This is a genomic window from Kocuria oxytropis (assembly GCF_040981195.1).
GTDB classification, from domain to species: Bacteria; Actinomycetota; Actinomycetes; order Actinomycetales; family Micrococcaceae; genus Kocuria; species Kocuria oxytropis.
Map to the genome: position 1 here is coordinate 341614 of NZ_JAVFXA010000001.1, position 55908 is coordinate 397521.

The 55908-nt window shown below is 75.2% G+C and carries 53 protein-coding genes and 3 tRNA genes (2 of these 56 cut by a window edge); 21 read left to right on the forward strand and 35 right to left on the reverse strand.

All coding sequences use genetic code 11. From position 1 onward, the window contains the following. From QYM41_RS01580 to QYM41_RS01620, 9 genes are all read right to left on the reverse strand, one after another. Nucleotides 1-214: the 5' end (the start) of an SDR family NAD(P)-dependent oxidoreductase gene (locus QYM41_RS01580; RefSeq protein WP_368797977.1), read on the reverse strand. Its footprint begins 545 nt before the window's first position; only the first 214 of its 759 coding nucleotides appear in the window; it begins with the start codon at nt 212-214; its stop codon lies off the left edge, out of view. A gap of 59 nt (nt 215-273) precedes the next feature. After that, nucleotides 274-1482, reverse strand: a complete 1209-nt coding sequence (locus QYM41_RS01585) for an acyl-CoA dehydrogenase family protein (RefSeq protein WP_368797978.1) — start codon at nt 1480-1482, stop codon at nt 274-276. 117 nt (nt 1483-1599) lie between these two features. Continuing rightward, nucleotides 1600-2259, reverse strand: coding sequence for a sulfate/molybdate ABC transporter ATP-binding protein (locus QYM41_RS01590; protein ID WP_368797979.1), 660 nt, complete (start codon nt 2257-2259; stop codon nt 1600-1602). Then, nucleotides 2256-3059, reverse strand: a complete 804-nt coding sequence (locus tag QYM41_RS01595) for an ABC transporter permease (RefSeq protein ID WP_368797980.1) — start codon at nt 3057-3059, stop codon at nt 2256-2258. The genes QYM41_RS01590 and QYM41_RS01595 overlap by 4 nt, the downstream gene beginning before the upstream one ends. Continuing rightward, nucleotides 3056-3823, reverse strand: coding sequence for a molybdate ABC transporter substrate-binding protein (gene modA, locus QYM41_RS01600; RefSeq protein ID WP_368797981.1), 768 nt, complete (start codon nt 3821-3823; stop codon nt 3056-3058). The genes QYM41_RS01595 and modA overlap by 4 nt, the downstream gene beginning before the upstream one ends. Before the next feature lie 5 nt (nt 3824-3828). Beyond that, nucleotides 3829-4227, reverse strand: a complete 399-nt coding sequence (locus QYM41_RS01605; RefSeq protein ID WP_368797982.1) for a TOBE domain-containing protein — start codon at nt 4225-4227, stop codon at nt 3829-3831. A 105-nt stretch (nt 4228-4332) separates the two neighbouring features. Next, nucleotides 4333-6138 carry a DNA helicase RecQ gene (gene recQ, locus QYM41_RS01610; RefSeq protein WP_368797983.1) on the reverse strand — a complete coding sequence of 602 codons (1806 nt, stop codon included), beginning with the start codon at nt 6136-6138 and terminating at the stop codon, nt 4333-4335. Further along, nucleotides 6135-8489: a glycoside hydrolase family 65 protein gene (locus QYM41_RS01615; RefSeq protein WP_368797984.1), complete on the reverse strand. Its 2355-nt coding sequence runs from the start codon at nt 8487-8489 to the stop codon at nt 6135-6137. Before QYM41_RS01615 ends, recQ begins: the two co-directional genes overlap by 4 nt. A gap of 45 nt (nt 8490-8534) precedes the next feature. After that, on the reverse strand, nt 8535-9362 hold the full coding sequence (locus tag QYM41_RS01620; protein ID WP_368797985.1) for an enoyl-CoA hydratase: 828 nt from the start codon (nt 9360-9362) through the stop codon (nt 8535-8537). A 211-nt stretch (nt 9363-9573) separates the two neighbouring features. Here QYM41_RS01620 and nadE point away from each other — a divergent pair, with 211 nt between their 5' ends. Further along, complete coding sequence (gene nadE / locus QYM41_RS01625; RefSeq protein ID WP_368797986.1) at nt 9574-10398, forward strand: NAD(+) synthase; 825 nt, start codon at nt 9574-9576, stop codon at nt 10396-10398. A gap of 75 nt (nt 10399-10473) precedes the next feature. On the opposite strand, the gene QYM41_RS01630 is transcribed toward nadE, so the two are convergent. Then, a complete protein-coding gene (locus tag QYM41_RS01630; RefSeq protein ID WP_368797987.1) occupies nt 10474-11745 on the reverse strand; it encodes a CAP domain-containing protein in 1272 nt (423 codons plus the stop codon). Nucleotides 11746-11888: 143 nt separating this feature from the next. Here QYM41_RS01630 and QYM41_RS01635 point away from each other — a divergent pair, with 143 nt between their 5' ends. Both QYM41_RS01635 and QYM41_RS01640 read left to right on the forward strand, forming a co-directional pair. Then, complete coding sequence (locus QYM41_RS01635; protein ID WP_368797988.1) at nt 11889-12695, forward strand: exodeoxyribonuclease III; 807 nt, start codon at nt 11889-11891, stop codon at nt 12693-12695. A 6-nt stretch (nt 12696-12701) separates the two neighbouring features. After that, entirely contained in the window at nt 12702-13574 is an 873-nt protein-coding gene (locus tag QYM41_RS01640; protein WP_368797989.1) for a DUF8083 family protein, read from the forward strand. A 31-nt stretch (nt 13575-13605) separates the two neighbouring features. Here the strand turns inward: QYM41_RS01640 and QYM41_RS01645 are convergent, their stop codons facing one another. Continuing rightward, complete coding sequence (locus QYM41_RS01645; RefSeq protein WP_368797990.1) at nt 13606-14646, reverse strand: zinc-binding dehydrogenase; 1041 nt, start codon at nt 14644-14646, stop codon at nt 13606-13608. A gap of 242 nt (nt 14647-14888) precedes the next feature. Between QYM41_RS01645 and QYM41_RS01650 the strand changes: the two genes are divergently transcribed. From QYM41_RS01650 to QYM41_RS01670, 5 genes are all read left to right on the forward strand, one after another. After that, on the forward strand, nt 14889-16055 hold the full coding sequence (locus tag QYM41_RS01650; protein WP_368797991.1) for a MalY/PatB family protein: 1167 nt from the start codon (nt 14889-14891) through the stop codon (nt 16053-16055). 133 nt (nt 16056-16188) lie between these two features. Continuing rightward, entirely contained in the window at nt 16189-17436 is a 1248-nt protein-coding gene (locus QYM41_RS01655; protein WP_368797992.1) for an MFS transporter, read from the forward strand. 41 nt (nt 17437-17477) lie between these two features. Further along, the gene (locus QYM41_RS01660; RefSeq protein ID WP_368797993.1) at nt 17478-18503 is read left to right on the forward strand and encodes a Gfo/Idh/MocA family protein; all 1026 of its coding nucleotides are present in this window, start codon (nt 17478-17480) and stop codon (nt 18501-18503) included. Next, nucleotides 18500-19588 (forward strand): DMT family transporter, encoded by a 1089-nt coding sequence (locus QYM41_RS01665; RefSeq protein WP_368797994.1) that lies wholly within the window; start codon nt 18500-18502, stop codon nt 19586-19588. The genes QYM41_RS01660 and QYM41_RS01665 overlap by 4 nt, the downstream gene beginning before the upstream one ends. A gap of 42 nt (nt 19589-19630) precedes the next feature. Then, complete coding sequence (locus tag QYM41_RS01670; RefSeq protein ID WP_368797995.1) at nt 19631-21334, forward strand: glycoside hydrolase family 13 protein; 1704 nt, start codon at nt 19631-19633, stop codon at nt 21332-21334. A gap of 88 nt (nt 21335-21422) precedes the next feature. Here QYM41_RS01670 and QYM41_RS01675 read toward each other — a convergent pair whose 3' ends face one another. From QYM41_RS01675 to QYM41_RS01690, 4 genes are all read right to left on the reverse strand, one after another. Then, the gene (locus QYM41_RS01675) at nt 21423-21881 is read right to left on the reverse strand and encodes a hypothetical protein (RefSeq protein WP_368797996.1); all 459 of its coding nucleotides are present in this window, start codon (nt 21879-21881) and stop codon (nt 21423-21425) included. 109 nt (nt 21882-21990) lie between these two features. Further along, nucleotides 21991-22063 (reverse strand) — tRNA-Phe (locus QYM41_RS01680). Between the two features lie 63 nt (nt 22064-22126). Then, nucleotides 22127-22200: transfer RNA gene (locus tag QYM41_RS01685), tRNA-Asp, on the reverse strand. A gap of 79 nt (nt 22201-22279) precedes the next feature. Next, nucleotides 22280-22352: transfer RNA gene (locus QYM41_RS01690), tRNA-Glu, on the reverse strand. Nucleotides 22353-22509: 157 nt separating this feature from the next. Here QYM41_RS01690 and QYM41_RS01695 point away from each other — a divergent pair. Continuing rightward, nucleotides 22510-22854: a metallopeptidase family protein gene (locus QYM41_RS01695; RefSeq protein ID WP_438612535.1), complete on the forward strand. Its 345-nt coding sequence runs from the start codon at nt 22510-22512 to the stop codon at nt 22852-22854. 10 nt (nt 22855-22864) lie between these two features. Here the strand turns inward: QYM41_RS01695 and QYM41_RS01700 are convergent, their stop codons facing one another. Then, entirely contained in the window at nt 22865-23944 is a 1080-nt protein-coding gene (locus QYM41_RS01700; protein ID WP_368797998.1) for a universal stress protein, read from the reverse strand. Between the two features lie 204 nt (nt 23945-24148). On the opposite strand from QYM41_RS01700, the gene QYM41_RS01705 reads away from it, so the two are divergent. Next, complete coding sequence (locus tag QYM41_RS01705; RefSeq protein ID WP_368797999.1) at nt 24149-25510, forward strand: D-arabinono-1,4-lactone oxidase; 1362 nt, start codon at nt 24149-24151, stop codon at nt 25508-25510. A 201-nt stretch (nt 25511-25711) separates the two neighbouring features. On the opposite strand, the gene QYM41_RS01710 is transcribed toward QYM41_RS01705, so the two are convergent. The 8 genes from QYM41_RS01710 to QYM41_RS01745 form a co-directional block, all read right to left on the reverse strand. Next, entirely contained in the window at nt 25712-27139 is a 1428-nt protein-coding gene (locus QYM41_RS01710) for an FAD-dependent oxidoreductase (protein WP_368798000.1), read from the reverse strand. A 99-nt stretch (nt 27140-27238) separates the two neighbouring features. Then, nucleotides 27239-28189, reverse strand: coding sequence for an ABC transporter permease (locus tag QYM41_RS01715; protein WP_368798001.1), 951 nt, complete (start codon nt 28187-28189; stop codon nt 27239-27241). Then, entirely contained in the window at nt 28179-28943 is a 765-nt protein-coding gene (locus QYM41_RS01720; protein WP_438612531.1) for an ABC transporter ATP-binding protein, read from the reverse strand. Before QYM41_RS01720 ends, QYM41_RS01715 begins: the two co-directional genes overlap by 11 nt. Then, a complete protein-coding gene (locus tag QYM41_RS01725; protein ID WP_368798002.1) occupies nt 28940-30088 on the reverse strand; it encodes an ABC transporter substrate-binding protein in 1149 nt (382 codons plus the stop codon). The genes QYM41_RS01720 and QYM41_RS01725 overlap by 4 nt, the downstream gene beginning before the upstream one ends. A 1-nt stretch (nt 30089) precedes the next feature. Next, entirely contained in the window at nt 30090-31481 is a 1392-nt protein-coding gene (locus QYM41_RS01730; protein ID WP_368798003.1) for a sulfate adenylyltransferase subunit 1, read from the reverse strand. Nucleotides 31482-31483: 2 nt separating this feature from the next. Continuing rightward, nucleotides 31484-32416: a sulfate adenylyltransferase subunit CysD gene (cysD, locus tag QYM41_RS01735; RefSeq protein WP_368798004.1), complete on the reverse strand. Its 933-nt coding sequence runs from the start codon at nt 32414-32416 to the stop codon at nt 31484-31486. A 26-nt stretch (nt 32417-32442) separates the two neighbouring features. Next, the gene (locus QYM41_RS01740; RefSeq protein ID WP_368798005.1) at nt 32443-33210 is read right to left on the reverse strand and encodes a phosphoadenylyl-sulfate reductase; all 768 of its coding nucleotides are present in this window, start codon (nt 33208-33210) and stop codon (nt 32443-32445) included. Next, nucleotides 33207-34901, reverse strand: a complete 1695-nt coding sequence (locus QYM41_RS01745; RefSeq protein ID WP_368798006.1) for a nitrite/sulfite reductase — start codon at nt 34899-34901, stop codon at nt 33207-33209. The genes QYM41_RS01740 and QYM41_RS01745 overlap by 4 nt, the downstream gene beginning before the upstream one ends. A gap of 252 nt (nt 34902-35153) precedes the next feature. On the opposite strand from QYM41_RS01745, the gene QYM41_RS01750 reads away from it, so the two are divergent. Together QYM41_RS01750 and QYM41_RS01755 are read left to right on the forward strand one after the other, a co-directional pair. Continuing rightward, on the forward strand, nt 35154-36623 hold the full coding sequence (locus QYM41_RS01750; protein ID WP_368798007.1) for an NCS2 family permease: 1470 nt from the start codon (nt 35154-35156) through the stop codon (nt 36621-36623). A gap of 122 nt (nt 36624-36745) precedes the next feature. Beyond that, the gene (locus QYM41_RS01755) at nt 36746-37135 is read left to right on the forward strand and encodes a YchJ family protein (RefSeq protein ID WP_368798008.1); all 390 of its coding nucleotides are present in this window, start codon (nt 36746-36748) and stop codon (nt 37133-37135) included. A 4-nt stretch (nt 37136-37139) separates the two neighbouring features. Here the strand turns inward: QYM41_RS01755 and QYM41_RS01760 are convergent, their stop codons facing one another. From QYM41_RS01760 to QYM41_RS01770, 3 genes are all read right to left on the reverse strand, one after another. Continuing rightward, complete coding sequence (locus QYM41_RS01760) at nt 37140-37505, reverse strand: VOC family protein (RefSeq protein WP_368798009.1); 366 nt, start codon at nt 37503-37505, stop codon at nt 37140-37142. Nucleotides 37506-37514: 9 nt separating this feature from the next. After that, complete coding sequence (locus QYM41_RS01765) at nt 37515-38372, reverse strand: SDR family NAD(P)-dependent oxidoreductase (protein ID WP_368798010.1); 858 nt, start codon at nt 38370-38372, stop codon at nt 37515-37517. Nucleotides 38373-38478: 106 nt separating this feature from the next. Further along, nucleotides 38479-39495, reverse strand: coding sequence for an AraC family transcriptional regulator (locus QYM41_RS01770; protein WP_368798011.1), 1017 nt, complete (start codon nt 39493-39495; stop codon nt 38479-38481). A gap of 70 nt (nt 39496-39565) precedes the next feature. On the opposite strand from QYM41_RS01770, the gene QYM41_RS01775 reads away from it, so the two are divergent. From QYM41_RS01775 to QYM41_RS01795, 5 genes are all read left to right on the forward strand, one after another. Beyond that, entirely contained in the window at nt 39566-41173 is a 1608-nt protein-coding gene (locus tag QYM41_RS01775) for a flavin-containing monooxygenase (RefSeq protein WP_368798012.1), read from the forward strand. Beyond that, a complete protein-coding gene (locus QYM41_RS01780; protein WP_368798013.1) occupies nt 41170-42132 on the forward strand; it encodes an alpha/beta fold hydrolase in 963 nt (320 codons plus the stop codon). The genes QYM41_RS01775 and QYM41_RS01780 overlap by 4 nt, the downstream gene beginning before the upstream one ends. Before the next feature lie 256 nt (nt 42133-42388). After that, entirely contained in the window at nt 42389-43753 is a 1365-nt protein-coding gene (locus QYM41_RS01785) for a dihydrolipoyl dehydrogenase family protein (protein WP_368798014.1), read from the forward strand. A gap of 92 nt (nt 43754-43845) precedes the next feature. After that, nucleotides 43846-44664 carry an alpha/beta fold hydrolase gene (locus tag QYM41_RS01790; protein WP_368798015.1) on the forward strand — a complete coding sequence of 273 codons (819 nt, stop codon included), beginning with the start codon at nt 43846-43848 and terminating at the stop codon, nt 44662-44664. Nucleotides 44665-44808: 144 nt separating this feature from the next. Next, on the forward strand, nt 44809-45858 hold the full coding sequence (locus QYM41_RS01795) for a helix-turn-helix domain-containing protein (RefSeq protein ID WP_368798016.1): 1050 nt from the start codon (nt 44809-44811) through the stop codon (nt 45856-45858). Nucleotides 45859-45983: 125 nt separating this feature from the next. Here the strand turns inward: QYM41_RS01795 and QYM41_RS01800 are convergent, their stop codons facing one another. The 5 genes from QYM41_RS01800 to QYM41_RS01820 all read right to left on the reverse strand — a co-directional run bounded on the left by QYM41_RS01800 (nt 45984) and on the right by QYM41_RS01820 (nt 49400). Next, nucleotides 45984-46883: a macrolide 2'-phosphotransferase gene (locus tag QYM41_RS01800; RefSeq protein ID WP_368798017.1), complete on the reverse strand. Its 900-nt coding sequence runs from the start codon at nt 46881-46883 to the stop codon at nt 45984-45986. After that, a complete protein-coding gene (locus QYM41_RS01805; RefSeq protein ID WP_368798018.1) occupies nt 46873-47766 on the reverse strand; it encodes a spermidine synthase in 894 nt (297 codons plus the stop codon). Before QYM41_RS01805 ends, QYM41_RS01800 begins: the two co-directional genes overlap by 11 nt. Then, on the reverse strand, nt 47763-48305 hold the full coding sequence (locus tag QYM41_RS01810; protein ID WP_368798143.1) for a GNAT family N-acetyltransferase: 543 nt from the start codon (nt 48303-48305) through the stop codon (nt 47763-47765). Before QYM41_RS01810 ends, QYM41_RS01805 begins: the two co-directional genes overlap by 4 nt. Further along, entirely contained in the window at nt 48302-48619 is a 318-nt protein-coding gene (locus QYM41_RS01815) for a thiamine-binding protein (protein WP_368798019.1), read from the reverse strand. Before QYM41_RS01815 ends, QYM41_RS01810 begins: the two co-directional genes overlap by 4 nt. A 211-nt stretch (nt 48620-48830) precedes the next feature. Then, complete coding sequence (locus QYM41_RS01820; protein ID WP_368798020.1) at nt 48831-49400, reverse strand: rhodanese-like domain-containing protein; 570 nt, start codon at nt 49398-49400, stop codon at nt 48831-48833. A gap of 126 nt (nt 49401-49526) precedes the next feature. On the opposite strand from QYM41_RS01820, the gene QYM41_RS01825 reads away from it, so the two are divergent. The 4 genes from QYM41_RS01825 to QYM41_RS01840 all read left to right on the forward strand — a co-directional run bounded on the left by QYM41_RS01825 (nt 49527) and on the right by QYM41_RS01840 (nt 53899). After that, nucleotides 49527-49784 carry a metal-sensitive transcriptional regulator gene (locus QYM41_RS01825; protein ID WP_368798021.1) on the forward strand — a complete coding sequence of 86 codons (258 nt, stop codon included), beginning with the start codon at nt 49527-49529 and terminating at the stop codon, nt 49782-49784. A 147-nt stretch (nt 49785-49931) separates the two neighbouring features. Further along, nucleotides 49932-52025 carry a phosphate acetyltransferase gene (pta, locus tag QYM41_RS01830; protein WP_368798022.1) on the forward strand — a complete coding sequence of 698 codons (2094 nt, stop codon included), beginning with the start codon at nt 49932-49934 and terminating at the stop codon, nt 52023-52025. A gap of 52 nt (nt 52026-52077) precedes the next feature. Next, nucleotides 52078-53235, forward strand: coding sequence for an acetate/propionate family kinase (locus QYM41_RS01835; protein ID WP_368798023.1), 1158 nt, complete (start codon nt 52078-52080; stop codon nt 53233-53235). 145 nt (nt 53236-53380) lie between these two features. Continuing rightward, nucleotides 53381-53899: a hypothetical protein gene (locus tag QYM41_RS01840; RefSeq protein ID WP_368798024.1), complete on the forward strand. Its 519-nt coding sequence runs from the start codon at nt 53381-53383 to the stop codon at nt 53897-53899. A gap of 98 nt (nt 53900-53997) precedes the next feature. On the opposite strand, the gene QYM41_RS01845 is transcribed toward QYM41_RS01840, so the two are convergent. From QYM41_RS01845 to QYM41_RS01855, 3 genes are all read right to left on the reverse strand, one after another. Continuing rightward, nucleotides 53998-54462, reverse strand: coding sequence for a MarR family winged helix-turn-helix transcriptional regulator (locus tag QYM41_RS01845; protein WP_368798025.1), 465 nt, complete (start codon nt 54460-54462; stop codon nt 53998-54000). A gap of 125 nt (nt 54463-54587) precedes the next feature. Continuing rightward, a complete protein-coding gene (locus tag QYM41_RS01850) occupies nt 54588-55259 on the reverse strand; it encodes a CE1759 family FMN reductase (RefSeq protein ID WP_368798026.1) in 672 nt (223 codons plus the stop codon). Further along, nucleotides 55256-55908: the 3' portion of an LLM class flavin-dependent oxidoreductase gene (locus QYM41_RS01855; RefSeq protein WP_368798027.1), read on the reverse strand. 547 nt of this gene lie beyond the right edge of the window; only the last 653 of its 1200 coding nucleotides appear in the window; its start codon lies off the right edge, out of view; the stop codon is at nt 55256-55258. The genes QYM41_RS01850 and QYM41_RS01855 overlap by 4 nt, the downstream gene beginning before the upstream one ends.

Genomic DNA, 55908 nt, shown 5'->3' on the forward strand with positions numbered 1-55908 from the left:
CGGCCGCGACGGCCACGGCCTCGCGCACCTGCTCCCGGTCCGTGACGTCGGCGGCCACGTAGCGCACCCCGGGGACCTCGGGGGCCGCCCCGACCGCGGCCGGGAGGTCGACGGCCACGACGCGCACGCCGCGCCCGGCCAGCATCGCGGCGGTGGCGGCGCCGAGTCCCGAGGCGGCGCCGGTGACGAGGGCGGAGGTGTCGGTGACGTCCATGCGGGGTCCTTCCGGGGGGTGGGGAACGGGGGTGGGGAACGGGGAGGTGCCGGGCCGGCTCAGACGAACGCGGAGACGCCCGTGACGGCGCGGCCCACGATCAGGGCGTTGATCTCGTAGGTGCCCTCGTAGGTGTAGAGGATCTCGACGTCGTTGAACAGCTTGGCCATCTCGTGGTCGGTGACCACGCCGTTGCCGCCGAGCAGGTTCCGGCCCAGGGCGGCCGACTCCCGGGCGAGGGAGGTGGTGGTGGCCTTGGCGAGGGCGGCGTGGGGCATGTCGAACCCGCCGTCCTCCTGCAGCCGGGCGATCTGGGCCATGAGGCCCAGGCAGGCGGTGGTGTTGCCGAGGATCCGCGACAGCGGCTCCTGCACCAGCTGGAACCGCGCGAGCGGGCGGCCGAACTGCTGCCGGGCCAGGGCGTAGTCCCGGGCGACGTCGAAGATCGCGAGCTGGACCCCGGCGGCCTGCCAGCCGACCCAGGCGCGGGAGTTGCGCAGCATCTCGTTGGCGGCCGTGAAGCTCTGCGCCCCGGGCAGGGCCGCGGAGGCGGGGACCCGGACCTCGTCCAGGACGATGTCGGCGTTCTGCATGATCCGCAGGCCGATCTTGTGCTCGATCTTCGTGGCGGTCCACCCGGGCCGGCCGGTCTCCACGAGGAAGCCCTTGACCTGCCCGTCGGCGGTGTCCCGGGCCCAGACGATCGCGACGTCGGCGATCGTGCCGGCGCCGATCCAGCGCTTGGTCCCGGTGAGCACCCACTCGGCGCCGTCGCGGGTCGCGGTGGTGGCCAGGCCGCCGGCGATGTCGGAGCCGTGCTCGGGCTCGGTGAGCGCGAACGCGCCGAGGGCCCGGAAGCGGCGCAGCTCCGGCAGCCAGCGGGCCTTCTGCTCGGCCGAGCCCAGGGCGTCGATCAGGTCGACGATGAGCTCGTTGTGGATCCCCACGAGGGCGCTCAGCGACACGTCCGCCCGGGCCACCTCGGCGTAGGCGAGACCCCGGAACAGCCGGCTCGCCCCGGAGAGCTCGAGCTCTCCGAGCCCGTGGGCGGCGAGGGCGGGCAGCAGGTGGGACGGGAACTCCTCGCGGTTCCAGTAGGGCGTGACCACGGGACGGACCTGCTCCTGCAGGAACGCGTGCAGCTCGGCCAGCCGCGCCCGCTCGGGCGGGGCCAGGAGGGCGGTGAAGCAGAACAGGTCGGCGTCCGGGAAGGGGATGCCGGGATGGTGCTCCACGGACGGGGATTCCCCGCGCAGGACCGGGTTCATGGGATGTCCTCTCGTCGGTCCGGGCGGAGGGGTGGCCCGCCGGGACCGGGTCGAACCGTACGGTGGTGGGCCCATCCTACTGTGACGCGCCTCACCCGCCCCGCAGGACGACCCCGCTCACCCGGGGGCCGTGACCCGCCCGCGCTCGAGCACCACGACCCGGTCCGCCAGCGCGGCGGCGTCCCCGGGGTCGTGACTGACCACCAGGGCCGTCCGGTCGGCCAGCACCCGCACCAGCAGCTCGTGGACGAGGGGCCGGGCGGCGGCGTCCAGGGCGGAGAACGGCTCGTCCAGCAGCAGCAGCCGCGGCTCGGCCGCCAGGGCCCGGGCGATCGCCACGCGCTGCGCCTGGCCGCCGGAGAGCTGGGCGGGCCGGCGGTCGGCGAACTGCCCGGCCCCCACCTCGGCGAGCCAGTCCCGGGCGAGGGCCCGCGAGCGGGTCCGGCCGGCCCCGCGGCTGCGGGGGCCGAAGGCCACGTTCTCGAGCACGGACAGGTGCGGGAACAGCAGCGGCTCCTGCGCCATGAGCGCGATGCCGCGCTCGTGCGGGGGCACCCAGCTCCCGCACCCGGCGTCGTCGAGGTCGAAGAGCACGGACCCGTCCAGGGTGCACCGGCCCCGGTCCGGGACGAGCAGGCCGGCGAGGACCGCGAACAGGGTGGACTTCCCGGCCCCGTTGGGCCCGGTCACCGCCACGGTGGCCCCCGCCGGGACGGTCAGGGCGAGGTCCACGTCCCGGGCGGCCAGCCGGGCGGTCACGGACAGCCCGGCCGTCATCGCCGGGCCGCCCGGCGCACGGGGGCGGAGAACCCCACGACGAGCACCGCCACGACCACGAGCACGAGCGAGAGGGCGACGGCGGCGTCCGGGTCCGTCTCGCGCAGCAGGTAGATCTCCAGGGGCAGGGTCCGGGTGGTCCCCTGCAGGCTGCCCGCGAAGGTCAGGGTGGCCCCGAACTCTCCCAGGCAGCGGGCGAAGGAGAGCACCGCCCCGGAGGCCAGGCCGGGCAGGACCAGGGGCAGGGTGACCCGCCGCAGCACGGTGGTGGGCCGGGCGCCGAGCGTGGCGGCGACCTCCTCGTAGCCGGCCGCCGCGCTGCGCAGCGCCCCCTCGAGACTGACCACCAGGAACGGCAGGGCCACGAACGTCTGGGCGAGCACCACGGCCACGGTGGTGAACGCGATGCTGATCCCGGCGAGCTCGAGGTGGCGCCCCACGAGCCCCTGCCGCCCGAAGGTGTGGAGCAGCGCGATCCCGCCGACCACGGGCGGCAGCACGAGCGGGAGCAGCACCAGGGAGCGCAGCAGGCGCGCCCCGGGCAGCCGGGCGCGGGCCAGCACCAGCGCCAGCGGTGCGCCCAGCAGCACGCACAGCGCCGTGGAGACGCTCGCGGTGCGCAGGCTCAGCCCCAGGGCGGCGCGGGAGGACTCCGAGGTGACGAGGTCCAGGAAGCCGCCCCACTGCACCCGGGCGAGCATGCCGAGGACCGGCAGGACCACCACCAGGGCCCCCAGGGCCGCCGGGATCCACACCCAGCCGGGGACGGTGCCGAAGCCGCGGGGGCGACGCCGGATCACGGCGCCCCGAACCCCGCCGCGGCCAGCGCCTCCCGGCCGCGCTCGCCGGTCACGAGCTCGAGGAACTGCCGGGCCGCGGCCGGCTCCGCGGCGTCCGCCAGCACGGCGGCGGGATAGCGGTTGACGGCCCGTGCGGCCTCCGGGACCTCGAGGACCTCGACCGCGTCCCCGGCCGAGCGCGCGTCCGTGGCGTAGACCAGGCCGGCGTCCGCCTGCCCGGAGACGACCTTGCCCAGCACGTCGGTCACGGAGCCCTCCTCGCTCACCGGGCTCAGCCGCACGCCGGAGGCCTCTTCGACCCGCTCGGTGGCGGCCCCGCACGGCACCCGCGGGGCGCACACCACGACCTGCACGCCGGGCTCCGCCATGCCCCGGAAGGAGCCGATGCCGGCCGGGTCCCCGGCGGGCACGACCGCGGTCAGGACGTTGGTCGCGAAGACCTCGGGGGCGCCCTCGACCAGGCCGGCATCCACGGCCCCCGCCATGCTCCGCTCGTCCGCGGTGGCCAGAACGTCGGCGGGCGCCCCCGCCGTGAGCTGCTGGACCAGGGCGGAGGAGCCGGCGAAGTTCAGGCTCACCTCGACCTCCGGGTGCTCGGCCTCGAACTGCTCGGCGAGCACAGTGAAGGTGTCCGTGAGGGAGGCGGCGGCGTGGACGGTCAGCACGGTGCCGGCACCGTCGGCCGGGGCAGCGGCCCCGCAGCCGGCGGCGCCGAGCCCGAGGACGCCCAGGAGGACGGTGGCGGGGAGCCGGGACGGCGCCACGGCCGTCAGGCCCCGGGGGTCTCGACGACCACGGCGGTCGACTTGACCACGGCCGTGGCCACGCGGCCGGGCTCCAGGCCCAGCTCCCGGACGGCCTCGGTGCTCATGAGGGAGACCACGCGGTGCGGGCCGCACTGCAGCTCGACCTGGGACATCACCGTGTCCGAGACGACCTCCGTGACCAGTCCCACGAACCGGTTGCGCGCCGAGCTGGCGAGACGGGCGGGGTCCTCGGGGCGCACGGCGCGGTCCTTGAGCAGGCGGGCGAGCTCCAGCCCGTCCACCACGCTGTGGCCGGTGGCGCTGCGGGTGCTGCGCAGCGTGCCCTGGTCGATCCAGCGGCGGACGGTGTCGTCGCTGACGGCGAGGAAGCGCGCGGCGTCGGCGATCCTGATCTCGGTCATGACCCCACCCTATCCGCACCTGCGGGCGGAGAGGTGGATCCGGCACTCAGGTGCGGACGCGGAGCGGCCGCCGGGGCGCACCCGCCGGGGCGCAGCTGCCGGGTCTCAGGCGCCGGCGACGACCTCGCAGACGGCCCGGCCGTAGCGCTCGAGCTTGGCGTCGCCGACCCCGGAGATCCCGCGCAGCTCGTCCGGCGAGCCCGGCCGGGCCTGCGCGATCGCCGAGAGGGTGGCGTCGTTGAAGACGACGTACGCGGGCACGCCCTGCTCCTTCGCCACCGCGGCGCGCCAGGCCCGCAGCTGCTGGAAGAGCTCCTGCTGGGGCTGGTCGAGCACCGGCGGCGCGGCGGCCGTCCTCGGCCGGCGAGGGGCCTTGACGCGCTCGGGCTCGCGGCGCAGCCGCACCTCCCGCTGCCCGCGCAGCACCTCCCCTGCGGCCTCGGTGAGGGCCAGGACGCCGTACTCGCCCTGCACCTGGAGCAGGCCCTGGGCGAGCAGCTGGCGCACCACGCCCCGCCACTCCTGGTCCCCGAGCTCGGTGCCGATGCCGAACGTGGTGAGCTCGGTGTGGCGCATCCGCACCACCCGTTCGGTCTGCCGGCCGAGGAGGATGTCCACCAGGTGGCCGGCGCCGAACTGCTGGCCCCGCTCCCGCTGCAGCCGCACGATCGTGGACATGAGCTTCTGCGCCGGGACCGTGCCGTCGAAGGCCTCGGGCGGGTTCAGACAGGTGTCGCAGTTGCCGCACGCCCCGCTCTCCTCGCCGAAGTAGCGCAGCAGCTGCCGGCGGCGGCACTGCACCGTCTCGCACAGCGCGAGCATCGCGTCCAGGTGGAGCGTCTGGGCGCGCTTGCGCTGCCGGTCCCCCTCCCCGTCCTCGATCATCCGCCGCTGCTGGACGACGTCCTGCAGCCCGTAGGCCAGCCACGCCGTGGACGGCAGCCCGTCGCGCCCGGCGCGGCCGGTCTCCTGGTAGTAGCCCTCGATGCTCTTGGGCAGGTCGAGGTGGGCCACGAAGCGCACGTCGGGCTTGTCGATGCCCATGCCGAAGGCGATGGTCGCGACCATGACGACGCCCTCCTCCCGCAGGAACCGGGTCTGGTGCTCCCGGCGCAGCTCGGCGGGCAGCCCGGCGTGGTACGGCAGCGCGGTCACGCCCTGCCCCGCCAGCCACTCGGCGGTGCGCTCGACCGAGGCGCGGGACAGGCAGTAGACGATGCCGGCCTCGCCGTCGTGCTCCGTGCGGACGAGCTGCAGCAGCTGCCGGCGGGCGTCCTGCTTGGGTCCCACCCGGTACTGGATGTTGGGCCGGTCGAAGCTCGAGACGAAGACGCGGGCGTCGCCCAGATCGAGGTTGCGGACGATCTCCGCGCGCGTCTCCTCGGTCGCGGTGGCGGTGAGGGCGATGCGCGGGACGCCGGGCCAGCGCTCGTGCAGGATCGTCAGCCCGAGGTAGTCGGGGCGGAAGTCGTGGCCCCACTGGGCCACGCAGTGCGCCTCGTCGACGGCGAAGAGCGCGATGCGGGCGCGGTCGAGCAGCTCCGCCGCGGCCGGCAGGCGCTCGGGGGCCAGGTAGAGCAGGTCGAGCTCCCCGGCCAGGAGCCGGCGCTCGACGTCGCGGCGCTGCTCGGGGCTCTGGGTGGAGTTGAGGTACGCGGCGCGGACGCCGAGCAGCTCGAGGGCGTCGACCTGGTCGTGCATGAGCGCGATGAGCGGGCTGACCACGACCCCGGTGCCCTCCCGGACGAGCGCGGGGACCTGGTAGCACAGGCTCTTGCCGCCGCCGGTGGGCATGAGCACGAGGGCGTCGTCGCCGCGCACGACCGCCTCGATGATCTCGGCCTGCTGACCGCGGAAGGCGTCGTAGCCCCAGACCCGGGTGAGCACCTCGAGTGCCGCGGACGGGCTCACGGCGTGCGGGGGGCCCGCGGGGCGCGGCCCGGTGGCTGGCGCGGGGCGGGGGTGGGCGGGCTGGGCACGTGCAGCGGGGCGTGGACGGGGCGGTCGGCCGTGAGGGTCCGGGGCTCGCCGTCGACCCGCAGCACCACCTCGCCGGGGCCCTCGTCGAGCAGCCGTACGACCGTGCCCGTCCGGGTGATCTGCACGCCGATCCGGTGGCCCCGCCAGCGCAGGCGGAAGCCGATCCGGTGCAGCCGCTCGGGCAGCCGGGGGGCCAGGCGCAGCTCGCCGCCGTCCGGGTCCAGGCCGCCGAAGCCGCAGACCACGGCCAGCCAGGACCCGGCGGCGGAGGCGAGGTGCAGGCCCTGCTCCGCGTCCTGCTGGATGTCGCGCAGGTCCACGAGGGCGGACTCGCGCAGGTGGTCGAGGGCGAGCTCCAGGTGGCCGACACGGGCGCAGACCACGGCCTGGGCGCAGGCCGAGAGAGAGGAGTCGCGCACGGTGCGCTGCTCGTAGTAGTCCAGGTCCCGGGCGGTCTGCTCCGGGGTGAACGCCTCGGCGCACCACCACAGGGCGAGGACCAGGTCGGCCTGCTTGACGACCTGGCGGCGGTAGATCTTCGCGTAGTGGAAGTGCTCCTCCACGGGGTAGCCGTCCCGCTTGGCCTCGAAGTCCCACTCGCGGTAGGTCGTGAACCCCGCGTTGGAGGGGTGCACGCCGAGCACGGCGTCGTAGGGGACGTGCAGGGCGTCGGCCAGGGCCCGCCAGCGCTGGAGCTCGTCGGCCGTCACGCGCAGCCGTCCCACGTGCTCGGGGTGGGCCTCGCACGCGTCGGCGGCCGCCCGCAGGTTGCGCCGGGCCATGAGGTTGGTGAACACGTTGTCGTCGACCACGCCGGTGTACTCGTCCGGTCCGGTCATCCCGAGCAGGTGCGCGCCGCCCTCGTGGTCCTCGTGCACCATCGCCGCCCACACGCGCGCGGTCTCCACCAGGACGTCGACCCCGCCGACGGCGGTGAGGTCCTCGCCGGTCGTGTCGGCCCACCAGCTGAACGCGCGGGCGATGTCGGCGTTGACGTGCATGGCCGCGGTGCTGGCCGGCCAGTACGCCGAGGTCTCGTGCCCGTCGATGGTGCGCCACGGGAAGGAGGCCCCGCCCAGGTCGAGGACCTCGGCCCGCTCCCGGGCCCGGTCCAGGGTGGAGGAGCGCCAGCGCAGCAGCCGGGCCGCGTCGAGCGGGCGCAGCAGGGCCAGCGCGGGGAGCACGAAGCCCTCGACGTCCCAGAAGGTGTGCCCGCTGTAGCCGCCACCGGTGAGCCCCTTCGCCCCGACGGGAGCGCCGTTGACGCACGCGGAGGCCTGCAGGAGCTGGAAGAGGTCGAAGCGGACCGCCAGCTGCAGCTCCGGGTCGCTGTCGATCTCCACGTCGGCGCCGGCCCAGAACTCGTCCAGCTCGGCGCGCTGCGCGGCGAGCAGGCCGTCCCAGCCCCGGTGCCGGGCACCGTCCAGGCCGGCGAGCGCCCGCTCCTTCAGGTCCACGGACGGATCGTCCGTGGACATGACGTGGCAGAGGTACTTGACGAACCCGACGCGCTCCCCGGGCCGGAGGTCCGTGACGAGGGTCGTGACGACCTGGTCGTCGTCGCCCTGGGTGCTGACCGCGCCGCCGTCCGGCAGCTCCACGGCGTGGTCCACGGCGGCGGCCACCCCGATCCGGCTCCCGCTGGTCCGGTGCACCAGGACCCCGCCGGTCTCGTGGCACGCGCTGAGCCTGGCCCGGAAGGGCCGCTCCAGGACCTCGGCCACCCGCGGGTCCGAGTTGTGGACCTTGGGCGGGGTGCCGTTGACCACCAGGTCCGAGCGCACCACGACCTGGACCGTGCGGTCCACGGCCTCGACCTCGTAGCGGACGGCCGAGACCGAGCGCTGGGTGAGCGAGACCAGGCGCGTGGAGACCAGGCGCATCCGGGCGCCGCGGGGCGTGGTCCACTCCGTCTCGCGGCGCAGCGTGCCCTCGCGCAGGTCCAGCACGCGCTCGTGCTCCTCCGGGGGCGTCTCCCGGACGTCGAGCGGCACCCCGTCGACCAGCAGGCGCACGGTGCTGCCGTCGGCCACGCCGATGACGGCCTGACCGTGCTCGGGGTGGCCGTAGCCGCCCTCGGGGTAGGACAGCGGGTGGTACTCGTAGACCCCCGCCATGAAGGTGCCGCGGGAGGCGCTGGGCTGGGCCTCGTCCAGGGTGCCCCGGACGCCCACGTACCCGTTGGACAGGGCGAAGACGGACTCCACGGCGCCGTGCGCCGCCGGGTCGAGGGCGGACTCGCGGACCTGCCAGGCGGCGGCTTCGTTCGACGATCGGGGCATGGCACCACGTTAGCCCCCGCGGCCGGGGTCGCGCCGCCGCGTGGCTCAGCGGTGCGTGAAGCGCGGCTCCCGCTTCTCCGTGAACGCGGCCATGCCCTCCTTCTGGTCCTCGGTGGCGAACAGGGCGTGGAAGAGCCGGCGCTCGAGGTGCACGCCCTGCGCGAGGGTGGTCTCGAACGCCGTGTCCACGGCCTCCTTGGCCGCGAGGACCGAGGGCAGGGACTTCGCCGCGATGGTCCCGGCCACGTCCAGGGCCGCCGGGAGCAGGTCCGCGGCGGGCACCACGCGGGAGACGAGGCCCGCCCGCTCGGCCTCGGCGGCGTCGATGTGCCGGCCCGTGAGGACCATGTCCATGGCCTTGGCCTTGCCCACCGCGCGGGCCAGGCGCTGGGAGCCGCCCATCCCGGGGATCACCCCGAGGTTGATCTCGGGCTGGCCGAAGCGGGCCGTGTCCGCCGCGATCAGCAGGTCGCACATCATCGCCAGTTCGCACCCCCCGCCCAGGGCGTACCCGGAGACCGCGGCGACGACGGGCGTGCGCACCCGGGTGAAGGCGTCCCAGCCCGCGAACCAGTCCGCGAGGTACATCTCCGCGGCGCTGCGCCCCGCCATCTCCTTGATGTCGGCGCCCGCGGCGAAGGCCTTCTCCGAGCCGGTGAGCACGATGGCCCCGATCCCGGGGTCGGCGTCCAGGGCGGTGGCCGCGGCGACGACCTCCCGCAGGGTCGCGGCGTCGAGGGCGTTGAGCGCCTTCGGCCGGTTCAGGGTGATGACCCCGACCCGCCCGCGGGTCTCGACCAGGATGTTCTCCGGGCTGTCGGCGGTGCTGGTGGCCGGGTCGTTCCGGTCGTCGGTGCCGTGCGGCTCGCTCATGCTGCGCTCCTGGTTCGCTCGGTCGGTGGGGTCCTCGGGGCTCCCGCGCCGCGGGCGCGGTGCGGGGCATGGCCCGCATCCTACGCACCCCGCGCCCGGGGCCGCCCCGGGTCGCGGGCCCCGGGAGGGGCCCCGCCGGCCCCCGTCCCCGCGGGCGCGCTCCGCACCGGCCCTTGCCCTCCCGGGCGTGCCCCGCACTAGCATGGGGCGCATGCGGACACTGCAGGCAGCCATCATCGACGAAATGGGCGTGAAGCCCGAGATCGACCCGCAGCAGGAGATCGAGGCGCGCGTGCAGTTCCTGTGCGACTACCTCCGGGCGAGCCGCACCCGGGGCTTCGTGCTCGGGATCAGCGGCGGACTCGACTCCACGCTCGCCGGCCGGCTGGCCCAGCTGGCCGCCGAGAAGCTGCGCGCCGAGGGCGAGGACGCGCAGTTCGTGGGCGTCCGGCTGCCCCACCGCGTCCAGCACGACGAGGAGGACGCCCAGGCGGCCCTGCGCTTCGTCGCCGCGGACCGCACCATCACCTACGACATCGCCCCGGCGGTGGACGGGTTCGAGCACGGCTTCGAGGGCGCCACGGACCGGGAGATCTCCGACTTCAACAAGGGCAACATCAAGGCCCGGATGCGGATGATCGCCCAGTACGCGATCGCCGGGGAGCACAACTACCTGGTGATCGGCACCGACCACGGCGCCGAGTCCGTGACCGGGTTCTTCACCAAGTACGGCGACGGCGGGGCGGACGTGCTGCCGCTCTTCGGCCTGGACAAGCGGCAGAACCGGCTCCTCGCGAAGACCCTCGGCGCCGAGGAGCGGCTGTGGGCCAAGGCCCCCACCGCCGACCTGCTCGACGACGCCCCCGGCCAGACCGACGAGGCGGAGCTGGGGCTGTCCTACGACGACATCGACGACTACCTGGAGGGCCGCGAGGTGGCCGACGCCGTGGCGGAGAAGATCGAGCACCGCTGGCGCCTCACCCGGCACAAGCGCACGACCCCCGCGACGATCCTCGACGACTGGTGGCGGGACTGACGCCCGCCGCACCGGCGCCGTGACGGAGCCGCGCACCCGGGCCGGGGTGCGCGGCTCCGTCGTCGCCGGGCCCGCTCAGCGGGTGGCCCAGGTCCGCCCGGACGCGTAGTGGACGGTCCAGCCCTTCGAGAAGCGCTGCCGCACCTCGGCCCCGTAGCGGTACTCGTCGGTGACCGGGAAGCCGTAGCCGCGCTCCCGCCCGGCCGCCGTCCAGGCCCGGCCGATCGCCCCGTAGAGCTTGATCGCGCGGGAGCCCGTGCCGGGGCTCCACATCACCTGGGTGGAGCGCCCGTCGCGGCGGAAGACCTGGTACGCGCCGCCGGTGACGGGGCGCTCGTCCGTGGCCGGCAGGCCGAAGTTGTGCTCCCGCCCCGCCGCGACCCAGCGGGCGCCGATGGAGCCGTAGTTCTTCACGGCCATCGCCCCGTAGCCGGGGGCCCAGTAGAGGGTGGTGGTGCGGGTGCCCTTCCGGAACTGCTGGTAGACGCCGCCGTGCACGAGGCCGCCGCGCTCGTTCATGGTCGGCTCCCCGAGCACGGAGGCCCCGCCCAGCCGGTGGTACTTGGTGCCGATGGCTCCCCGGACCGCGTAGGAGGGCGTGGTGACCGGCGGGACGAAGCCCTGGGCCGGGGTCGCGTACGTGCCCGGCACCGCCTGCCCGGCGGGGTAGGCGTAGTAGTAGATCGTCAGGTAGGTCTCCCACCCGGGCCCGTCCGAGCCCGTCGTGGCGACGTGGCTGACCCCGATGCCGAGATGGGTCAGGTCCCGGGCGAACTGGTCGGTCCCGTTGCGGGGGAAGAAGTCCAGCAGGTAGTGGCTCAGGGCCTCGACCGCGCCGGTGCCGTCGAAGGCCCCGGTGAACACGCCCTTGCCGTAGTACTGGTCCATCCGGGTCCCGCCCGCGGGGACACCGGCCCAGGGGTCCGGGTTGCGGGACTCCAGGCGGGCCCCGGCCATGGCCTGGGCCCACTGCTGGGCGTTGCGGGAGACGGCCGTGTTGTAGACCAGCGGGGCCCGGCCGGCCTGGCGGCGGTGGTCGTTGACGATCTCGAAGGCCTCGGTGATGTGCTCCACCGTAGTGGGGTGGGCCCCGGCCGAGGCGGCCCCGGCCAGCTCGCCCGGGCTGCCGTCGGCCGGGCTGCCGGTGGCCGGCGTCCCCGGCCCGGGGGCCGGGGCGGGCGCCGCGCCGGGGGCCGAGGCCCCGTGGAGGCTCACCGCGGGGGCCCCGGCGGAGGCGTGCCCGGGCGGGTCGTCCGCGGGGGCGGGTGCGGCGAGAGCCGCCGGCTGGGCGCCGATGAGGAGCGCGAGGGCGGTGGACACGACGAGCGCGGTCCGTGCGAGGTTCATGGGGGGGTCACTCCCTGCTGGGGACGGCACCGCCGGGGGCACGGGCCAGCAGGAAGTTAGCATATGCAATCGCCTGGGGGAAGGGTGTCCGGCGGCCCGGACCGTGGGCGGGGGCGTCCGGGACAGCCGGTAACGTGGGGTCCATGAGGATCGCCACCTGGAACGTGAACTCCGTCCGCGCCCGCGCCGACCGCGTGGAGGCGTGGCTGCAGCGCTCGGACGTGGACGTGCTGGCCATGCAGGAGACCAAGGCGAAGGACGAGAACTTCCCCTGGGAGCTCTTCGAGTTCATGGGCTACGACGTCGCCCACTTCGGCCTCGGCCAGTGGAACGGCGTGGCGATCGCCTCCCGGGTGGGCCTCGAGGACGTCGAGCGCACCTTCCCGGACCAGCCGGCCTTCGGCAAGCCCGGCGAGGAGCCCGTGCAGGAGGCCCGCGCGATCGGCGCCACGTGCGGCGGCGTGCGCGTGTGGTCCCTCTACGTGCCCAACGGCCGCGGCCTGGAGGACCCGCACATGCCCTACAAGCTGGAGTGGCTGCGCGTGCTCAAGGACCACGCCAAGCAGTGGGTGGACGAGGACCCGCAGGCGCAGGTCGCCCTGGTGGGCGACTGGAACGTGGCCCCGCAGGACGAGGACGTGTGGGACATGCAGTTCTTCCTCGACAACGGCCTGACCCACGTCAGCGCGCCCGAGCGCGCCGCCTTCCGCGCCTTCCTGGAGGAGGCCGGCTACCAGGACGTGGTCCGTCCCCGGCACCCCGGCCCGGGCGTCTACACCTACTGGGACTACAAGGGGCTGCGCTTCCCGAAGAAGGAGGGCATGCGCATCGACTTCCAGCTCTACTCCCCCGCCCTGGCCGGCCGCGTCACGGACGCGTCGATCGACCGCGAGGAGCGCAAGGGCAAGGGCGCCTCGGACCACGCCCCCGTCGTCGTCGAGATCGCCTGAGCGGCCGTGGCCCAGCTGCTGCAGGTCGGCCGGACGTTCCGTTCGGCCACCGGGATCCCCCACCGGTTCGCCCTCCGGGTGTACGTGCCCGCCGAGGAGCTCGACGCCGCCTACGCCCCGCTGCTGCCCCGGGCGCTGCCCCCCGAGGAGGCCGGGGTCAACGAGCTGACCGAGCAGCTCGCCCGCCTGGCCGAGCCCGGGGACGACCCGCTGCCCCCCGCCGTGGAGCCGCTGTGGACCCTTCCCTTCTCCGCGGCCCCCCGGGGCCGGGACATGCTCGCGGCCGGTGTCGGCGACTTCCCGGTCTACCACCCTCCACAGCGGCTGCGGCGCTCGCTGCGGCTCGTGGCGCTCGCCGAGGAGGAGGGCGGCCAGCCCCTGCCCAACCTGCTCATCCCGGAGGACGCCGTCCGGGCCGCGGGCGAGCTGGTGAGCCGGGAGCACTTCGTGCCGGTCCACGCCCGCGAGTCCGCGTTCACGGTGCCCATGGCGTGGTTCTCGCTGTTCACCGCCCAGGACCGCACCGAGAGCTTCCACCACGGCAACCGCGTGCACCGGTGCGCCGTGCCGGTGGACCTCGCGACCCGGCGGGTGGTGCGCGCCGCGCAGGTGGTCGAGGACGCGGGCGGGGAGGACCTGGAGGACCTCGCCGAGGACCTCACGCACCTGGGCCGGTGGCTCGGGGCGTTCTCCGCCAACTCCCTCGTGGTCCTGCACTACGGCTCGCTGGCGGACCCGTTCCAGCCGGACGAGAGCCCGCAGGACTTCGCGGACGCCGTGGAGCTGCTGGCCGCCCAGGACACCCACGGCGCCGCCGTGGCCTTCCGCCGGCTGATGCACCGCTGGCTGCCGCTGGCGCACCTCGAGAGCGCGAGCTGAGCGGTCCCGAGGTGGCCGGTGCCGCGGCCCGTCACGCGCGGCCGGGTTCGATGATCGTCATGCCGGCGACGGCGGCGGTGTCGACGACCGGCAGCAGCGCCGCGGCCTCGGCGAGGCCGACCGTGCGCCCGACGAGCCGCTGGGGCCGCAGGGAGCCCTGCTCGACGAGCGACATCATGGCCGGGTAGTCCGCCGCGGCCATGCCGTGGCTGCCGAGCACGTCCAGCTCCCACCCGATGACCCGGTCCATCGGCACCCGCGGATGCCCCTCGACCGGCGGCAGCAGCCCGATCTGCACGTGCCGTCCGCGCCGGCGCAGGCTCAGCACGGCGTCGGCACAGGTCTGCTCGCTGCCCACGGCGTCCACGGACACGTGGCACCCCCCGCCGGTGAGCTCGGCCAGGGCCGCGGGGACGTCGGTCCCGTCCGCCTCCAGCGTGTGCTCCGCGCCGAGCTCACGGGCCAGGGCCAGTGCCTGCGGGTTCCGGTCGACCGCGACCACCCGCGCTCCCAGCGCCCGGGCGATCATCACCGCGCTGAGCCCCACACCGCCGGCCCCGACCACGCCGACCCACTCGCCCGCGACGACGCGCGCCCGCCCGGCCAGGGCCCGGTAGGCCGTGGCGAACCGGCAGCCCAGCCCGGCCGCGGTGGCGAGGTCGACGGAGGCGGGGACGGCCACCAGGTTCGTGTCGGCCCCGTGCAGGGCGACGTACTCGGCGAAGGACCCCCAGTGGGTGAACCCCGGCTGCTGCTGGTCGGGACAGACCTGCGCGTTGCCGGAGCGGCACCAGCCGCACCGGCCGCAGCCGCACACGAACGGCACGGTCACCCGGTCACCGGTCCGCCAGCGGCGCACCCCGGGGCCGACCTCGACGACCACCCCGGCGAGCTCGTGCCCGGGGACGTGGGGCAGCGCGATCTCCTCGTGCCCCGCCCAGGCGTGCCAGTCGCTGCGGCACAGGCCCGTGGCCGCCACCCGCACGACCACCCCGCCGGGCGGCTCCGTGGGCTCGGCCACCTCCCGGACCTCGGGCCGCCCCCTGATCGCATCGATGACCACCGCACGCATGCCTCCCACTCTACGGACGCAGGGGCCGGTGAGCGGCCCGCGGCGTCCCGGCGCCGACGGCCTCGTGGCGCCCAGCCCACCCGCGCCGCCGGTCCCCGGCGCCGCGGCCCGCCTGCCGTCCGCTGTGAGAGGCTCGTCACCGAGCACACCGATGTGCTGGACCGCCCGCGGCGGCGGAGCCGGACGGCTCCGCCCCGGCCCGGCGCGGCACCCCGTGCGACCCGACGGCGAGGAGCTCCGAGATGACCGCGACCCAGGCCGACCCGATGAGCGTCCTGCGCCGGCGCACGAGCGAGAAGTGGCGCACCTGCCCGGCGGACGTGCTGCCCATGTTCGTCGCGGAGATGGACTTCCCCCTGGCCCCGCCGATCCGGGCCGTCCTGCAGGAGGCCCTCGCGGCCGGGGACACCGGCTACGTCGACCCGCGCGACCGCGGCGCCGCCGAGGCGTTCTGCTCCTACGCCGCCGAGGCCTGGGACTGGTCGCCCTCGCCCGGCCGCATCCGGTACACGACCGACGTCAGCGTGGTCATCGTCGAGTCGCTGCGCCGCCTCATCGACCCCGGTGACGGCGTGGTCATCACCCCGCCGGTCTATCCGCCGTTCTTCGACCTGGTCCCCGAGGCCGGGGGCACCGTCGTGGAGGTGCCCCTCCTCGACGACGGCCGGGCCTGGTCGCTGGACCTGGACGGCATCGACCGCGCCCTGGCCGCCGGCGCCCGCGCCGTCCTGCTGTGCCACCCGCACAACCCGGTGGGGCTGGTCCACCCCCGCGACACCCTCGTCGAACTGTCCCGGATCGTGGAGCGCCACGGTGCCGTCGTGGTCAGCGACGAGATCCACGCGCCCCTGACCCACCGCGGCACCCGCTTCACGCCGTACCTGAGCGTCTCGGAGGAGGCGCGCGAGCACGGCATCGCCGCCGAGTCGGGCAGCAAGGCGTTCAACCTCGCCGGTCTCAAGACCGCGATGTTCGTCGCCGGCTCCGACCGGATGGCCGGCCTCCTCCGGTCCCTGCCCGCGGAGGTCTCCGTCCGCACCGGCCTGTTCGGCCTCCTGGCCACCCGCGCCGGGTTCGCCGACGGCCGCCCGTGGCTGGAGGACACCCTGACCGCGATCGAGGACAACATGGGACTGCTCGAGCAGCAGCTCGCCGAGAAGCTGCCCGCGGTGGGCTTCCGTCGCCCGCGGGCGACGTATCTGGCCTGGCTGGACCTCTCGGCCCTGGGATGGGGGGAGGACCCGGCCGCCCGTGCCCTCGCGCACGCCGGGGTGGCCCTCTCCAGCGGACCGGCCTTCGGGGCGGGCGGCCGGGGGTTCGCGCGCATGAACCTGGCCTGCGCCCCGGAGACGGTCGTCGAGGCCGTCGACCGGCTGGCCCGCGCGTCCGCGGGCCGCGCCCACCGCTGAGCGGCGGCCACAGGGCCTCCTCCACCCCCGGGCTGCTCGCCCCGCCCTCCGGGGGTCCGCGCCGGGCGGTCATCGGCTCCTCCAGCCACTCCCCCGGGCACCGCCGCACCGTCGCCCGTGATAGAACGAGCCGGTGCGCCCGTCCGTCCCGCCCCCACGCCGTCCCCGCCCGCGCCCCCGCGTGCCGGGGTGGCTCGTGGTGCTCGCGGTCGCGGCCGTGGCCGTCAACCTCCGCCCCGGGGCCACCTCGGTGGGGCCCGTGCTGGCCGAGGTGCAGGACGGGCTGGGGCTGAGTCCCACGATGGCCGGGGTGCTGACCGCCCTGCCCGGGCTGACCTTCGCGGCGGCGGGGGCGTGCGCGGCGGCGCTCTCCCGCAGGACCGGGATCAGCGGTGCGGTCACCGCCGGCCTCGCCCTGGTCGCCGCCGGCCTGCTGGCCCGGTCGGTCACCGGGTCGGTGCCGCTGTTCCTCGCCCTGTCCGTGCTGGGCTTCGCCGGCATGGCCGTGGGCAACATCCTGGTGCCGGCGTTCGTCAAGCGCCACGGGGGCCGGCGCACGCCGGCGCTGAACTCCCTCTACACGACCGGCCTGGCCGTGGGGGCCACGCTGCCCCTGCTGGCGGCCGGGCCGCTGGCCGCGCACGATCCCGGCGGGTGGCGGACAGCGCTCGGCCTGTGGGGGCTCGTGGCGCTGCTCGCCCTGGTCCCGTGGGTGCTCGTGACCGTCCGCGACCGGCGCGAGCCGGCCACGGCCCCGTCCCGGGCGCTGCCCGCCGGACGGCGCTCCTCGATCCTGCGCTCCCGCACCGCCGTGGCGCTGTGCGTCTACTTCGGCATCCAGTCGATGCACGCCTACGTCCAGTTCGGCTGGGTGGCCCAGATCTACCGCGACGGCGGCCTGGGCCAGGCCCAGGCCGGGCTGATGGCCGCCCTCATCGCCGCCATGGGCGTGCCGGGCGGACTGCTGATGCCCCTCGTCGTGGCCCGTTCGCCGCACCTGGGACGGTGGATCGTGGGACTGGGCGGGTGCATGGTCGGCGGGTACCTCGGGCTGCTGCTGAACCCGGCCGCCGTGCCCTGGGCGTGGGCCCTGCTGCTGGGGACCGGCGGCTTCGCGTTCCCCACCGCGCTGGCCCTGCTCACGGCCCGCTCCCGGGACCCCCGGGTCACCGCGCAGCTGTCCGGGTTCACCCAGCCCGTGGGCTACCTGCTCGCGGCGGCCGGGCCCTTCGTCGTCGGCGCGCTGCGCGAGGCCACCGGCAGCTGGACCGCGCCCCTGCTCCTGCTGATGGGCACCGCGGTGCTCCTGGTCCTCGCCGGCTGCGTCGCGGCCGTGCCCCGCGTCGTCGACGACGAGCTCGCCGGTCCGCCGGAGCCCTGAGGTCAGCGCCGGGCACCGCGCCGAACGGCTATCGTGACCGCATGACGGAACAGGGTGCAGCACGGGTGCTCACGGCCGGTCTGGTCGGCTACGGCATGGCCGGGCGGGACTTCCACGGGGACCTGCTGCGGCAGGCCGGGGGCCGCGTCACCGACGTCGTGACCGGCGACCCGGAGCGGGCCGCCCGGGCGGCCGGCGACTGGCCCGGGGTGCGGGTGCACCGGGACCTCGACGGCCTGCTGGCGGGCCCTCGGCCCGACGTGCTGGTCGTCGCCTCCCCCACCGGGGTGCACGCTGAGCACGCCCTGGCGGGCCTGGAGGCCGGGATCCCCGTGGTGGTCGACAAGCCGCTGGCCATGGACCACCGGGCGGCGGTGTCCGTGGTCCGCCGCGCCGAGGCGACCGGGACCCCGCTGACGGTCTTCCACAACCGGCGCTGGGACGCCGAGCAGCTGACCCTGGCCAGGGTGCTCGCCGAGGGGACGCTCGGGGACGCGCACCGGTTCGAGCGCCGCTGGGAACGGTGGCGCCCGGTGCCCAAGGACCGCTGGCGGGAGAACGCGGTGGGCCGGGGCGGCGGGCTGCTGCTCGACCTGGGGCCGCACCTGGTGGACGCGGCGCTCCAGCTGTTCGGGCCGGTGGCCGCGGTGCGGGCCGAGCTGCGCGCCCTGACGACGCCCACGGAGGACGACGTCTTCCTGGCGCTGGACCACGTCTCCGGCACGATCAGCCACCTGTGGGCCGGGAGCCTGGTCGGCGCGCCGGGGCCGCGGACCCGGGTGCTCGGCTCGGCCGGGGCCTTCCTCGTTCCGGGGCACGGGGACAGCCCCGGCCCCTTCGACGCCCTGGCGCCGGGGACGGGCTCCACGGGCCTGCTGGTCCGCGGCGCCGAGACCGTCCCGGTCCCCACCGCCCCCGGCGAGCCCGCCGACTTCTACCGGGCCGTGACCCGGTGGCTCCTCGACGACGGCGAGGCGCCGGTGGACCCCTGGGACGCGGTGGCCGTCGCCGCCGTGCTGGACGCGGCCCGGCGCAGCGCCCGCACGGGCTCGCGCGAGCTCCTGTGAGCCGCGCGGGCCACCACGCCGGCGTCGCCGCGATCCTGCTCACCGCGGTGCTGTGGGGCACCACCGGGACCGCGGCGACCTTCGCCCCCGGGGCCGGGCCTTTGGCGATCGGCTCCGCCGCCCTGGGGGTGGGCGGACTGCTGCAGGCGGCCGTCGCCCTGCCCGCGCTGCGCCGCGCCGGCCCCGCGCTGCGGACGCACACCGGCCCGGTGGCGACCGGGGCCGCCGCCGTGGCCGTGTATCCGCTGGCGTTCTACGGCTCGATGCACCTGGCCGGCGTCGCCGTCGGCACGGTGGTCTCGCTCGCCTCGGCGCCGCTGGCCTCCGGCGTCCTGGAGCGGGTCCTCGAGCGCCGTCCGCTGAGCCCGTGGTGGGCCCTGGCCGCGGCCCTGGGCGTCCTGGGCAGCGCCCTGCTGTGCCTGTCCCGGGCCGGCGGGTCCGGGGCCCCGGCCGCGGACACCGCCGCCGGCATCGGGCTCGGCCTGGTGGCCGGGGCGGCCTACGCGCTGTACTCGTGGGTGGTCCACCGGCTCATGGGCCACGGGGTGGGGCGGGCGGCCTCGATGGGAGCGGTCTTCGGGGCGGGCGGGGCGCTCCTGCTCCCGGTGCTCGCCGTCACGGGGGCTCCCCTGGTGGCCTCGGCGCAGCCGTTCGCCGTGGCGGCGTACATGGCCCTGGTGCCGATGTTCCTCGGCTACCTGCTCTTCGGGATCGGGCTCGCGCGGGTCCGCCCGAGCACCGCGACCACCCTCACCCTGGCCGAACCGGCCGTCGCCGCGGTGCTGGCCGTCCTCGTGGTGAGCGAACGGCTCACGGCCTCCGGCTGGACCGGGCTGGCCGTCATCGGCGCCGCACTGGTCGTCCTGGCGGCGGCCCCCGCCACGGTCGCCGGGCCGGCCGCCCGTCCCGGCCCGGCCGACGGCGCCGGACCCGTCACCGGCCTCGGGCCGGCCGACGGCGCCGATCCGGTCGCTCATCCCGCTCCTGTCGCCGGCCCCGGACGGGCCGCTGCTGCCGTGCGCCCGCCGGGCCCGTCCGCCCGGTGCGGGGCCGCCGCCGTGACACCGCGCCCGGGCACTGACTAGGTTGGGGACGCCCCCGCACCGGACGCCCCGAGGAAGGCCCCCATGACGCAGCAGGTCAGCCAGCCCCCCACGACCGAGGACGACCCGTGGTGGCGCTCCGCGGTGATCTACCAGATCTATCCCCGCTCCTTCAACGACTCGAACGGTGACGGCCTGGGCGACCTGCCCGGCGTCGTGGACCGCCTCGACTACCTCGCGGACCTGGGCGTGGACGCCCTGTGGCTGTCCCCGTTCTACGTCTCGCCGCAGCACGACGCCGGCTACGACGTCTCCGACTACCGGGACGTCGACCCGCGCTTCGGCACCCTGGAGGACTTCGACCGGATGCGCGCCCGGATGGCGGAGCTCGGGATGCGGCTGATCGTGGACCTGGTGCCCAACCACACCTCGAGCGAGCACGAGTGGTTCCGTGCCGCGGTGGCCGCGGGCCCCGGCAGCCCCGAGCGGGAGCGCTACCTCTTCCGGGAGGGTCGCGGCGAGCAGGGCGAGCTGCCGCCGAACAACTGGCGCTCCGTGTTCGGCGGCGAGGCCTGGAGCCGGCTGCCGGACGGGCAGTGGTACCTGCACCTGTTCGACAGCACCCAGCCCGACCTCAACTGGGAGAACCCGGAGGTGTGGGAGGAGTTCCGCTCCGTGCTGCGCTTCTGGCTGGACCGCGGCGCGGACGGCTTCCGCGTGGACGTGGCCCACGGTCTGGTCAAGGCCGAGGGGCTGCCGGACTGGGACCACCAGGTGCACATGGTCGAGGGCGAGCACGAGGCCCGGGAGCACGACGCGCCGGAGACCCCGCTGAGCAGCGGCAGCCCCTACTTCGACCAGGACGGCGTGCACGAGGTGTACCGCGACTGGCACCGGGTCCTGGCCGAGTACGAGGGCGACCGGATGATGGTGGCCGAGGCGTGGGTGGAGCCGGCGCACCGGCTGGCGATGTACGTCCGCTCCGACGAGATGCACCAGGCGTTCAACTTCGACTTCCTGGTGGCCGGGTGGGACTGGGCGCGGCTGTCCCGGGCCGTCGAGGACTCCCTGGCCGAGTCCGCGAAGGTCGGCGCCCCCACCACCTGGGTGCTCTCCAACCACGACACCGTCCGGCACGTCTCCCGCTTCGGGCTCAGCGACCCCATCGCCTACCCGAAGGGGATCGACGCGAACGGGGAGCAGCCGGACCACGGGCAGGGCCTCGCCCGGGGCCGCGCCGCGGCCCTGGTGGAGCTCGCCCTCCCCGGCTCCGCCTACCTCTACCAGGGGGACGAGCTGGGCCTGCCCGACCACACGCGGCTGCCCGCGGAGCTGCGCCAGGACCCGGCGTTCGCCCGCACCGGGGGCGCGGAGATCGGCCGCGACGGCTGCCGCGTCCCCCTGCCCTGGACGGCGGGAGAGCCCGGCCACGGCTTCGGGCCCGGGCCGTGGCTGCCCCAGCCCGAGGTCTTCGCCGAGCTCGCCGCGGACCGGCAGGTGGGGGTCCCGGACTCGACGCACACGATGTACCGCACGGCGCTTCGGGTGCGCCGGGAGCTGGGGCTCGGCCGCGGCACGTTCGCGTGGCACGCCTCCCACGACGCCGAGACGGGCCTGTTCGCGTTCGTGAGCACCACCCCCGCCGGGGAGCAGGTCCTGGTGGCGGCGAACCTCGGCCGCGCCCCGGTCCCCCTGCCCGCGGGCGCTCCGCTCGTGCTCAGCCGGCAGGACGCCGTGCGGGACGGGTCCCTGCTGCCCGAGCGGGCGGTCTGGTGGCGTCCGGCCTGATCACCGTCCCCTTCTGATGACCGTCCCCGCCTGATCACCGCCCCCGCCCGGGCGCTGGAACGGGCGTCCGGGACCGGGGCGGGTCCGCTCATCGGGAGGGGGTGGGCTCCGTGCACGCCCGGCCCAGCCAGTCGCCGACCGGCGCGAGCGTCCGCTGCAGCCGGGCGAGCTCGGCGGGCTGCACGGACGGGCCCGCGGCGTCCAGGGCGGCCACGGCGTCGTCGAACGCGGAGCGCAGCTCCGGGGGCAGCCGGGGGGCCAGCTCCCGCACGGAGGCGGCCGCGTCCTGCGGGCGGAAGTGGGGGTCCGGCTCGTCGCCGGAGAGCGGGACGAGGCTCAGCGCGGTGTACGCGCTCGCCACGTCGAAACAGGCCCCCGGTTCCGGGGAGGGCCCGGAGGCCACCGGCGAGGGCGAGGCCGTGGCCGTCTCGAGCACGATCCCGGACTGCTGCTGGCCGGCACCGCAGCCCGTGAGCGCCAGCAGGCACAGGGCGGACAGCACGGCCGCCGCCCCGTGGGGGCTCGGGCGGTGCGGGCGGCGGGTCACGGGTCCCAGGGTAGGGAGCGAACCTCGGTGCCGGCTGGCAGCCGCCGGCACGGTCCCGGAAACGACAGAACCGCCGGCCCCCCGGGAAGGGGACCGGCGGTTCCGGCGGTGGCTCCGACCGGCGTCGATCCGGTGACCTTACGATTTTCAGTCGTACGCTCTACCAACTGAGCTACAGAGCCCCGGCACATCCGCAGAGGATATGCCGCGACGGCGCCGCATCGTGGAGATGAACGCAGTCTGAGCGACCCTGACGGGACTTGAACCCGCGACCTCCGCCGTGACAGGGCGGCACGCTAACCAACTGCGCTACAGGGCCTTGCTGTTTCCAACGAGGACTGATCTTACCAGCATTCCTCGGCGGTTGTGCAAATCGGCGGGCGGACCCTCCGATCGCGTACCCCCAACGGGATTCGAACCCGTGTCGCCGCCGTGAAAGGGCGGTGTCCTAGGCCACTAGACGATGGGGGCCGGACACCCGCGCCGACGGCCGCGACCCCGGGGGACCGAGGACCGTGACACGGGAGATCGAGGCCAGCTTAGAGGCTCGCGCGGAGTGCGCACAATTCCGGGGCCGCGGACCCAGCCGGCGCCCTGGCGCGTGCGGTAGGAAGGGACGGTGATCGAGATGACCCGCACGGAGTTCGACAGCGCCGTCGACGACGCCATCGACCTGATCCCGGACCCGCTGTTCCGGGCGATGGACAACGTGGTGATCCTGGTCGAGGAGGAGCCGCCGGAGCACTCCCCCGGGCTGCTCGGCCTCTACGAGGGCGTGCCCCTCACCGCCCGGGACGGCGGCTGGGGCGCCGGCTCCCTGCCGGACCGGATCTTCGTCTTCCGGGGGCCGCTGCAGCGCATGTGCACCGCGCGCGAGGAGCTCGTGGAGGAGATCACGGTCACCGTCATCCACGAGGTCGCCCACCACTTCGGCATCGACGACGACCGCCTGCACGAGCTGGGCTGGGGCTGAGCCGGGCCGCTCAGGCGTCCCAGGGGCGGATGTCGTCGGAGTCGAAGTCCTTCCGGGTCTCGATCCGCTCGTCGTAGCGGTCCGGGACGATCAGCACGGGCCCGGCGGCGTTGTGCAGCACCCCCTGCGACGTCGAGCCCAGGAGCATCCCGGCGAAGCCGCCGCGGCCGCGCGTGCCCATCACCACGAGACCGTTGCGGCGGGTCTGCTCGACCAGCACCTGCACCGGCGCCCCGTCGGCGAGCTCCGAGCCGATCTCCAGGTCCGGGAACCAGCTCTCGAGCCAGGCGACGCCGCCGTGGAGCGCCCGCGCCACGTCGTCGTACATGGCCTCGAAGTCCAGCGCCGTGGGCATCCACGCGAGCGCCCCGCTCACGGGCGGGAGCGCGCACAGCACCGTCAGCGGCACGTCCAGCAGGCGCGCCTCCTCCGCGGCGTAGAGCATGGCGGCCCGGGCCTGGGCGGAGCCGTCCGAGCCGACGACCACGCGGTCCACGAGGGCCCGGGTGCCCGTGAGCTCCTCCGCGCCCAGGTGCTCCTGCGCCCACGGCAGGGGGACCACGCCCGTGGGGCACCGGGAGTGCGCCGGCACGGCCGTCGAGACCGTGCCCAGCAGCCGGCCCAGCAGGCCGCCCCGGCCGCGGGAGCCCAGCACCAGCAGCTCGGCGGTGCGGCTCAGCTCCAGCAGGGCGCCGGAGGGGTCCCCGGTCTCGACGGTCGCCCGCAGCTCGACCCCCAGGCCCCGGACCTGGTCGGCCGCGTGGTTCAGGAGCTCTTCGACGCCCTGGGTGAGGGCGGCCTCGTCCACGGTGGCGTAGCCGGTGTCGAAGCCGGAGCCGGAGAACACCGGCATGCTGTAGGCGGTGACCAGGCGCACCGGCCGGCCGCGGCGGCGCGCCTCCCGGGCCGCCCAGCGCAGGGCCCCGAGGCTCTGCTCGGACCCGTCGACGCCCACGACGACCTCGCCCGTGGCGTCGAGGGCGCGGCTCTGCCCGCCGCCCGCGGGGACGCGCCGGCGCACCGCCTCCTCACCCAGGCTGCTCCCGTGCGGATCCTCGCGCTCCCGGTCCCGGGACGGGTGGTCGGTCATGGTGCTGCCTCCTGTGCGCGTCCTCGGTCCGCGGTGCTCCGGTGCCGCCGCGGGCTTCGCCTCCGATGGTACGCGCGGCGGGCCCGGCCGCCGGGGCGGCACGGGGGGCCTGCCGGGACTGCGCCGGGGCGCCGCAGCGGCCCTCCGGGATGAGAGGATGAGGGCGCACTGTGCACCTGTCTGCGAGGAAGGACGGTCCCGCCGATGAACGAGGTCCCACTGCCCGGCGCCCTGCCCGGCGAGACCGGCACGCGAGAGTGGGCCACGTGGGGCCGGACGCACTCCGTCACCCCCCGGCACGTGCTGCGCCCCGGCTCGGTCCCCGAGCTCGCGGACGGCGTCGCCGCCGCCGTGCGCCGCGGCCTGGGGGTGCGCGCCGTGGGATCCGGGTGCAGCTTCTCGGCGCTGCCCCTCGCCCCCGACGTCATGGTCGACCTCTCCGGGCTGTCCGGCCTGCCGGCCGTGGACCGGGAGAACCGCCGGGTGACGGTCCTGGCGGGCACCACGATCCGCACCCTGAACCAGGAGCTGGACGCCCACGGCCTGGCGCTGGCCAACCTGCCGGACAACGACTGGCAGACGGTGGCCGGCGCCGTCTCGACCGGCACCCACGGCACCGGCCTGGCCTTCGGGTCCCTGTCCCAGCAGGTGGTCGCCCTGAGCCTGGTCACGTCCGGCGGTGAGCTGGTGGAGTGCTCGGCCGAGCAGCGACCCGAGCTGTTCCAGGCCGCGCGGGTGGGGCTCGGTGCGGTGGGGATCATCGCCGGGGTGACCCTGGAGTGCGAGCCGGCGTTCCGGCTGCACGCGGCGGAGCTCAAGGAGCCCCTTGGTCAGCTCGTGGACACCCTGGGGAGCCGGATGGCCGGGGCCGACCACTTCGAGTTCTTCTGGACGCCCGGCACCGCCACCGCCCAGACCCGGATCCTGACGCGCCTGCACAAGCTCCCGGACTCCTACACCCGGCCCGGCTCCCCCGTGGCCCGAACCGTGCGCCGGCTCGACGACGCCCTGCTGCGCAACACCCTCACCGCGGGGCTGAACCAGCTGGCCACCGTCCTGCCGCGGTCCACGCCGGGGATGAACCGCCTCGACGCCTTCACCAACAGCCCGCGGCAGTACAGCGACCTGTCGTTCCGGGTGTTCACGGTGCCGCGCCGGACCCGGTTCGTCTCCTCCGAGTACGCCCTGCCGGCCGAGGAGCTCGTCGCGGCCTTCCGGGAGCTGCAGACGCTCATCGAGCGCCGCGACTACTCGTTCTCGCTGCCGGTGGACGTGCGCTGCTCCGCGGCGGAGGACGCCTGGCTCTCCCCCGCCCACGGCCGCGAGACCGGCTGGATCGCGCTGCGGCAGTACTGGCGGCGCTACGACCCGAAGGTCTTCGCGGCGGCGGAGGAGATCTTCGTGGACCACGGCGGCCGCCCGCACTGGGGCAGCGTGCACACCCGGGACGCGGAGTACCTGCACGCGGTGTACCCGCGGTTCCAGGACTTCCTGGACGTCCGGGCGCAGGTCGACCCGGACGGGGTGTTCCTCAACGACCACGTCCGCGGACTGCTGGGCGTGTAGTCCCGGCACCCCCCCCGGGGGCGCCGTCCCCGCAGGACCGTCGACAAGGGCCGTCCCCGGCGGGCCGTCAAGAGGGGCTGCCCCTGGCGGGCCGTCGAGGGGCCTGTCCCGGCGGAACCGCCCCGGGGGAACCGCCCCGGGGACACGGCGAGGGGCCGCGCCCGGCTCGGACGCGGCCCCCCGGCCTGCTGCGGCGGCGGGTCAGACGGGCGAGGACACCGGCTCCGTCACGCCCTCGCGGGAGACGCTGACCATCTCCTCGCGCTCGACCACCTTCACGCGCTCGCGCGGGTTGCCCTCGGCGTCGTGGGAGGACTGGCCGAGGCCCTGCTCGTACTCGTCGAGGGCCAGCCACCCCTCCCAGGTGGTGTACTCCACGCCGCGGGCCTCGAGCACGTCGTTGACGGACTCGGGGTCGGGGCGGGTGGCGCCGGGGAGCACGGCACGGTCCTCGAGGAGGTGGGTGACCGTCTCGAGGGCGTCGGACTTGGTGGCGCCGATCAGCCCGACGGGACCGCGCTTGATCCACCCGGTCGCGTAGAGGCCGTGCAGCACCGTGCCGTCCTCGGCGAGGACGCGGCCCTCCGCGTTGGGGATCACGCCGCGGCCGTCGTCGAACGGCAGCTCGGGCAGCCGGGAGCCGAGGTAGCCGACCGCGTGGTAGACGGCCTGCACGGGGTAGTCGACGTGCTCGCCGGTCCCGGACACGGAGCCGTCGCCGTTGAGCCGCGTGCGCTCCATCCGCAGGCCCGTGACCCGCCCGTCCTCCCCGAGGACCTCGCGCGGGCTCTGCAGGAAGTGCAGGTGCAGCCGCCGGGAGGCGGTCTTCGGGGAGTCGTCGGCCCGCCACTTCTCGAGGGTCTTGACCATGACCTTGACCTGGTTGTTCTCCGCGATCGCCTGCTCGGAGCCCTCGTCGTACACGAAGTCCTCGTCGTAGACCACGATGTCGACGTCGCGCGACTTGGCGAGCTCGCGCAGCTCGAGCGGGGTGAACTTCACCTGGGCGGGGCCGCGGCGGCCGAAGATGTGCACGTCCGTGACCGGGGACGCCTTGAGGCCCTGGTAGACGTTGCCGGGGATCTCGGTGACGAGCATGTCGTCGGCGTGCTTGGAGAGCACCCGGGCGACGTCCAGGGCCACGTTGCCGTTGCCGATGACCGCGATCTCGCGGGCCTCGAGCGGCCAGGTGCGCGGGAAGTCCGGGTGGCCGTCGTACCACGCCACGAACTCGGCCGCGCCGTGCACGCCCGAGAGGTCGTTGCCGGGGATGTTCAGCGGGGCGTCGTAGACGGCTCCGGTCGCGAAGATCACGGCGTCGTAGTGGGCGCCGAAGTCGGCCAGGGTCAGGTCGCGGCCGAACTCCACGTTGCCGAAGAAGCGGATGTCGCCGCGGCCCAGGATCGCGCGCAGCGCGGTGATGATGCCCTTGATGCGGGGGTGGTCGGGGGCCACGCCGTAGCGGATCAGGCCGAACGGGGTCGGGTAGCGGTCGAACAGGTCGATGCTGACCTCGAGCTCCCCGCTCTGCACGGGCTCGGACTTGGTCAGCATGTCCGCTGCGTAGATGCCGGCCGGGCCGGCGCCGATCACGGCGACGCGCAGGGGGCGGGTGGTGGTGTCAGCCACGTGGCTTCCTTTCGATTGCGCGCGCGGCGGTCACCGCGCGCATCGTGGATCGGGTTCAAGGGTAGTGAATCCGGCGCAGATTCTCCTGGGTGAGCGGGCTCACGGCCGGTGGCCGAGCAGCCCTCTCCCGCGCAGGAGGCGCCGTTCCACGGGGTTGAAGAAGAGCAGCTCCACGAGGATGCCGACGGCGAGGATCGCGAGGACGGCGACCATCACCACCGCCATGTTCGACACGGTCCGGCCCTGGGCGAGCAGGGAGCCCAGGCCGAAGCCGATGGAGCCGCCGATCGCGATGAGCTCGGCGCCCATGAGCGAGCGCCACGAGAACGCCCAGCCCTGTTTCAGGCCGGCCACGTAGCCGGGCAGCGCCGCGGGCAGCACGACCCTGCTGGCCATCGTCCAGCCGGAGGCCCCGAGCACGTGCCCGGCGCGCCGCAGCTGCGGCGGGATCTGGTCCACGCCGGCGAGCATCCCGTTGACGATGGAGGGGACCGCGCCCATGAGCACCACGAAGTACACGGTGGCGTCGGAGAGCCCGAACCAGATGATCGCCGCGGGCACCCACGCCACGGAGGGCAGCACCTGAAGCCCCGAGATGAGCGGGCCCACGGCGTTGCGCAGCCCCTGCCACTGCGCCACCAGCAGGCCCAGCGGGGTGGCGACGGCCACCGCGATCAGGAATCCGCTGACCCCGCGCCACAGGCTCGTGCCCAGGGCGCCCAGCACCGTGCCGTCGGAGAGCAGCACGCCGACCTGGCGGGCGACGTCGAGCGGGCCCGGCACCACGTCCGGGCGGGGACCCAGGACGGCGACGAGCAGCTGCCACAGCAGCAGGGCGAACAGCAGCGCCACGAGGGGCGGGGCCACCTTGGTCCGCAGCACCTCGGCCCCCGAGGTGCGGCGGGTGCGCTCGGTCTGCAGGGCGTCGAGCCCCGCGAGCTCGTCGGCCGCGGGGGCCGGGCGGGCCCCCGCCGGTGCCGCGGCGGGCGCGGCGGGGCGGGCCGCGGCGGCGCGGGCCGGGACGGCGGGTGCAGCGGTCTCAGGCGGCATGGCGGCTGATCTCCTCCCGGAGTCGTGCGGTGATCGTGCGGGTCAGTTCCCCGAGCGTGTCGTCGAGGGACTGGGCGTTGCCCTCGAAGCCGTAGGCGTCGGGGTCCTTCCAGGGGCGGGTGTCCCACTCCTGGACGATCCGTCCCGGCCGGGAGGACATCAGCAGCACCCGCTGGCCCAGGCGCACGGCCTCGCCGACGTTGTGCGTGATGAACACGATCGTGCGGTCGGTGGCCCGCCAGATCCGCAGCAGCTCCTCGTGCAGCAGGTCCCGGGTGATGGCGTCCAGCGCGGAGAACGGCTCGTCCATGAGCAGCACCTCCCGCTCCTGGGCGAGCGCCCGGGCCAGGGCCACGCGCTGGCGCATGCCGCCGGAGAGCTCGTGCGGGCGCTTGTCCCAGGCGTGGCCGAGCCGCACGAGCTCGAGCAGCTCGCGGGCCCGATCCGGGCGCTCGGCCCGCGGCATGCCGCGCAGCTCGAGGGCCAGCTCCACGTTGCGGCGCGCGCTCAGCCACGGGAAGAGCGCGGCGTCCTGGAACATCAGGGCCGCCCCCTCGGCCGGGACCGTCACGGAGCCGCCGGTGGGCTCCTCGAGCCCGGCCACGATGTTGAGCAGGGTCGACTTGCCGCACCCGGAGGCGCCGAGCAGCGCCACGAACTGGCCGCGCTCCACCTCCAGGTCCACGTCCTCCAGGACGGGACCGTCCGCAGGGCCGAAGCTCTTGCTCAGGCCCTCGAGCCGGATCGCCGTCACGGTGAGCCCTCCCCGGCCGCGGCGGACGGGCGCACCCGCGCCAGGAACCGCTCGTCCACGAGCCCCTCGAGCGAGGCGTCCTGGGTGGTGCCGGCCGCGACGCCGTCGGCGAGCAGGGCCGGATAGGTCCCGGTGAGCGGGTCCAGCGTCCACTCGAGGCTCTGCAGGGCGTCCAGCACCGTGGTCTGCGGCAGGGCCTCCGTGCCGGCCTCCACGAGTCCGGCGTTGAGCGTGTCCGCCACCGTGACGGGGTCGTCCTCGTGGGCCTCGAGCCACTCCACGGAGCGCTCGAGCCCGCGCACGAGCCGCTCCACGGTCCCGGGGTGCCGCTCCAGGTAGTCCTGGCGGACCACGAGCACCGTGGTCGGGAACCGGCCGTCCTCCCACAGGTCCCGCTCGTCCACGAGGACGCGGGCGCCCTCCTCCTGGACGGCGCGGGTGGCCCACGGCTGCGGCAGCCAGCCGCCGTCGATCTGGCCCTGGCGCAGCATCTGCAGCGCCTGGCCGCTGGGCATGGGCGTGATGGCGGCGGCGCGGGGGCCGTCGCCGTCCACGCCGTAGTCGTGCTCGGCCAGCCACGTGCGCAGGGCCACGTCCTGGGTGCCCCCGAACTCGGGGGTCGCCAGCGTGCGCCCGGCGAGGTCGTCCGGACCGGCGACGTCGCCGGTCACCACGAACTGGGCGCCGCCGGAGGCCGCGCCCGCGACGATCCGCAGGGACTCCCCGCCGGACTGCGCGTAGGAGTTGATCGCCGGGCTGGGACCCACGAAGGCCGCGTCCAGGGTCCCGGCGTTCATGGCCTCCACGGCGGTGGGGCCGCTGGTGAACACCTGGGTGGAGAGCTCGGTGCCGCCCAGCTCCTGGGCGAAGTGGTCCTCCTGCAGCCCCACCAGGGCGGGCCCGTGCGTGAGGTTGCCGAAGTAGCCCAGGCGCAGCTGCCCGGCGTCGGAGGTCTCGACCGCGGCCTGCTCCCAGGCCGCGAAGGTGCCGTCGGCGCGCAGCCAGGTGGCGGCGGCGGTGAGGGCGGTCAGGAGCGCGAGGGCGGTCAGCACCAGCGGCCAGCCGGGGCGGCGGCGGGACGCGGCGGGACGCCCGCCGTCGCCCGCCGTCACCGTGGCGAGGTCCAGCGGCTGCTGCCGGCCCACCTCAGGCGTCCCGCACGAGCCCGGCGGCGAGCGTGTTGCCCGTGGCCGGGTCGACGACCAGGAAGGCGCCGGTGCGCCGCAGCCGGTCGTAGGGGTCGACGGGCAGCGGGGACGCCAACCGGAGCCGGACCCGCCCGATGTCGTTGAGCTCGAGGGTCGCGGCGTCCCGGAGCACGAGCTCCTCGAGGTCCAGCCGCCCCTCGAGCTCCTGCACCATGGCCTGGACCGTGGCCGCGCCGTGCTTGACGAGCACGCGGGCGCGGGGCTGCAGGGGCCGCTCGCCGAGCCACGCCACGGAGGCGACGAGGTCCTGGACGGGTTCCGGCAGCTCCGCGTCGGCGCTCGCCACGAGGTCGCCGCGGGCGATGTCGATGTCGTCGGCCAGCCGCAGGGTCACGGACAGCGGCGCCGCGGCCTCCGTCAGCTGCTCGCCGGGCAGGGGCGCCCCGGGGGCGGGCGCGGTGCCCGCCACGTCGATCCCCGTGACCGTGGTGCGCCGGCCCGCGGGCAGGACCACGACCTCGTCCCCGACCGCCACGGTGCCCGAGGCGATCTGGCCGGCGTAGCCCCGGTAGTCCCGCAGCGCCTCGGCGTCCGCGCCCGGCGCCGTCCCGCCCTGCGGGCGGATGACGTACTGGACGGGGAAGCGGAAGGGGCGCGCGGTGCCGCGGCCGGACTCGTCGACCGTGGGCAGCTCCTCGAGCACCCGCAGCAGCGGCCGCCCGGAGTACCACGGGGTCAGGGCGGAGGGCTCCACCACGTTGTCGCCCTCGAGGGCGGAGACCGGCACCACGTGCACGTCCTCCACCCCCAGCCGGGCGGCCACCGCGGTGGCGTCCGCGGCGACCCGGTCGAAGACCTCCTGGTCGTAGTCGACGAGGTCGATCTTGTTCACCGCGACCACCACGTGCGGCACGCGCAGCAGCGACACGACGGCCAGGTGCCGGCGGGTCTGCTCCACCACGCCGTGCCGGGCGTCCACGAGCAGCACGACGGCGTCGGCCGTCGAGGCGCCCGTGACCGTGTTCTTCGTGTACTGCACGTGCCCGGGGCAGTCGGCGAGGATGAAGGAGCGGCGGTCCGTGGCGAAGTAGCGGTAGGCCACGTCGATGGTGATCCCCTGCTCCCGCTCGGCGCGCAGGCCGTCGGTGAGCAGGGCGAGGTCGAGCCGGCCCGTGCCGCCGCCGAAGCCGCGCTCCGCGGAGGTGCGGCCCACGGCCTCGAGCTGGTCGGCGAGGATCGCCTTGGCGTCGTGGAGCAGCCGGCCCACCAGGGTGGACTTGCCGTCGTCGACGGAGCCGGCGGTCGCGAAGCGGAACAGCGACCCGGGGTCGATGGTGGGGACGTGCTCGGCCGCGGGGGCGGACCCGGTCACGGTGCTGGGGGAAGTCATGTCTAGAAGTACCCGTCCTTCTTGCGGTCCTCCATGGCGGCCTCGGAGATCCTGTCGTCCGCGCGGGTGGCCCCGCGCTCGGTGAGCGTGGACACGGCGACCTCGGCCACCACGTCGGCCACGGTGCGCGCCCCGGAGAGCACGGCGCCGGTGCAGGACATGTCCCCCACGGTGCGGTAGCGCACGGTCTGCCGCTCCACGGACTCGGTCTCCGCCGGCGCCGAGAACTCGCCCACGGCCATCCACATCCCGTCCCGGCGGAAGACGTCCCGCTCATGGGCGTAGTAGATGGGCGGCAGCTCGATGTTCTCGCGCTCGATGTAGCGCCAGATGTCCAGCTCGGTCCAGTTGCTGATGGGGAACGCCCGCACGTGCTGGCCGGGGGTGTGCCGGCCGTTGTACAGGTTCCACAGCTCGGGACGCTGGTTGCGCGGGTCCCACTGCCCGAACTCGTCGCGCAGGGACAGGATCCGCTCCTTCGCCCGGGCCTTGTCCTCGTCGCGGCGGCCGCCGCCGAACACGGCGTCGAACCTGTGCTCCGCGATGGCGTCCAGCAGCGGGAGGGTCTGCAGCGGGTTGCGGGTGCCGTCGGCGCGCTCGAGCAGCCGGCCGTCGTCGAGGTAGTCCTGCACGCTCGCCACGACCAGCCGCAGGCCGAGCCGCTCCACGGTGCGGTCCCGGAAGTCCAGGACCTCCGGGAAGTTGTGCCCGGTGTCCACGTGCAGCACGGGGAACGGGATCCGGCCGGGCCAGAAGGCCTTGGCGGCCAGGTGCAGCATGACCACCGAGTCCTTGCCGCCGGAGAAGAGCATGGCCGGGCGGTCGAACTCCGCCACGACCTCCCGCAGGATGTGGATGGACTCGGCCTCGAGCGCGTCGAGGCTGCTGTGCACGCCGGCCTCCGCGGAGGCCGGGGCGGTGGTGGGGGTGGTCACGTTCGCCTCCGTCGTCGTGGGTGCGCTCACAGGTGGATACCGCACTCGATCTTGTCCTGGCCCGCCCAACGGCCCGCGCGCGGGTCCTCGCCCGGGGCGGTGGGCCGCGTGCAGGGGGCGCAGCCGATGGAGAGGTAGCCCTCCGCCATCAGGGGGTTGGTGGGCACCCCGTGGTCCTGCGACCACTGGACCAGCTCGTCGAGGGTCCAGCGCACCATGGGGTTGACCTTGACGAGCTTGTGGGTCTCGTCGAAGGTCACCATCGGGGCGTTGGTGCGGGTCCAGGACTCGTCCCGGCGCACGCCGGTGAACCACACCTCGTAGCCCTCGAGGGACTTCTTCAGCGGCGCCACCTTCCGGATCGCGCAGCACAGGCCGGGGTCCCGTGCGAAGAGGTCCTTGCCGTGCTTCTCGTCCTGCTCGGCCACGGTGAGCTCCGGCAGGGCGTCCACCACGGTGATGTCGAGCATGTGCGCCACCGCGTCCCGGGTGCCGATGGTCTCCGGGAAGTGGTAGCCGGTCTCGAGGAAGAGCACGTCCACGCCGGGCAGCTGCTCGGCGACCAGGGCCGGGAGCACGGCGTCGGCCATCGAGCAGGCCACGGTGACGTTGCGCAGGTCGAAGTTCTCCGCGACCCAGCGGATCGCCTCCTCCGTGGAGGCCTCCCCCTCGGCCGGGACCTTCCCCTCGGCGTCGAGCTCGGCGTGCAGCGCGGCGGCGCCGGCGGCCGCGAGGTCGCGCAGCTGCTGCTCGTCCCGCAGGGCGGGGCGGGTGCCCGTGTCGGTGCCGGTCATGCCAGTTCACTCTCCTCGACCCGGTGGGTCCACTCGGCGAAGCTCTCGTCGTCGGTGCGCTGGGCCAGGAAGCGGCGGACCAGGCCCTCGACGTAGTCGGCGAGGTCGTCCTGGAACACCTTCAGCCCGCGCACGGTGCGGCCCACCCCGGCCTCGGCGCGGTCGTCGGCCGCGAGCCCGCCGCCCAGGTGCACCTGGTAGCCGGGCTTCTGCCCGCCGTCCTCGGTGGGCAGCAGCTGGCCCTTGAGCCCGATGTCCGCGGTCTGGATCCGGGCGCAGGAGTTCGGGCAGCCGTTGACGTGCATCGAGATGGGGTGGGGCAGCTCCACGCCGGCCAGCCGCCGCTCGAGCTCGTCGATGGTGTCCGAGGCGGCCTGCTTGGTCTCCACGATCGCGAGCTTGCAGTACTCGATGCCGGTGCACGCCACGGTCGCGCGGCGGAACGCGGAGGGCCGCGCCTGCAGGTCCAGGGCGTCGAGGTCGGCCACGACGCTCTCGACGTCGGCCTCCTCGATGTCGAGGAGCACGAGCTTCTGGTGCGGGGTGGTGCGCAGCCGGTCGGAGCCGTACTTCGCCATCAGCTCGGCCAGGGCGAGCAGCTTCGCCCCGGAGACCCGGCCCACGCGCGGGGCCACTCCGATGTAGAACCGGCCGTCCTTCTGCCGGTGCACGCCGATGTGGTCGCCCGGGGTGGCCGCCTTCTCCGGTGCGGGGCCGTCCGCGAGCTCGTAGCCCAGGTACTCGTCCTGGAGCACCTGCCGGAACTTCTCCGGCCCCCAGTCCTGGACCAGGAACTTCAGCCGGGCACGGTTGCGCAGCCGCCGGTAGCCGTAGTCGCGGAAGATGCTGGTGACGCCCTTCCACACCTCCGGGGCCTGCTCCTCGGTCACGAAGGCGCCCAGGCGCTTGCCGAGGAACGGGACCACGGACAGCGCCCCGCCGACCCACAGGTCGTAGCCGGGGCCGAGCTCGGGGTGGACCACGCCCACGAACGCGCAGTCGTTGATCTCGTGCACCACGTCCAGGGACGGGTGGCCGGTGATCGCGGTCTTGTACTTGCGCGGCAGGTTGGAGAACTCCGGGGAGCCGATCCAGGTGGACTTGATCCGCTCGATCACCGGGGTGGGGTCGATGATCTCGTCCGCGGCGATCCCGGCGAGCGGGGAGCCCAGGATCACGCGCGGCACGTCCCCGCAGGCCTCGGTCGTGTCCAGGCCCGCGTCCTCGAGCCGGCGCCAGATCTCCGGGACGTCCTCGACCCGGATCCAGTGGTACTGGATGTTCTGGCGGTCCGTGATGTCGGCCGAGTCCCGCGCGAAGTCCGCGGAGATCTGCCCGAGCACCCGCAGCTGCTCGCGGGTGAGCGCCCCGCCGTCGAGCCGGACGCGCATCATGAAGTACTCGTCCTCGATCTCGGCGTCGGACAGCGAGCCGGTCTTCCCGCCGTCGATGCCCGGCCTGCGCTGGGTGTAGAGGCCCCACCAGCGGAAGCGCCCGTGCAGGTCCTGCGGGTCGATGGAGGCGAAGCCGTGCTTCGAGTAGACCTCCTCGATCCGGGTGCGCACGTTGAGCCCGTCGTCGGCCTGCTTGAAGACCTCGTTGGGGTTCAGGGGGTCCCGGCCGTCGACCTTCCACTGCCCCTCGGGCTTCGGCTTCCGGGCAGCGCGGGGCGCGCGCGTCGTCTGTGTCATGGCATCGATTGTTCGCGCGCGCCGGGGGACAGTCACGCCCGTCGTCACAAACCGCCACGAACCGTCGTTCCGGGACACGGGGGTGGACACGGGGATCGAAATGTGCAATCCGATCCGGGCCCGTCCCGCCCGGACGGGACGGGCCCGGACGCGGACGGGTAGGGTCGTCCCGGTGGCAACGGCGCCGCCGTCAGCCCGGGAGCGCGCCTCGTGCAGTCGCGCTCCCTCCCGTCGAGTGCCTGAAGGACCACCATGGCATCCTCCGCTTCCGTCTCCACGGAGACTTCCTCCGGCCCGCCGCGCAACGGCCTGGACCGCTTCTTCAAGATCAGCGAGCGCGGCTCCACGGTGACGAGCGAGGTCCGCGGCGGCGTGGCGACGTTCATCGCGATGAGCTACATCGTGGTGCTCAACCCGCTGATCCTCGGCTACGGCCCGGACGGCGCCGGCAACGTCCTGGGCGGGGAGCGCGTCGCCGCCGTGACGGCGCTCGTCGCCGGTGTGCTGACCATCCTGATGGGCGTCGTGGCCCGGGCGCCCTTCGCGATCGCCACCGGTCTGGGCGTCAACGCGTTCCTCGCGGTGACGATCGTGACCACCCCGGAGCTGACGTGGCCCCAGGTGATGGGCCTGGTGGTGTGGGCCGGGCTGATCATGTTCGTCCTGGTGCTCACCGGCTTCCGCACCGCCGTGTTCAACGCCGTGCCGGCGTCCCTGAAGACCGCCATCGTGGTGGGCATCGGCCTGTTCATCGCGCTGATCGGATTCGTGAACGCCGGGTTCGTGCGCCGCATCCCGGACGCCGCCGGCACCACCGTGCCCGTGCAGCTCGGGAACGGCGGGACGCTGCTGGGCTGGCCCATGCTGACGTTCGTGGTGGGCCTGCTCCTGACCGTGGCCCTCATCGTCCGCAACGTCCGTGGCGCCATCCTGATCGCCGTGGTCGCCACCACGATCCTCGCCCACGTGCTCGAGGCGGTCGTGCCGTCCGGGTCCTCGGTGGACGCCCCCACCGGGTGGGCCCTCGTCGTGCCCGCCGCTCCCACCTCGTTCGTGGCGCTGCCCGACCTGTCCCTCGTGGGCTCGGCCGCCCCGCTCGAGGCCTTCCAGAGCCTCGGGGCCCTCGCCGCCGCGCTGCTGATCTTCACGATCCTGCTCTCGATCTTCTTCGACGCGATGGGCACCATGGTGGGGCTCTCCCAGCAGGCCGGCCTGGTGGGCCGCAACGGGCAGATCCAGAACGTGGACAAGATCCTGCTGGTGGACGCCGCGGGGGCGATCGCGGGCGGCGCGGGCTCGGTGTCCTCGAACCAGATCTTCGTGGAGTCCTCCACCGGCATCGCCGACGGCGCCCGCACCGGCCTGGCCAACGTGGTCACCGGCGCGCTGTTCCTGCTCGCGATGTTCATCACCCCGCTGGTCAACGTGGTGCCCTTCGAGGCCGTGGCCCCGGCCATGGTGGTGGTCGGCTTCCTCATGGCCAAGCAGGTCGTGCGCATCGAGTGGGACGACTGGGGCCTGTCCGTGCCCTCGTTCCTGACGTTCGCCGTCATGCCGTTCACCTACTCGATCGCGGACGGCATCGGCGCGGGCTTCGTCTCCTACGTCTTCATCCGCCTCGTGCAGGGCCGCGGCAAGGAGGTCCACCCGCTGATGTATGTCGTGGCGGCGGCCTTCGTGGTCTTCTTCGGCAAGGGCGTGGTGGAAGGCTGGATGCCCTGACTCCCTCCCCTCCCCCTCCCCTCACCTTTCCCGCGAGGTGGCACGTGACGGCCACCGGACGCGCTCCGGTGGCCGTCACGGGCAACCTCGGCATTCGGGGTGGGGTGGGGGAGGATCGGGGCATGATCGACGACGACGCCCGCTGCCCCTGCGGCACCGGGGAGACCTACGGGGCGTGCTGCGGCCGGTTCCACGGCGGCCGGCCGGCGCCCACGGCGGAGCTGCTCATGCGCTCCCGGTTCAGCGCCTTCGCCGCGGGCGACGAGGCCTACCTGCTGGCCACGTGGCACCCGGACACCCGGCCGCCGGCCGTGGGCCTGGACCCCGCGCTGCGCTGGACCCGGCTGGACGTGCACGGCACCGCGGGCGGCGGCCCCTTCGAGGACGATGGGTGGGTGGACTTCACCGCCCACTGGCGCGCCGCGGACGGCTCCCGGGGCGCCCAGCGGGAGAACTCGCGGTTCCGCCGCCAGGACGGCCGGTGGTACTACGTGGACGGTGTGCCCGGCTGAGCGCTCACCCGTCCTCGTGGTCGGAGAGCACGCAGAACTCGTTGCCCTCCGGGTCAGCCAGCACCACCCAGGTCACCTCCGGGCCCTGGCCCACGTCCACGCGGCGGGCACCGAGGGACTCGAGGCGCGCGACCTCCGCGTCCTGGCCGGTGCCCACGGCCCGCAGGTCCAGGTGCAGCCGGTTCTTGACCGTGCGCGGCTCGGCGACGAGCACGAAGTCCAGGTGCGGGCCGCCGCCCCCGGCGGGCACGATCCCCACGTAGCCCTCGGCCTCCCCGTGGACCACGTAGTCCAGGGCGGCGCACCAGAAGCGGGCGAGGGCGTCGGGGTCGCGGCAGTCGACGACGACGGCGGACAGCGTGCTGCTCATGCGCCCAGCCTAGGCCCGGCGCCGCCGCCCGGGAAGGCGCTGCAGGAGCCGCGGCGCGTGCCGCAGGACGGGCCAGTAGGAGCCCGGCAGCAGCCGCGCCACGAGGTCCGGCAGCACCGCGCTGGGGGCCACGACCAGCCGGCCCCGGCGCCGCTCCACGGCCCCGAGGATGTCCGCGGCCGCCCGCTCGGCCGGATAGCTCAGCAGCGCGGCGAACTCCGCCCGGTCCTTCCGGGCACGCTCCTCGGGCACGGCGGCCGGGATGCGGGCCGTCTCGGCGATCCGGGTCCGGACCCCTCCGGGGTGGACCACGGTGACCCCCACCCGGCCGGCCAGCTCGTGGCGCAGGCCCTCGGTGAAGCCGCGGAGGGCGAACTTGCTCGCGGAGTAGGCGACCTGCCCCGGCGGGGCGATGAGGCCGAACAGGCTGGAGAGGTTGACGAGGTGGCTGCCGGGGGCGGCGAGCAGGGCCGGCAGCAGCTCGCGGGTGAGCACCACGGGCGCCCGGAAGTTGATGTCCATGAGCCAGTCGAACTCCTCGGCGGAGACCTGCTCGAAGGACCCGCCCAGGCCCACCCCCGCGTTGTTGACCAGCAGGTCGATCCGCGGGTACTCGGCCCGGATCCGCCCGGCCACCCGCGGCAGCGCGCCCAGATCGGCCAGGTCGGCGACGACCGCGCGCACCGGCAGCCGCGGGTGCTCCGCGCGGATCGCCCCGGCGACGGACTCGAGCCCGGCGGCGTCCCGGTCGAGGAGCACCAGGTGGGTGCCGCGGGCGGCGAGGCCGCGGGCCAGCTGCTCGCCGATGCCGGAGGCGGCGCCGGTCAGCACCGCGGTGGCGCCGGGGAAACGGAAGGGTGCGGACACGGTCTGCTCCTGGGGTCGTGGATCGGGCTCCGGACTCCAGTGTGCGGCCCGCGCCGCCGTGGCCGCTTGACCTGCCGCGACAGGAAGTTGACGCGCGGCGACACGGTCAGCCGGCCGGGACGCCCTCGCGGCGCACGGTCCGTGGCGGCACGCCCCACCAGCGGCGGGCGCAGCGGGTGAGGGCCGAGGACTCCGAGAGCCCCACCAGCCCGGCGATCCGGCCGAGGGGGACGTCGGTGGTGGTGAGCCAGCGCAGGGCCGCGCTGCGCCGCGCCTCGTCGAGGACGGCGCCGAACGTGGTGCCCTCCTCGGCCAGCCGGCGCTGCAGGGTGCGGGGGTGGAGCTCCAGCACCCGGGCCACGGCCCCGATCTCCGGGGCCGTGGTGCCGAGCAGCTGCACCAGCACGCCCCGGACGCGGGGCGCCCACGCGGAGCCGGACCCGGGGAGCTGGGTGTCGAGGAAGGCCAGCGCCACCTGCCGGACCCCGGCGTCCCCGTGCAGCGGCCGGGCGAGCGTGCTCGTGGGGATCCGCAGCAGGACCTCGGGGCGGCCGGTGCGCACGGGCGCCCCGAAGAAGCGCTCGTAGGCCCGCAGCGGCGCCGAGGGCCGGTGGGCCAGCTCCACGGTGCGCAGCCCGTAGCTCCCGCCCACGAGGGAGCTCAGGGCCCGGTGCAGCAGCCCCAGGCCGAGGTCGGTGCCCTGCGGGCTGCCGCGGCCGGGGTCCCCGGCGGCCGCGCCGTAGCGCACCGCGGTCACCCCGCGGGCGCCGTAGGGGTCCGGCACCAGCGCCAGATCGAGGGACGGGGCGTGGACGAAGAGGTAGCGGGAGGTGCACTCCAGGGCGTCGCGCACCGTCTCGGAGTGCCGGGCGGCGAGCGCGAGCGGACCGAGCACGCCCGGGTCCTGGCGGGCGGCCACCCGCAGCCCCAGGTCGGGGCAGCCCAGTTCCCGGGCGGCCGTCTCGAGCACCCGCCCCACGGCCCGCTCCGGCACCAGGAGGTCGTCGGTGTCCAGGGCGGCCCGCGGCAGGCCGGCGGCGTCGGCCAGGGCCTCGGCGCTGCCGCCGAGCTCCGCGACCGCGGCGCGGAAGCCCCGCAGACCCGCGGACCGGATGACCGTCATGTCGCCCAGGGTCAAGCACCTGTCGCACCACGTCAAGTCTTCTCCCGGGTCCGCGGGTGATCCTGGACCCATGCCAGCACCCTCCACCACCAGCACACCGCCCGGTGAGCTCCCCGACGGGACCCCCGGCACGATCTCCGGCGACTCCCCCGAAGAGGTCCCCGGCACGCCGTCCGCGGGGACCGACCACCGGGACGTCGTCGTCGTGGGGGCGGGCCTGTCCGGTGTCGGCGCTGCCTGCCGCCTGCAGACCGAGTGCCCCGAGCTGTCCTACGCCGTGCTCGAGGCCCGGGACGACCTGGGCGGGACCTGGGACCTGTTCCGCTATCCGGGCGTGCGCTCCGACTCCGACATGTTCACGCTCGGCTACGCGTTCAAGCCGTGGCGGGACGCGCGGTCCATCGCCGACGGCCCGTCGATCCTCGCGTACATCCACGAGACGGCGGAGGAGTTCGGCATCGGCCGTCACCTCCGCCTCCGCACCAGAGTGGTCTCGGCCGACTGGTCCGGCGCCGAGCAGCGCTGGACCCTCGGCCTCGAGGTCCGGGGCGAGGACGGGGCCGTGCACCGGCGCACCATGACGTGCTCGTTCCTGTACTCGTGCGCCGGCTACTACGACTACGACCGCGGCCACGACCCCGCCCTGCCCGGCCTGGAGGACTTCCGGGGCCGGGTGGTGCACCCGCAGTTCTGGCCCGAGGACCTGGACTGGGCCGGCCGGCGCGTGCTGGTGGTCGGCAGCGGCGCCACCGCGGTGACCCTGGTGCCGGCCATGGCCGCCGAGGCCGCGAGCGTGACGATGCTGCAGCGCTCCCCCACGTGGATCAGCGCCGTGCCCGGCCGGGACAGGCGGGCGGACGCGCTGCGCCGGGTCCTGCCCGCGGGCCCCGCCCACCGGATCATCCGCGCCAAGAACATCCTGTTCAGCACGGCCGTGTACCAGTTCTGCCGGCGCCGCCCGGCCGCGGCCCGGCGGTTCTTCACGTCGCGCGCCGCCCGCGCGCTCGGCTCGGAGGAGCTCGTGGCCGAGCACTTCACCCCGTCCTACGACCCGTGGGACCAGCGGCTGTGCGCGGTGCCGAACGCGGACCTGTTCAAGGCCCTGCGGACGGGGCGGGCGGAGGTGGTCACCGACACGGTCGACACGTTCGTGCCCGAGGGCGTCCGGCTGAGCAGCGGCCGGGTCCTCGACGCCGACCTCGTGGTCACCGCCACGGGCCTGCGGCTGATCCCGTTCGGCGGGATCGCCCTGACCGTGGACGGGACGCCGGTGGAGCTGTCCGAACGGTTCGTGTGGAACGGCGCGATGCTCACCGGCGTGCCGAACTTCGCGCTGTGCATCGGCTACACCAACGCGTCCTGGACCCTGCGCGCCGACCTCACCCACCGGCTCGTGTGCAAGGTGCTGCGGCACCTGCGGCGCCACGACGCGGGGGCCGTGGTGCCGCGCGCGCGCCGGGACATGGCCGAGCACCCGCTGCTCGACCTGAGCTCGGGCTACGTCCGGCGCGCGATCGGCGCCTTCCCGCGCCAGGGCGACCGGCACCCGTGGCGGGTGCGGCAGAACTACCTGCTGGACTCCGCGACCACCCTGCGCACCCCGCTGTCCCGGACCCTCGACCTCGTCCCCCGCACCGCGGCCCGCCGCGGCGCCCGCCCGCAGGAGGCCCGCGCATGACCGACCGGCACGCCGCGCACCGCGCTCCGGACGTCCACGGCGCGCAGGTGCCCGCCGTGGACGTCCCCGCCGCGTCGCCGCACGCCACGACGACGGTGGAGGTCGCCGGCCGCCCCGTGCGCATCCGCCTCTCGGGTCCCGCGGAGGCCCCGCCGGTCGTGCTGCTGCACGGCATCGGCCGGTCCCTGGAGGACTGGACGGACGCCCACGAGCTGCTCGCGCGGGACCACCGGGTGCTCAGCACGGACCTCCCCGGCTTCGGGCTCACCCCCGCCGGCGCGGAGAAGCCGGGGCTCGGGACGTTCGCCCGCGCCGTGGTCGGCGTGCTCGACGCCCTCGGGGAGCACCGGCCGGTGCACCTCATGGGCAACTCCCTGGGCGGCGCCGTGGCCATGACGGTGGCCGCCGAGCACCCCGAGCGGGTCGCGGGGCTGCTGCTCGCCGGCAGCGCCGGGTTCGGCCGGGAGGCCAACGTCTCCCCGCTGCCCATGGTGTGGGCCGCCCTGTCGCGGATGCCGGTGGTGGGCCCCCGGTTCCGGCCCCTGGCGAGGGCGGCCGCGGTGCGCTCCCACCAGGACTGCTTCTTCGACCCCGCCCTGGCCACTCCGGAGCGGCTCCGGCACGCGGCGCTGGTGGGCTCCCAGCCGGACTTCCGGGCCACGTTCCTGGGCACCTACCGCAGCATCGGGCTGCCGGTGGTCGGGGTGCTCCCGGGGTGGCGGCGGGCCCTCCTGGAGCGGGTGCGGGCGTCGGGGCTGCCCGTGCTCGTGGTGTGGGGCGAGGAGGACGCCGTGCTGCCCGCCCACCACGCGGAGGCCGCGGCCGCGGCCCTGCCGCAGGCCCGGCTGCACGTCCTCCCGGAGACCGGCCACATGCCGCAGATCGAGCGGACCGAGGAGCTGGTGGCGCTGGCCCGGGAGTTCGTGGCCTCGGTGGAGGCCTCCCGCCCGCCCCGCTGAGCTGCCGCTCCCCGGCGCACCCGGCCCGGGCAGGCCCGGCCCCAGCCTGCCCCCGCCCCGGTTCCGTCCCGGCCTGCCCGGCCCTGCCCCGGTCCCGTCCCGGCCGGCCCGGCGCCGTCGCACCCCGCCCGGCACCGGTCCCGCCCCGCCGTGCGGGGACGGTGCAGACTGGGTCGAGACCTGCCGGCCCGGAGGCCGGGCCGGCAGGAACGGGAGCACGGAGGCAGCGATGCCGGGCAGAGGAGGAGGCACGGGAATGAGCGAGCACTTCGACGTGGCGGTGGTGGGCATGGGCCCCGGCGGTGAGGTCGCGGCCGGTCGCCTGATCGCGGCCGGCCGGCGGGTCGCGGTCCTGGAGCGGGAGCTGATCGGCGGGGAGTGCGCCTACTGGGCGTGCGTGCCCTCCAAGACGGTGCTGCGGCCGGCGGAGGTCCGCACCGAGGCCCGGAGGGCCGCCGGGATCTCCGGGGCGGACCCGGACTGGGCCCGGGCCCGGGAGTACCGCGACGTCATGGCCCGGGGACTGGACGACTCCGCCCAGGCCGAGAGCTACACCGGCCAGGGGGCGACCGTGATCCGGGGAGAGGCCCGCCTCACCGGGCCGGGACGGATCCGGGTGGGCGAGCGGGAGATCACCGCCGAGCACGTCGTCCTCGCCACGGGCTCCGAGGCCGTCGTCCCGCCGATCGAGGGACTCGAGGAGATCACCGCCTGGACGAACCGGGAGACCTACACCACCCGCGAGCTGCCGGGGCGCGCGGTGGTCGTCGGCGGCGGCGCGGTCGGGGTGGAGACGGCCACGTTCCTGGCCGGCTTCGGGGTCGAGGTCACGCTCGTCCACCGGGGCCCCCGCCTCATGGGGCGGGAGGAGCCGCGGGTCGGCGAGCTCCTGCGCGGGTACCTGGCCGAGGCCGGGGTGGACGTCCGCCTGGAGACCTCCGCCACCGCGGCGCGGCGCGCGGGGGAGGACAGCGTCCTGGCCCTCGACGACGGGACCGAGGTCGCGGCCGACGTCGTGATCTTCGGCACCGGCCGCCGGCCCCGCACCCAGGGCCTCGGCTGCGAGGACGCCGGGGCGCGGCTGGGCGAGCACGGCGAGGTGCTCGTGGACGAGCACTGCCGCGCCGCCCCGAACCTGTGGGCGATCGGCGACGTCACGGGCGTCATGCCGTTCACCCACGTGGCCAAGTACCAGGGGCGGATCGTCTCCGACGCCGTCCTCGGCCGCCCGCGCCCGGCCGGCTACGAGGGCATCCCGCGGGTGGTGTTCGCCGACCCCGAGGTCGCCGCCGCCGGGCTGACCGCCGAGCAGGCGGCGCAGGCCGGGATCCGCACGGCGGCCGTGGAGCTGGACCTGGCGCAGTCCCTGGCCCGGCCCTGGACCTACGAGCAGGACCCGCGAGGACACCTGGGGCTGCTCGCCGACGCGGACCGGGACGTGCTGATCGGGGCGTGGGCGGTGGGCCCGATGGCCGGCGAGTGGATCCACCAGGCGTCCCTGGCCATCCGCACGCGGCTGCCGCTCGCGGTGCTGCGGGACCAGGTCGCCCAGTTCCCCACCTACCACGAGGCCTACCAGGCCGCCCTGGACGAGCTCGACGTCCCGGGGAAGGATCGGTGAGGACGCCCCTCCCCGGCCCGGGGGCGGGACGTGGCGCACGGTCAGCCCCGGCCCCGGGGCGGACCCGGACCGACCCGACGAGAGGACCCTCGATGGAGCACCCTGTGGACCGCCGGCAGATCGAGGTCGACGGCACCGAGCTGTCGTACCTGACCTCCGGCCACGCCCGGGACCGTCCCCTCCTGCTGCTGCACGGCACCTTCTGGAGCCGGGTCTGGCAGCCCGTGCTGCCGGCCCTGGGCCGGATCCGGCGGTGCATCGCCCTGGACCTGCCGGGGTTCGGCCGGAGCGCCGGGGAGCTCGATCCCGGCCGCGCGTCCGTCCCGGCGCTGGCCCGCACGGTGCTGGACGCCGCCGACGCCCTGGGCGTGGAGGACTTCGACCTGGCCGGGCACGACATCGGCGGCGGCATCGCCCAGCACCTGGCCGCGACCGGCGACCGCGTGCACAGGATGGTGCTGATGAACTCGGTGGCGTTCGACTCCTGGCCGGTCCCGGCGGTCGAGCGCTTCCGGGACCCCGAGGTCCGGGCGGCCACCACGGTCGAGGACCTGCTGGAGGCCCGGGAGGCGTCCACGCGCCGCAGCACGCTGCGCCGGCTCGGCGACGACGAGCTGGCCGACTACCTCTCCCCCTGGCGCGAACCGACCCGGGTCCGGTCCTGGACGGCCATGGCGGCCGCCGCCGACCCCCGCTGGACCCTCGACATCGTGCCCGCGCTGCAGCGCAAGGCCCTGCCGACCCGCCTGGTCTGGGGCCGCGAGGACGAGTTCCAGCGGATCGGGTTCGCACGGCGCTACGTCGAGGAGATCCCCGGCGCGGACCTGGTCGAGGTGGCGGGCAAGCACATCCCCACCGAGGACTCGCCCCGGGAGGTCGCCGACGCGATCATCGGCCACCTCGACGGCTAGAGGGACCGCGGGCAGGTCACCGGAGGACCCGCGGCGACACACGAGCGGTCCGCACTTGTCCCCGGGCGCCGGACGTTCCTAGGGTGGGGGACCCAGGTCGAGAGAACGGCTGTGGTGTTCACCATGCCCACGGAGGTCGTCCCGATGTCTGCTCCTGTTCCCGGCCCCTCCTCCGCCCTGCCCGGGGACGCTCCGCACCTGCCCGGGGACGCTCCGCAGCCGCCCGGGCCCACCGGGGATCCCCCGCCGGACCGGCGCCGGCGCTTCCGCACCCAGGACGTCGAGGAGGGTCTGGGCATCCTCGAGGAGGTCTACAACGCCCGGGAGCTGCGCGTGGTCCCCGGCACGCCGTTCTCCCTCACCCAGGCGGTCACCGCCGTGGAGGACGTGCACCTCGAGCGGGCCCGGCTGACGGGCGCTCCCGCCGCGGCGACGATCGACGCCACCGGCACCATCCGCGTGGCCCAGCTCCTGGGCGGGCACCTGGCCTTCACGGACTCCACCCGCACGGAGCCCGGCCCCGCGCCGTTCCTGCTCCCGCAGCAGGCCTACGACTGCCGCTGGACCGACATCGACCTGGGGACCGTGGCCCTGGACGCCTCGGCCGTGGCCGCCCACGCCTCGGGGCTGCTCGGGATCGAGGGCTTCACTCCGCGCTTCACCGGTGACCGCCCGGTGAGCCCTGCCATGGCCCGCTACTGGTGCCGCACCCTCGCCCACGCCGGCCGGGACCTCATGGCCGACGAGCAGGCCATGGCGGTGCCCCTGCTGCGCGGCGAGGTCTTCCGCACCGTGGCGACCGCGCTGCTGCACACGTTTCCCGGCACGTTCCTGGAACCCCGCCACGCCCACGTCCCGGAGCCGCCCGCGCCGGCGGGGGTGCGGCGGGCCGTGGCGTTCATGGAGGAGCACCTGGCCGAGGACATCGACCTGGCCCGGGTCGCGGCGGCCGCCCGGATGAGCCCGCGCGGCCTGCAGGCGGCCTTCCGGAGGGCGCACGGCACGACCCCGATGGGCCACCTGCGGGGGCTGCGCCTCGAGGCGGTGCACGCAGAGCTGGTGGCCGCCTCCCCCTCGAGCGGCGCCACCGTGGCCGCCGTCGGGGCCCGGTGGGGCTTCGCCCACCCCGGGCGGATGGCGGCCGCCTACCGGGAGCGGTACGGCCGGTCCCCTGCCGCCACGCTGCACGGCTGAGACCGCGTCCGCCGGCTCAGGTCCGGAGGGCCGTCTCCGCCGGTCCGCCGTCGACGTCGGCGCGGGCGTCCTCCACGTGCCTCACGGTGTGCTCGCGAATGGCGCTCAGGCGTGGCCCGGACAGCTCAGGGGCGCAGCCGGGCGGCGGCGGCCGCCCGGTGCCCGGGCTCCCCGGAGGTCAGGGCGAAGATGGCGTAGGCGAGGGGGCCGGTGGCCACGAGGGCCTCGCAGCGCTCGGCGAGGCGGGGTTCGTGGCGGCCGGTGAGCTCCTCGTAGGCGCGCACGGTCAGCGCGAAGGACCCGGGCGGGGCGATCAGGTGCTGGTACATGAAGTCCACGGCCGGGTCGCCGACCCGGGCCGTAGTCCAGTCCAGGACGGACAGGACCCGGCTGCCGGCGTCGAGCAACAGGTGGGCGGGATAGAGCTCTCCGTGCGTGAGGACGGTGCTGCGCGGCCACAGGCCGTCGTCGTCGAGCCATCCCCGCCACCGGGCCAGGAGCTCCGGGGAGACGTCGAACTCCCCGAGCACCCGTTCGAGATCGGCCGCCCACCGGCGGCGCACCTGCTCGGGGGTCTCGACGGGGACCCCCGCGGAGGCGGCCGCGGTGGGGTCGAGGCCGTGGAGGGACGCGACGACCTCCGCCAGGGACCGGGCGTACTCCGGGGAGGAGGTGTCGTAGTGCCAGACCGGCTGTCCCGCGGCGTCGAGGCTGAGGCCGGGCCGGCCGGGCAGCAGCGGATAGCCGACGAGGTCCGGGCCGGAGATCCGCCAGTCGGGGACGGCGACGGCGAGCCGGGGGCGCACGAAGTCGAGGATGCGCCGCTCCTCGGCCACCTTCGCCGCGACGTCGGGGCGGCGCGGGATCCGCAGCACCCACTGCTCGCCGGTCCCGGAGGCGGCCGCGAACGCCACCCGGTAGTCCAGTCCCGCCTCGTTGAACCGGACGCTGCCCGGTTCCAGGTCCAGGCCGTGCCGCAGGGCGAGCGCACGCACGTCCTGCCCGGTCACCGGGTCAGGCGCCACGGCGCTCCCCCGAGCTCGCGGGGTCGCGGCGCGGCGGGGTGCCGCCCACGAACGAGCGCACCCACGCCGCGTCCTTGTACTGGGCGGGCACCGCGCCGCCGAGCAGCTCCCGGCCCAGCGCGGCCGCCGCGGGCGAGCCCTCCGGCGGCAGCGGTGCCGAGGAGGCGGCCAGCACGATGTTGCCGTAGCGGCGGCCCTTGAGCATCGCCGGGTCCGCCACCGCGGCGACGTGCTCGAACACCTCGGACAGCGCGGCGAGCTCGGCGCGGGCCCCGGCCAGGTCCCGGGTGTCGCCGCAGTTGAGCACGTACAGCCCGCCGGGGGCCAGGACGCGGGCCACGTGCCGGGCGAACTCGACCGTGGTGAGGGGCTCGGGGGTCACGGCGCCGGCGAAGACGTCGCGGACCACGACGTCCCGGGTGGCGGGGCTCAGCGACTCCGTGACGGCCCGGGCCTCCCCCGCCCGGATCCGCAGCAGCGGGGCGCGCGGGAGGTCGAACCACTCCCGGACCAGCTCGGCCAGCCGGCCGTCCAGCTCGACCACGACCTGCCGCGCCGCGGGGTGGACGTGGGCGAGGTACCGGGCCAGGGAGCAGGCCCCGCCGCCGAGGTGCAGCACCCGCAGCCGCTCCGCGTCCTGGTGGGCGTCCACGTGGGCGTCCACGAGCGCGGCGATCCAGCGCATGTACTCGAAGTCGAGCCGCTCGGGGTGCTCCGGGTCCACGTGGGAGGAGGGCACGCCGTTGACGTGCAGCACCCAGGAGCCGGGGGCGTAGGGGTCGGGCACGAGCTCGGCGGTGCCGGTCGAGATCTCGTAGGACCCGGCCGCGGGGCCGGAGGGAGCGGCGGGCGCCGGGCGCGAGCGGCGGGACGCCCGGCTCACGCGGTCCCCGTCCGCAGCATCCGGTGCATGTGCTGCCCGGCCCAGGGTCCGCCGGCGGGCCAGGACTCGGCCAGGGCCCGGAAGTCGTGCCGGACGTAGAAGCGCTCGGCACGGGTGTTGCCGGCCATGATCCACAGGTACGCGTCCGCGGGGCCGATGGCGGACTCGAGCAGGGCCGCGCCCAGGCCCGTGCCGTGGGCGGACCGCAGCACGTAGAGCTGGAACAGCTGCAGCGGGACGGGCGGGGCGGGCACCCCGGCCCGCTCCTCCCAGGCCGCGGGGGCCGGGCCGGCGGAGACCAGGCCGAGGGCGGCGCCGTCGTCACCGACCGCGAGGAGGGTCCGCACGTCCGGGTCGGCGAGGAGGGCGCGGTCGCCGGCGGCGGTGCGCTCGGCCGCGGCCTGCTGCCGGTCGGCGAAGGCGTTCCCGAAGAGCGGGCGGTAGGTCTCGTCGAGGCAGCGCAGGTGCAGGGCGGACCAGGCCCCGGCGTCGGCCGGTCCGGCGGTCCGCAGCCGGACCGCCGCGGGGGCAGCGTTCAGGACTCGATCGCCTGCCGCCGGATCGCGGCCTCGAGGCGCTCGACCTTGCCCTGCAGCTCGCCCGTGCGGCCGGGGCGGATGTCGGCCTTGAGCACCAGGGAGACCCGGGGCCCGTAGTGGCCCACGGCCTCGGTGGCGCGCTTGACGACGTCCATGACCTCGTCCCACTCGCCCTCGATCGTGGTGAACATGGCGTCGGTCTCGTGCGGCAGGCCGGACTCGCGGACCACGCGGACGGCGGCGGCGACGGCGTCGTGGACGGAACCGCTCGGGTTCTCGCCCCCGGACGGGGAGACGGAGAAGGCAACCAGCATGGCCCCATCCTCCCACCCGGCGGCGCCCGGGTGAACCCCGGGGCACGACGACGGCCCCGCCGCCACGCGGAGGACGTGGCGGCGGGGCCGGACGCGGGCCCGGTGCACCGGCCCCGAGGAACGGCACCGAGGACCGGCCCAGGGGATCAGCCCAGGGGATCAGCCCAGGGGATCAGCCCAGGGGATCAGCCCCGCGGGTCGGCTCGGCGGTTCACTGGGCGGCGAGCTGCTCCAGCACGGCGTCCTTGGAGGGGTCCTTGGCGCCCTGGTTCCAGGGCATCCTCGAGAGCACGTTGGCCATGGCGCAGGTGTTGGACAGCGCGGAGTACGCGAGCCCGCCGCCCACGCCGGCGGCGACGGCGCGCAGCTTCGGCGAGACCAGCTGCCCGCCCACCACGCTCGCCAGCACGAGCGAACCGGCGACCATGCGGACCTGGCGGTCCATGGCCCAGGTCGAGGCGCCGCGGACGACCGCGCCGCCGGCCTTCTCGAAGTCGTCGACGGTGCCGTCGACGACATAGGTGGTCTCGGTGCCGGCCGCGGAGAGGATCTCCTGGGCGCGGGAGGCCCGGGCGCCGGAGCGGCAGATCAGGGCGACCTTGCCGCCGAGGGCCTCGGCGATGTCCTGCGCGTGGTCGGCCACGAGGTCGACGGGGACGTTGTAGGCGCCGTCGACGTGCTCGGCGGCGAACTCGGCGGCGGAGCGCACGTCGAGGACGGTGACCTCCTCGCCGGAGTCGATCCAGGACTTCAGTTCGGCGGGGGCGACTTTCGAGGTCATGCGGCAGTTCCTTCCGGAGGTGGCGGTGGGTGTGACTCCATGGTGCACCATACCCCCCTGGGTATGCAAGATCCCCCAGGGGGTATAGAATCGTGGGAGCCGACCACCACCACCCAGGAGCGCCCCGTGCAACTCGACCCCCAGGACCTCACTCCCACCATCAACCGGCTCAAGCGGGCCCAGGGCCAGCTCGGGGCCGTCATCCGCATGCTGGAGGAGGGCCGCGACTGCAAGGACGTGGTGACGCAGCTCTCGGCGGTCTCCCGTGCCCTCGACAAGGCCGGCTTCAGCATCATCGCCACGGGCCTGGACCAGTGCCTGCGCCAGGAGGACCCGACCCTGGACAAGGCCGAGCTGGAGAAGATGTTCCTCTCCCTGGCCTGAGCCCACGGGTCCGGGCCACCGGTGCGGCGGACGGCCCTGACGGGGTCAACGGCGTGGCCGCCCGGGTGATTCCCCGGCCGGGCCTCCGGCACCGGGGCCCCTAGACTGGGCACGGACCCAGCCCGACCGCCGGAGGAGCCCGCCACCATGACCCAAGGCATCTACGTCAGCGCCATGACGCCGCAGTCCGGCAAGTCGCTCGTGGCCCTCGGCCTGGCCGACTCGCTGTTCCGCAAGACGGACCGCCTGGGCTACTTCCGGCCCGTCCACCTCGGGGAGTCCCCGGCGGAGGACCCGATGGTGCAGCTGATGAAGCGCAACTTCGACCTCCCGGACGAGCGCTGCCGCGGCGGCATCTCCCTGGCCCGCACCCGGGAGCTGCTCGCGGCCGGGGACCACGACGAGCTCGACGCGATGGCGGTGAGCGTCTACGGCGAGATGGCCCGGCACTGCGACGTGGTCGTGGTGGACGGCACCGACCTCCTGGCGCACAACGCGGCCACCGCCGAGTTCGACATGAACGCCCGGATGGCCAACAATCTGGGCGCCTCCGTGCTCGCGGTGATCGGCGCCGACGAGTCCGAGAGCCCCGAGGACGTGCTCAACGCGATCGAGGTCACCCGCGCCGAGCTGAACCAGGCGCGCTGCGACATCTTCGCGGTGATCGTCAATCGCGCCCGCCCGGACTGGGTGGAGCGGATCGCGGACAACGCCGCGCGCGGGGTGCGGAGCCTGCCGGTGTACGTCATCGCCGAGAACGAGGCGGTCGCCGCGCCCACCGTCGCCGAGCTGCGGGACCGGCACGGCTTCGGGGACGGGCCGTCCGCGGTCTCCCTGGACCGCGACGTCAAGGGCGTGAAGGTCGCGGCGATGACCGTGGGCCACTACCTCGAGCAGCTCGCCGACGGCGACTTCGTCATCACGCCGGGAGACCGCTCCGACATCGTCGTCGCCTCCCTGGCCTCCGCGCTGTCCCCCGCCCTGCCGGTCCCCTCCGGGATGCTGCTGACGGGCGGCTTCGACACCGAGGGGCGGATCCGGGAGCTCACCGCCGCCGCGCCGTTCCCCGTGCTCACCACCGGGCTGGACACCTACCGGGCCGCCCGGGAGGTGTCCCGGACCCGGGGCACCCTCTCCGGGGCGCACCCGCGCAAGGTCGCGGCCGCCCTCGGCGAGTGGGCCCGGCGGGTGGACGGCGAGGAGCTCGTGAGCCGGCTGGACCTCCCGCGCCTCGCCAAGCGCACCCCGCTGCGCTTCCTGCACGAGCTCGTCGAGACCGCCAGGGCCGAGCGGAAGAACATCGTGCTGCCCGAGGGCGAGGACCCCCGCATCCTGCGGGCCGCCGAGATGATCCACCGCCGCAACTTCTGCGACCTCACGGTCCTGGGCGACCCCGGCCGGATCGCCCAGCTGTGCCAGACGGAGGGCATCAACCTCGACTTCGCCGAGGACGGCCTGACCCTGGTGGACTTCGAGCACGACGAGGCGCTGCGCGAGCGGTACGCCGGGGAGTACGTGCGGCTGCGCGCCCACAAGGGCATGCAGAAGGAGACCGCGCTGGAGCGGATGCTGGACGGCTCCTACTTCGGCACCATGATGGTGCAGCTGGGGGACGTGGACGGGATGGTCTCCGGCGCCGCGCACACCACCGCCAACACCATCCGCCCCGCCCTGGAGTTCGTGAAGACCTCCGAGGGCGTGAAGATCGTCTCCTCCGTGTTCTTCATGCTCCTCGAGGACCGTGTGCTGGTCTACGGCGACTGCGCCGTGAACCCCAACCCGGACGCGCAGCAGCTCGCGGACATCGCGCTCGCCTCCGCCCGCACCGCCCGCCGGTTCGGGGTGGAGCCCAGGGTGGCGATGCTGTCCTACTCGACCGGCGGGTCCGGCTCCGGCGAGGACGTGGAGAAGGTCCGGGCGGCCACCGAGATCGTGCGGGCCGCGGACCCCGGGCTCGAGGTCGAGGGCCCCATCCAGTACGACGCCGCGGTGGACGCCTCGATCGCGGCCTCGAAGCTGCCGGGGTCCGCCGTGGCCGGGCGCGCGACCGTGTTCGTCTTCCCGGACCTCAACACCGGCAACAACACGTACAAGGCCGTCCAGCAGTCGGCCGGCGCGGTGGCCGTGGGCCCGGTGCTGCAGGGGCTGCGCAAGCCCGTCAACGACCTCTCGCGGGGGTGCACCGTGGACGACATCGTCAACACGGTCGCGATCACCGCGATCCAGGCCCAGGGCATGTGACCCGGCCCGCCGCGCGCACCGCCCCCAGTCCCTCCGTCCCCGGGAGTCCTCCATGCTCGTGCTCGTCGTCAACTGCGGCTCGTCCTCGCTCAAGTACCAGGTCCGGGAGCTCGAGGCCGGCGGGGACGGCGGGACGGTGCTGTCCGCCGGGCTGATCGAGAACATCGGCAGCTCGCAGATCCGGGACCACACGCAGGCGCTCGAGCTGCTCGCGGAGCGCCTCGCCTCGGAGCTGGAGGGACGCACGATCGACGCCGCGGGCCACCGCGTGGTCCACGGCGGGGAGCGCTTCTCCGCGCCGGTGCTCGCGACCACCGAGATCATCCGGGACATCGAGCGGCTGGTGCCGCTGGCGCCCCTGCACAACCCCGCCGCGGTCCTGGGCCTGCGGGCCGTGCAGCGGACGTGGCCGCACCTGCCGCAGGTCTGCGTCTTCGACACCGCGTTCCACCGCACCATGCCCGAGCACGTCTGGCGCTACGCCGTCCCGGAGGACTTCTACGAGCGCTGGGGCATCCGCCGCTACGGCTTCCACGGCACCTCCCACGACTGGGTGACCGGGCGGGCGGCGCAGTTCCTGGGGGTGCCGCGCGAGCGGTTCAGCTGCGTGGTGGCGCACCTGGGCAACGGTGCGTCGGTGACGGCGGTCAAGGACGGCGCCTCCTACGACACGTCGATGGGCTACACCCCCCTCGCGGGACTGGTGATGGGGACCCGCACCGGGGACCTGGACCCGTCCGTGGTCACCGCCGTGCTGCGCCGGGACCCGGCGATGACCCCCGAGGGGCTCGACGCCGTGCTCAACAAGGAGTCCGGCCTGCGGGCGATCGCCGGCGACCACGACATGCGCGCCGTCCAGGAGGCCGCCGACCGCGGCGACGAGCGCGCCGAGCTGGCCCTGGAGATGGCCGCCCACCGCCTGGCGAAGTACGTGGGCGGCTACCACGTGGCCGTGGACGGCGCGCAGGCGCTGGTCTTCACCGCCGGGATCGGGGAGAACGCCTCGGCCTTCCGCGCCCGCGTCTGCGGGCGGCTGGGCGCCCTCGGGGTCGTGCTCGACGACGACGCCAACGCCGCCCGCTCGCGGGAGGTCCGCCGGATCTCCGCGCCGGACTCGGCGCTGGAGGTGCTCGTGGTGCCCACCGACGAGGAGCAGGCGATCGCGGCGGCGACCGCGGCGCTCGTCGCGGGCGGCAGCCCCGGCGCCTGAGCGGGCCCGCCGTCACGATCCGCCGCACAGGGGCGGACCACCCACGGGTGTTCGCAAAAGCGATGTGTAGGGTGAGGTTCGGTGTCGGGTCCCGCCCGGGACCGTTGTTCCCCGAGCCAGGCCTGTGCGTCAGGAGGCACCGACGATGTCCCAGCAGCCCTACGAACCCCGGGCCCACGGTGGTCCCCCGCCGCCCGGGACGCCGCCCGGAGCCCTCCCCGGGGCGTGGGCGCCTCCCCGCCGGCCGCCGATGACGGCCGATCTGCGGCTGCTGCTCCGGCTCACCCTGGCGTCCTTCGCGATGGCTCTCCTCGGCGGCGCCGTGGGCTACCTGGCGGCGCCGGAGCAGGCCATGGGCCCGGCGGCGGGCACGGCCTTGGGGACGGCCGTCCTCGCCGGCTCCGTGCTGCTGGGGTTCGGGTTCACCACCGCGCTCTACGCCCTGGTCTGGTTCCCGCTGCGCGAGCAGCGGCAGTGGGCCTGGATCCTCGGCATCGTCTTCGCCTCCATGGCACTCCTGGGCGTCCTCGCCAATGCCGTCCTGCTGCTGGTGGTCCCCGCCGGTGTCTCGGCGGGGCTCGTGACGAGCGCGCTGAAGGCGGTCGTGGACGTGGCCTGGCTCGTGGTGGCCGTCCGGCCCGGCGTGCGGGCCGCGCTGCGCTGAGCGGAGCGCGGCCCGCACTGCGCCGGACGGAGCGGACCGCGCTGCGCCCGACGGGGCCGGCCGCGCTGCCCGGCCGGCACGGCGCGGGCGGCCCGTCCTCAGCCCAGGTTCCGGGCCAGGCGCTCCATGACCGCCGCCAGGCGTGCGGCGTCGTCCCCCTCGAGCGCGCCGAGGAAGAGCTCCTCGACATCGCGGGCGTGGGCGGGGCGCAGGCGGCGGAAGGCGCGCTGACCCTCGTCGGTGAGCTCGGCCTCGAGCCCGCGCGCGTCCTGGGCGCAGCGCCGCCGCCGCACCCAGCCGCGCTTCTCGAGCACGCCGATCTGGTAGCTGAGCCGGCTCGGGGAGAAGACCATCCGCTGGGCCAGCTCCCCCATCCGCAGCCGGTGCCCCTCCGCGTCGGTCAGCAGCAGCAGGACCTGGTAGTCCATCAGCGAGCAGCCGTGCTCCTTGAGCCGGGCCTCGATCTCGGTGGTGAGCCGGGCCGTGGTCTCGAAGTACAGCTGCCAGACCCGCCACGGGCGGGAGCTCCCGCCCGGGACGCCCTCCGCAGGAGCGTCCTCCACAGGGACGCCCTCCGCAGGAGCGCCCTCCACAGGAACGCCCTCCGCAGGAACGCCGACGGAGGGGGTCCCCGCGGGACGGCCTGCGGGAGCAACGCCCGCGGACGCGGCGCCGCCCGGCAGGGCGGTCACCGTCCGGCCCGGGCGAGCAGGTCCGCGAAGTCCGGGACCTGCTCGAACCCGTCCCTGTGCTCCGGGCGCCGGGGCCCGGCCGGGGCGGCACCCGCCGGCTCCGCACCCGGGGCGATCGCGCGCGCCAGCTGGGCCCCGGCCCGCCGGATGCGCCGCTCGAGCGTGTCCCCGGCCCAGTCCTCGGTGGCCGCGTACACCCCCACCGGCAGCACCAGGGCCTTGAGGTGGGCGAACAGCGGGCGCATGGCGGAGTCGAGCATCAGCGAGTGCCGCGCGGTGCCGCCGGTGGCCGCCACCAGGACCGGCAGGTCCTCGAGGACCCCCTCGTCGAGGAGGTCGACGAAGGACTTGAACAGCCCGGAGTAGGAGGCCTTGAACGTGGGCGTGGCCGCGATCAGGGCGTCCGCCCCGGTGACCGCGTCCAGGGCCGTCCGCAGCTCCGGACCGGGGAACCCGGTGAGCAGGTGGTCGGCGATCGCGTGGGCCAGCGGGCGCAGGTCCACGCGCTCGATCCGCACCGGCACGGGGCCCAGCGCCTCGCGGGTCGCCTCGGCGAGCCGGTCGGCCAGCAGCGAGGTGGAGGACGCGTCCGACATCCCGGCCGAGACCACCGCCAGGGTGAGCGGGCGCGCCGCGCCGGGCTCCGGCGTGCTCGCGGGGGCGCTCATCGACGGGCCCCTTCGGCGGTCCGCGGCGCGCTCCCCGGCGCGGTCTGCTCCGCGGCCTGCGCGGCACGGGCCCGCCCGGCGGGCGAGTCCTCGGCTCCGCCGGGCACCGGGTCCTGGCCGGCGCGCCGGCGGGCCACCAGCGAGGCGTGGGTCGGGGCCTCGGGAACGTGCGCGGGCTTGAGCGCGGCGAACTCCTTGCGCAGCACCGGCACGACCTCCTCGCCCAGCAGGTCCAGCTGCTCCAGGACGGTCTTCAGCGGCAGGCCGGCGTGGTCCATCAGGAACAGCTGGCGCTGGTAGTCCCCGGCGTAGTCGCGGAAGGACAGGGTCTTCTCGATGACCTGCTGCGGGGAGCCCACCGTCAGCGGGGTCTGGGTGGTGAAGTCCTCCAGGGAGGGCCCGTGGCCGTAGACGGGGGCGTTGTCGAAGTAGGGGCGGAACTCCCGCACGGCGTCCTGGGAGCTGCGGCGCATGAAGACCTGCCCGCCGAGGCCCACGATCGCCTGGTCGGCGGAGCCGTGGCCGTAGTGCTCGAAGCGCTGCCGGTAGAACTCCACCATCCGCCGGGTGTGCTCGGCGGGCCAGAAGATGTTGTTGTGGAAGAAGCCGTCGCCGTAGTACGCGGCCTGCTCCGGGATCTCGGGGGAGC

Bases quoted from the DNA above. Each gene is read 5' to 3' on its own strand.
- QYM41_RS01850 (WP_368798026.1), bottom strand. From the start codon at position 55,259: ATGAGCGCCCCCGCGAGCACGCCGGAGCCCGGCGCGGCGCGCCCGCTC.
- QYM41_RS01840 (WP_368798024.1), top strand. From the start codon at position 53,381: ATGTCCCAGCAGCCCTACGAACCCCGGGCCCACGGTGGTCCCCCGCCG.
- QYM41_RS01695 (WP_438612535.1), top strand. From the start codon at position 22,510: ATGACCCGCACGGAGTTCGACAGCGCCGTCGACGACGCCATCGACCTG.
- QYM41_RS01660 (WP_368797993.1), top strand. From the start codon at position 17,478: ATGACGGAACAGGGTGCAGCACGGGTGCTCACGGCCGGTCTGGTCGGC.
- QYM41_RS01635 (WP_368797988.1), top strand. From the start codon at position 11,889: ATGAGGATCGCCACCTGGAACGTGAACTCCGTCCGCGCCCGCGCCGAC.
- QYM41_RS01615 (WP_368797984.1), bottom strand. From the start codon at position 8,489: ATGCCCCGATCGTCGAACGAAGCCGCCGCCTGGCAGGTCCGCGAGTCC.
- QYM41_RS01700 (WP_368797998.1), bottom strand. From the start codon at position 23,944: ATGACCGACCACCCGTCCCGGGACCGGGAGCGCGAGGATCCGCACGGG.
- QYM41_RS01645 (WP_368797990.1), bottom strand. From the start codon at position 14,646: ATGCGTGCGGTGGTCATCGATGCGATCAGGGGGCGGCCCGAGGTCCGG.
- QYM41_RS01785 (WP_368798014.1), top strand. From the start codon at position 42,389: ATGAGCGAGCACTTCGACGTGGCGGTGGTGGGCATGGGCCCCGGCGGT.
- QYM41_RS01790 (WP_368798015.1), top strand. From the start codon at position 43,846: ATGGAGCACCCTGTGGACCGCCGGCAGATCGAGGTCGACGGCACCGAG.
- QYM41_RS01630 (WP_368797987.1), bottom strand. From the start codon at position 11,745: ATGAACCTCGCACGGACCGCGCTCGTCGTGTCCACCGCCCTCGCGCTC.
- QYM41_RS01650 (WP_368797991.1), top strand. From the start codon at position 14,889: ATGACCGCGACCCAGGCCGACCCGATGAGCGTCCTGCGCCGGCGCACG.
- QYM41_RS01705 (WP_368797999.1), top strand. From the start codon at position 24,149: ATGAACGAGGTCCCACTGCCCGGCGCCCTGCCCGGCGAGACCGGCACG.
- QYM41_RS01775 (WP_368798012.1), top strand. From the start codon at position 39,566: ATGCCAGCACCCTCCACCACCAGCACACCGCCCGGTGAGCTCCCCGAC.
- QYM41_RS01620 (WP_368797985.1), bottom strand. From the start codon at position 9,362: ATGAGCGAGCCGCACGGCACCGACGACCGGAACGACCCGGCCACCAGC.
- QYM41_RS01755 (WP_368798008.1), top strand. From the start codon at position 36,746: ATGATCGACGACGACGCCCGCTGCCCCTGCGGCACCGGGGAGACCTAC.
- QYM41_RS01795 (WP_368798016.1), top strand. From the start codon at position 44,809: ATGTCTGCTCCTGTTCCCGGCCCCTCCTCCGCCCTGCCCGGGGACGCT.
- QYM41_RS01740 (WP_368798005.1), bottom strand. From the start codon at position 33,210: ATGACCGGCACCGACACGGGCACCCGCCCCGCCCTGCGGGACGAGCAG.
- QYM41_RS01715 (WP_368798001.1), bottom strand. From the start codon at position 28,189: ATGCCGCCTGAGACCGCTGCACCCGCCGTCCCGGCCCGCGCCGCCGCG.
- QYM41_RS01750 (WP_368798007.1), top strand. From the start codon at position 35,154: ATGGCATCCTCCGCTTCCGTCTCCACGGAGACTTCCTCCGGCCCGCCG.
- pta (WP_368798022.1), top strand. From the start codon at position 49,932: ATGACCCAAGGCATCTACGTCAGCGCCATGACGCCGCAGTCCGGCAAG.
- QYM41_RS01770 (WP_368798011.1), bottom strand. From the start codon at position 39,495: ATGACGGTCATCCGGTCCGCGGGTCTGCGGGGCTTCCGCGCCGCGGTC.
- QYM41_RS01780 (WP_368798013.1), top strand. From the start codon at position 41,170: ATGACCGACCGGCACGCCGCGCACCGCGCTCCGGACGTCCACGGCGCG.
- QYM41_RS01585 (WP_368797978.1), bottom strand. From the start codon at position 1,482: ATGAACCCGGTCCTGCGCGGGGAATCCCCGTCCGTGGAGCACCATCCC.
- QYM41_RS01760 (WP_368798009.1), bottom strand. From the start codon at position 37,505: ATGAGCAGCACGCTGTCCGCCGTCGTCGTCGACTGCCGCGACCCCGAC.
- QYM41_RS01835 (WP_368798023.1), top strand. From the start codon at position 52,078: ATGCTCGTGCTCGTCGTCAACTGCGGCTCGTCCTCGCTCAAGTACCAG.
- nadE (WP_368797986.1), top strand. From the start codon at position 9,574: ATGCGGACACTGCAGGCAGCCATCATCGACGAAATGGGCGTGAAGCCC.
- QYM41_RS01590 (WP_368797979.1), bottom strand. From the start codon at position 2,259: ATGACGGCCGGGCTGTCCGTGACCGCCCGGCTGGCCGCCCGGGACGTG.
- QYM41_RS01820 (WP_368798020.1), bottom strand. From the start codon at position 49,400: ATGACCTCGAAAGTCGCCCCCGCCGAACTGAAGTCCTGGATCGACTCC.
- QYM41_RS01745 (WP_368798006.1), bottom strand. From the start codon at position 34,901: ATGACACAGACGACGCGCGCGCCCCGCGCTGCCCGGAAGCCGAAGCCC.
- QYM41_RS01605 (WP_368797982.1), bottom strand. From the start codon at position 4,227: ATGACCGAGATCAGGATCGCCGACGCCGCGCGCTTCCTCGCCGTCAGC.
- QYM41_RS01730 (WP_368798003.1), bottom strand. From the start codon at position 31,481: ATGACTTCCCCCAGCACCGTGACCGGGTCCGCCCCCGCGGCCGAGCAC.
- QYM41_RS01815 (WP_368798019.1), bottom strand. From the start codon at position 48,619: ATGCTGGTTGCCTTCTCCGTCTCCCCGTCCGGGGGCGAGAACCCGAGC.
- QYM41_RS01670 (WP_368797995.1), top strand. From the start codon at position 19,631: ATGACGCAGCAGGTCAGCCAGCCCCCCACGACCGAGGACGACCCGTGG.